This is a genomic window from Actinacidiphila sp. bgisy145 (assembly GCF_057708125.1).
In genome coordinates, this window is record NZ_JBYIRL010000050.1 from 1 (window position 1) to 56,645 (window position 56,645).

General features: G+C 74.5%; 20 protein-coding genes and 2 pseudogenes. 9 read left to right on the forward strand and 13 right to left on the reverse strand.

Features of this window, described 5'->3' with window-relative positions; all coding sequences use genetic code 11:
• Nucleotides 1–180: 180 nt before the first annotated feature.
• The 4 genes and pseudogenes from AC3ERT_RS32100 to AC3ERT_RS32115 form a co-directional block, all read right to left on the reverse strand.
• Nucleotides 181–333: pseudogene (locus AC3ERT_RS32100) on the reverse strand (glycosyltransferase family 2 protein); the annotation flags it as partial.
• Nucleotides 320–1,144, reverse strand: a complete 825-nt coding sequence (locus AC3ERT_RS32105) for a DeoR/GlpR family DNA-binding transcription regulator (RefSeq protein ID WP_435137632.1) — start codon at nt 1,142–1,144, stop codon at nt 320–322. The gene AC3ERT_RS32105 and the pseudogene AC3ERT_RS32100, both read right to left, overlap by 14 nt.
• Nucleotides 1,145–1,221: 77 nt before the next feature.
• A complete protein-coding gene (locus AC3ERT_RS32110; RefSeq protein WP_335984200.1) occupies nt 1,222–2,577 on the reverse strand; it encodes a GntT/GntP/DsdX family permease in 1,356 nt (451 codons plus the stop codon).
• Nucleotides 2,574–4,073, reverse strand: a complete 1,500-nt coding sequence (locus tag AC3ERT_RS32115; protein ID WP_335984199.1) for a homoserine dehydrogenase — start codon at nt 4,071–4,073, stop codon at nt 2,574–2,576. The genes AC3ERT_RS32110 and AC3ERT_RS32115 overlap by 4 nt, the downstream gene beginning before the upstream one ends.
• Nucleotides 4,074–4,291: 218 nt before the next feature.
• Between AC3ERT_RS32115 and otnK the strand changes: the two genes are divergently transcribed.
• A complete protein-coding gene (gene otnK / locus AC3ERT_RS32120; RefSeq protein ID WP_435137628.1) occupies nt 4,292–5,668 on the forward strand; it encodes a 3-oxo-tetronate kinase in 1,377 nt (458 codons plus the stop codon).
• Entirely contained in the window at nt 5,665–6,309 is a 645-nt protein-coding gene (locus AC3ERT_RS32125) for a class II aldolase/adducin family protein (protein WP_435137625.1), read from the forward strand. Before otnK ends, AC3ERT_RS32125 begins: the two co-directional genes overlap by 4 nt.
• 75 nt (nt 6,310–6,384) lie before the next feature.
• Here the strand turns inward: AC3ERT_RS32125 and AC3ERT_RS32130 are convergent, their stop codons facing one another.
• Nucleotides 6,385–7,146: a sugar O-acetyltransferase gene (locus AC3ERT_RS32130; RefSeq protein ID WP_435137622.1), complete on the reverse strand. Its 762-nt coding sequence runs from the start codon at nt 7,144–7,146 to the stop codon at nt 6,385–6,387.
• Between the two features lie 303 nt (nt 7,147–7,449).
• Here AC3ERT_RS32130 and AC3ERT_RS32135 point away from each other — a divergent pair, with 303 nt between their 5' ends.
• The gene (locus AC3ERT_RS32135; protein WP_435178354.1) at nt 7,450–8,223 is read left to right on the forward strand and encodes a serine/threonine-protein kinase; all 774 of its coding nucleotides are present in this window, start codon (nt 7,450–7,452) and stop codon (nt 8,221–8,223) included.
• 13 nt (nt 8,224–8,236) lie between these two features.
• Here the strand turns inward: AC3ERT_RS32135 and AC3ERT_RS32140 are convergent, their stop codons facing one another.
• Together AC3ERT_RS32140 and AC3ERT_RS32145 are read right to left on the reverse strand one after the other, a co-directional pair.
• Entirely contained in the window at nt 8,237–8,593 is a 357-nt protein-coding gene (locus AC3ERT_RS32140; RefSeq protein WP_435137616.1) for a hypothetical protein, read from the reverse strand.
• Between the two features lie 19 nt (nt 8,594–8,612).
• Nucleotides 8,613–9,878 (reverse strand): helix-turn-helix domain-containing protein, encoded by a 1,266-nt coding sequence (locus AC3ERT_RS32145; RefSeq protein ID WP_488180749.1) that lies wholly within the window; start codon nt 9,876–9,878, stop codon nt 8,613–8,615.
• Between the two features lie 344 nt (nt 9,879–10,222).
• Here AC3ERT_RS32145 and AC3ERT_RS32150 point away from each other — a divergent pair, with 344 nt between their 5' ends.
• Nucleotides 10,223–11,026 (forward strand): helix-turn-helix domain-containing protein, encoded by an 804-nt coding sequence (locus AC3ERT_RS32150; RefSeq protein ID WP_435178358.1) that lies wholly within the window; start codon nt 10,223–10,225, stop codon nt 11,024–11,026.
• Nucleotides 11,023–11,547 carry a DUF6907 domain-containing protein gene (locus AC3ERT_RS32155; RefSeq protein ID WP_435178360.1) on the forward strand — a complete coding sequence of 175 codons (525 nt, stop codon included), beginning with the start codon at nt 11,023–11,025 and terminating at the stop codon, nt 11,545–11,547. Before AC3ERT_RS32150 ends, AC3ERT_RS32155 begins: the two co-directional genes overlap by 4 nt.
• A gap of 162 nt (nt 11,548–11,709) precedes the next feature.
• Here the strand turns inward: AC3ERT_RS32155 and AC3ERT_RS32160 are convergent, their stop codons facing one another.
• Nucleotides 11,710–12,426 carry a hypothetical protein gene (locus tag AC3ERT_RS32160; protein ID WP_435178362.1) on the reverse strand — a complete coding sequence of 239 codons (717 nt, stop codon included), beginning with the start codon at nt 12,424–12,426 and terminating at the stop codon, nt 11,710–11,712.
• 221 nt (nt 12,427–12,647) lie between these two features.
• Here AC3ERT_RS32160 and AC3ERT_RS32165 point away from each other — a divergent pair, with 221 nt between their 5' ends.
• The 4 genes from AC3ERT_RS32165 (at nt 12,648) to AC3ERT_RS32180 (ending at nt 19,307) form a co-directional block, all read left to right on the forward strand.
• Complete coding sequence (locus AC3ERT_RS32165; protein WP_435178364.1) at nt 12,648–15,638, forward strand: ATP-binding protein; 2,991 nt, start codon at nt 12,648–12,650, stop codon at nt 15,636–15,638.
• Between the two features lie 103 nt (nt 15,639–15,741).
• Nucleotides 15,742–15,909, forward strand: a complete 168-nt coding sequence (locus tag AC3ERT_RS32170; RefSeq protein ID WP_435137595.1) for a hypothetical protein — start codon at nt 15,742–15,744, stop codon at nt 15,907–15,909.
• A 66-nt stretch (nt 15,910–15,975) separates the two neighbouring features.
• Nucleotides 15,976–17,943, forward strand: a complete 1,968-nt coding sequence (locus AC3ERT_RS32175; RefSeq protein ID WP_435178366.1) for a hypothetical protein — start codon at nt 15,976–15,978, stop codon at nt 17,941–17,943.
• 2 nt (nt 17,944–17,945) lie between these two features.
• Nucleotides 17,946–19,307 carry a S53 family peptidase gene (locus tag AC3ERT_RS32180; protein WP_435137589.1) on the forward strand — a complete coding sequence of 454 codons (1,362 nt, stop codon included), beginning with the start codon at nt 17,946–17,948 and terminating at the stop codon, nt 19,305–19,307.
• 81 nt (nt 19,308–19,388) lie between these two features.
• Here the strand turns inward: AC3ERT_RS32180 and AC3ERT_RS32185 are convergent, their stop codons facing one another.
• From AC3ERT_RS32185 to AC3ERT_RS32205, 5 genes and pseudogenes are all read right to left on the reverse strand, one after another.
• Nucleotides 19,389–20,912: a long-chain-fatty-acid--CoA ligase gene (locus AC3ERT_RS32185; protein ID WP_435178368.1), complete on the reverse strand. Its 1,524-nt coding sequence runs from the start codon at nt 20,910–20,912 to the stop codon at nt 19,389–19,391.
• A gap of 99 nt (nt 20,913–21,011) precedes the next feature.
• Nucleotides 21,012–21,293: a hypothetical protein gene (locus AC3ERT_RS32190; RefSeq protein WP_335984181.1), complete on the reverse strand. Its 282-nt coding sequence runs from the start codon at nt 21,291–21,293 to the stop codon at nt 21,012–21,014.
• A gap of 584 nt (nt 21,294–21,877) precedes the next feature.
• A pseudogene (locus AC3ERT_RS32195) lies at nt 21,878–45,616 on the reverse strand (SDR family NAD(P)-dependent oxidoreductase); the annotation flags it as partial.
• A 172-nt stretch (nt 45,617–45,788) separates the two neighbouring features.
• The gene (locus AC3ERT_RS32200; protein ID WP_435178370.1) at nt 45,789–55,223 is read right to left on the reverse strand and encodes a type I polyketide synthase; all 9,435 of its coding nucleotides are present in this window, start codon (nt 55,221–55,223) and stop codon (nt 45,789–45,791) included.
• Nucleotides 55,224–55,387: 164 nt separating this feature from the next.
• Nucleotides 55,388–56,605 (reverse strand): cytochrome P450, encoded by a 1,218-nt coding sequence (locus AC3ERT_RS32205; protein WP_435137890.1) that lies wholly within the window; start codon nt 56,603–56,605, stop codon nt 55,388–55,390.
• Nucleotides 56,606–56,645 lie beyond the last annotated feature (40 nt).

Consider the following 56,645-nt stretch of genomic DNA (forward strand, 5'->3'; position numbering starts at 1 on the left):
ATGGCGGCGAGGTCGGCGGCACTGAGGCCGTCGTCGAAGGCCGAGGGCACCGGCGAGGCGCCGACGGCGACCGCGCCATTGTGCGTTGCATCACTCACAGTTGACACTTTCGTCCTCAATGTGCGCGCCCGGGTGCAGGGGGTTCCCGGACTGCGCCTGATGCTCTCAGATCCGAGCTTCTCATGTGATCGCGGGTCGGCCCAGCCGGATCAACCGCCACACCGTACGCCAGCGCATCGGGCGCCGCCGACAGCACGAAGTGACCCGACCCTCCCGGCAGCCGCCGGACCACGCGAGCAACGCGGTGCGCCGCCCCGGGTCAGGCGGCCGGCGGCCCGGCCGGCGCGGGTCCGGCGGGGACCAGCCGCAGGTCGGTGCCGGCGGCGCGGATGCCCTCGGCCGCCGGCGCGGCGAGCCCGTCGTCGGTGATCACCAGGTCGAAGGCGCTCAGCGGCGCCACCTTGTACATGCCGAACGTGCCGTACTTCGACGCCCCGGTGACCAGCACCGACTGGGCCGCGCCCGCCATCGCGGCACGCTTGACCTCGATCTTGCTCTCCGACGGCGTGGTCACCCCCCGCAGCAGGTCCCAGGAGCTGGCGCTGACGAACGCGATGTCGAAGGCGAGCTGGCGCACCGTGGCGGCGGCGAGCGGCCCGACGCTGGAGCGGTTGTCGGGCTCGACCCGGCCGCCGACGTGCACGGTGTCGATGTGCCGGGCCTGGCACAGCTGCTCGACGGCGTGGAAGTCGTTGGTCACCACGGTCAGCGCGCGGTGCTCGACCAGCGCGGGGATCATCGCGTGCATGGTGGTCCCCGCGTCGAGGTAGACGGTCATGCCCTCGGCGACCAGCGCGGCGGCCTCCTGGGCCATCGCGTGCTTCTGCGGCTGCTCGACCAGCGCCTTGGCGGTGAAGCCGGGTTCGGAGCGCACCCCGCTGGCGATCCGCACCCCGCCGGGCACGGAGTAGACCAGCCCCTGCTGCTCCAGCTCCGTGATGTCCCGGCGGACGGTCATGTGCGAGACCCCGAACAGCTGGGTGATCTGCTGGACGCTGAGCACGCCTTCCCGGCGCAGGTGCTTCAGCAGCGCCTCCCGGCGCTGGTCGGGGATGAGCGGCACGCCGTCCGTCGAGGGCTTCAACCCGGTTCCTCCGTCCCGTTGTCCGTTTCCCGCTTGCCGCTTCCGTGCTCCGTCTCCGTTGCCGGGGGGCTCGCGGTTCAGCTGACCACCGTACTGAGCAGCAGGATGCCACCCAGACTCAGCAGCGACTGCAACGACAGCATCAGCGTCCAGGTGCGGAAGGTCTGCCCCACGCTGAGCTGGTAGTACTCCTTGAACAGCCAGAACCCGGAGTCGTTGACGTGCGAGAGCATCACCGAGCCGGACGCGGTGGCCAGCACCAGCAGCTCCGGCGAGAGCCCTGGGTAGGCGCCCATCAGCGGGCCGACGATGCCGGCCGCGGTGACGGTGGCCACGGTGGCCGAGCCGAGGCAGATCCGCAGCAGCGCCGCGACGCCCCAGGCCAGGATGAGCGGGGAGATCGACCAGTGCACCGCGTGGGTGGAGATCACCTTGCCGACGCCGGTGGCGGTGAGCATCTCGCTCAGGGCGCCGCCCGCGCCCAGGATCAGGATGATCATGCCGGCCGGGCCCAGGCCCTTGGCGGCCATCTTCTGGATCTGCCCCAGGTCGAAGCCGGTGCGGGTGCCGAGCGCGAGGTAGGCGAAGACCACGGCCACGGCGAGCGAGAGCACCGGGTTGTCGCAGAACTCGAAGAAGGTGTGCTCCCAGGAGCCGTCCGCGGCCTGGCTCTTGCCCAGGGTGCCGATGAGCATCAGCACCGCGGGCAGCAGGACCGTGGCCATCGCCGCGGTGAGCGACACGGTGCGGCCCTGCCGGGCCGGCTCGATGCGCTCCTCCGGCGCCGGCCCCTTGTCGAGGTCGGGCGCGGGCCCGAACCAGCGGCTGGCCACCCGGGTGAGCAGCGGGCCGTTGATCACCGCGATCGGGATGCCGATGATCAGGCCGTAGAGCAGGGTGAGCCCGGTGTTGGCGTGGTAGGCGCCGATCGCCGCGGTCGGGGAGGGGTGCGGGGGCAGCAGGCCGTGCGAGATGTACAGGCCGGCGGCCATCGGCAGGCCGACGTAGAGCAGGTGGCTGCCGGTGCGCCGGGCGGTGGCGTACACCAGCGGCACCAGCATCACGAAGCTGACGTCGAAGATGTGCGGCATGCCGATGAGCAGCGCGGCGCCGGTCATCGCGAACGGCACCCACTTGATCGGGCGGGCGCCGATGAAGGCGGTGGCGATCCGGTCGGCGCCGCCGGAGCCGAGCAGGATGCCGCCGAGGACGGTGCCCAGGCCGATGATCGGGCCGACGTCGCTGAGCGCGTCGCCGAAGCCGCTCTCGAAGTGGTCCACGGTCGCGTTCGGGCCGATGCCGTTGGCGAAGCCCAGCCCGAGGGCGGCGGCGCTCAGCGCGAGGAACGGGTGCAGCTTGGCCTTGGTGATCAGCACCACCAGGACCACGACGGCGACCGCGGCGAGGACTATGTGCTGGACGTCGGAGCTCATGACCGCCCCCGCCCGCCGCTGCGGTGCGCTCCGGCGGTGGCCGGCAGGCTGTTCGCGGGGGCGGTCTCGGCGGCGGGGCCGGGGTCTGTGTCGGGGTCGGGGTCTGTGTCGGGGTCGGGGTCTGCGTCGGGGTCGGCGCCCGCCTGCCAGGCGCGGGCCAGCGCGTCGTCGTACCCGGTGAGGTCGGCCAGGCGCAGCAGTTCGCCCGCCGCGACCGGCCGGGCCAGCCGGGCGCCCGCGGCCAGGTAGAGGGGTGCGACGTCGGACGGGGTGTCCTCGTCGCGCAGCAGGACGGCGTGCACGCCTTCCACGTCGTGGTGGTGGCCGCCCATCCGCAGCCCGGTGCCGGCGGGCAGGTCGTGCCGGGCGCGGCCGGCCAGGACCGCGCTGCGCCCGGGGCGCGCGCTGCCGTGGGTACGGCCGGCCGCGGCGGCCCGCAGGGTGTTCGGTGCCTCGACGCCCATGAGGTGGTAGGGCAGGTAGATCGCCGCGTAGCGGCCGTCGCGGCTGACCACGTGGCCCTTGCCCGCCAGGAGCTGCCAGGTCACGGGGTCGTGGGTGCGCACCACGACGAACACGCCGCCGGCGAAGGACGCCTCGCCCGGCAGCCGCAGCGCGCTGAAGACGTCGACGGCGCCGGGCCGGCGCAGCACGCCGCCGTGCTCGCGCAGGGCGTAGACGTCGGCGAGTTCGGCGGGGCGGGCGACCGGGTAGTGCAGGCGCTCGGTGTCGGGGCGGAAGCCGGTGTGGGCGGCGACCACGGCCATCTCGCAGTAGTCGGCGGTGGCGCCGACGGGCAGCGCGGCGACCGCCGCGGCGCGCGCTTCGAGGGTGGCGCGCACGTCGTCGCCGAGGGTGAGCAGGCCGGTCAGCGCGGGGGCGGGCACGGTGGTGTCGAGTTGGGTGACGGTGCCGGTCGCCGGGTCGAGGACGAGGTCGTACTCGCTGGACTTGCCGATGGCGACGACGTCGAGCCCGAGGTCGCGCGCCCAGGCGGTCAGGCCGACGAGGTTCGCGGGCTGGTCGCCCTCGACGGGGGTGTAGACCAGCCCGCGGCGGGCCGCCTCGCGGGCGAGGTGCGGTCCGGCGACGGAGTCCACCTCCTTGCTGACCATCGCCACGTGGCGGCCGGCGGCCAGGGCCGCCTCCGCCATCGCCAGACCGTGCACCGGGCTGCCGGTCGCCTCGGCCAGGACGTCCCAGCCGGCGGCCTGGAGGGCGGTGGCGTCCGCGGTGACCGCGATCCGGCCGTCGGCCGCGGCCCGCGCGACGGACTCGGCGTCCGGGCAGGTCACGAGGTCGTCGGCGGCGTAGCCGAGCGCCACGCACACGGCGTGGACCTGCTCGACGTCCAGGTCGCACAGCACGACCGGCTGGAGCCACGGGATCAGCAGGCTCTGGGCGAGGAGGGTACGGGCGAAGCCGCCTCCCGCACCCGACAGCGCGTAGCGGACCGGGCCGCTGCCGTTGTCCGCGGACTCGTCGCGCATGTTCATGGCGGTCCTATCGGGATGAATGCCGGTCCGCAGGGACCGGGTGGGGCTGGTGTCGGGTTGCTCGTGAGGCGCGGGACGGCCCGGCGGTGTCGGCGCGGGAGCTGTCGGGCGCTCATGAATTAACACAAACTAAACACGGCTTCACGCCACGGTCAAGCATGTTAACATTTTTTCACAACAGACGGCCGGTGCCGTCACACGGCAGCACAGGAGGACCGATGCCATCTCTCGGGGCAATCGCCGACGACTTCACAGGGGCGACGGATCTCGCCACGATGCTGGTCACCCGCGGGTTCCGGACCGTGGTGGCGGTCGGCGTCCCCGGCATCCCCGGCATCCCCGATGTGCGTGACGGCGCGGCGGCCGGCGACGCGTCCTGGGCGGACGCCGACGCCGTCGTGGTCGCCCTGAAGTCCCGTACGGCGCCGGTGGCCGAGGCCGTCGGCGACTCGGTCGCGGCGCTGCGGGCGCTGCGCGCGGCGGGCTGCACCCGCTTCTACTTCAAGTACTGCTCCACCTTCGACTCCACGCCCCGCGGCAACATCGGCCCGGTCGCCGACGCCCTGCTCGACGAGCTCGGCCAGGACGCCACCGTCGTCGTGCCCTCCTTCCCGGCCACCGGCCGCACCGTCTACCGCTCCCGGCTCTTCGTCCACGACGACCTGCTCGACGAGAGCCCCATGCGCGACCACCCGCTGACCCCGATGCGCGACGCGCACCTGGGCCGGCTGCTGGCCCCGCAGACCCGCCGGACCGTCGGCCGCGTGCGCCACGAGGCCGTACGCGGCGGGGCCGACGCCGTACGGGCGGCGCTGCGGGACCCGGCCGCCGGCGACCTGGCGGTGGTGGACGCGACCACCGACGACGACCTGCGCGCCATCGCCGCCGCGACCGCGCACCTGCCGCTGGTCACCGGCGCGGCCGGGCTGGCGCTCGGCATGACCGGGCCGCGCGACGGCCTGGCCGCCGCCCGCGCGTCGAGCACGGGCCGCGGCCCCGCCGCGGTGCTGTCCGGCAGCGCCTCGGCGACGACCCGCGCCCAGGTCCGGCACGCCCGCGCGGTGCTGCCCTCCCGCGCCCTGGACATCACGGCTCTGCGGACGGACCTCGACGGCGCCGTGTCCGACCTGGTCGGCTTCGTCCGGGGTGCGTGGCGGGCGAACCCCGAACTGCCGCCGATGATCTACGCCACCGACGACCAGACCACCGTACCCGAGTCCGGCATGTCGGATTCGGGGCCTGTGGATACCGGCGGTAGGAGCCCCGGCGGTACGGTTCCCGGCGCTCCCGGGGTGAGCGGGCCCGGCTCCGGCGACGCGGTGCTGGTGGAGACCGCGCTGGCCCGGTGCGCCGCCGCCCTCGTCGCTGCCGGCGCCCGGCACCTGCTGGTGGCCGGCGGGGAGACCTCGGGCGCCGTGGTCACCGCGATCGGCGCGCGCACCCTGCGGGTCGGCGCGCCCATCGCGCCCGGCGTCGCCTGGACGCACACCGAGGCGCGGCTCGACGGCGGCCGGCACCCGGTCGACCTGGCACTGAAGTCCGGGAACTTCGGGGCCACCGACATGTTCACCACGGCGTGGGGAGAGCTGGCGTGAGGACGCCCGAGACCGATCTCGTCCAGGCGGGCGCGAAGCTCCAGTCGCTCGGGTTCAGCCCGGGCGCCAGCGGCAACATCAGCGTCCGCGACGGCGACCGGGTGCTGATCACGCCCACCGGGTACGGCCTGGGCGGCCTCGACCCGGACCGGCTGAGCGTGGTGGACCTGGCCGGCCGCCACGTCTCGGGGCCGCGGCCGTCCAAGGAGTTCCCGCTGCACACCGCGTTCTACCGGCGCGACCCCACCGCCGGGGCCGTGGTCCACCTGCACTCCCGGCACGCCGCCGCCGTCAGCTGCCGGCCCGGCTGGAGCGAGCACAGCGCGATACCCCCGCTCACGCCGTACTTCGTCATGCGCGTCGGCCAGACCCCGCTGATCCCCTACGCCGCCCCCGGCGACCCCGGGCAGGCCGCCGGCCTCGAAGCCCTCCCGTTCCCCTTCCGCGCGGCCCTCCTCGCCAACCACGGCCCCGTCGTCGCCGGCGCCGACCTGGCCGCCGCCGTCGACGCGGCCACCGAACTGGAAGAGGTCTGCGCCCTGCTGCTCCTCCTCGGCGAGAGCGGGCAGCGCCTGCTGACCGCCCCCGACATCGAGGAACTCACCACTCGCTACGGCTCGTTCTGGGACCTCGACACCTGACGACACGTCAGGAAACTGCTTTTCACCCGTGCGGGTTCTCGTGCGGTCGACGGCCCGTGCGCTCCTCCCGGGGTATTACTGACGCTGCGTCAGATCCGCGTCCGTGATGGGCCGGACGATGCGGCAGGGCGCGCCGAAGGCGACCACCATCGGCGGGATGTCATGGGTGACGACGCTGCCCGCGCCGATCACCGAGCCGTATCCGATCGTCACGCCCGGCAGCACCACCACATTGCTGCCGATCCACACCTTGTCCCCGATCGCCACCGGCTCGGAGAAGCGGTTGTAGTCCACGCGCAGCTCCGGGTGGACGGGGTGGCCGGTGGTGGTGATCGTGGTGTTCGGGGCGATCATCACGCCGTTGCCGATGCGGATCTCCACGTCGTCGATCAGGGAGAGGTTGAAGTTGCCGTAGAAGTCGTCCCCGATGTGCACGTTGCTGCCGTACGCGGCCTGGAAGACGGGCGCGATGAAGCTGCGCTTGCCGATCGAGCCGAGGATGCGGCCGAGCAGGTCGGCGCGGAGCTCCGCCTCGGCGGGGGCGGTCTGGTTGTACTCGTGCAGCAGGCCCGCGCGGCGGCCGCCCTGGAGGAAGCCGGCGTCGGACTCGTTGTAGAGCAGGCCGTGGGTGATCCGGTCTCTGGCCTCCGCGTGCGCGTCCGTGTCCGCGTCTGTCTGCGTGTCCGCGGTCGGGCCCGCGGGCGCGGCCCCCGGCACGTCGGGCTGTCCGACCGTACGGTCGCGCGCACGGTCGTCCTCGAGCTGTGCCATCCGTTCCTCCATCAGCGTCTCCTGGTCCTGGCCGCCGCGGCCGGGCGCCCGTACCAGGGTCGGCACCGGCCGGGTCCCGCACAACCACCTTCGGCCTGCGGACTTCCTTCGAGTGGCGGATGGGCCTGCCGGTGGCGCAACGGCGCGGTGATCGGCCTTGCCGCCGCCGCGCATCCTTCAGCGGCTGGTGGCCGTCAAGTTCGTCACCGGGGTCGCCGAGTACCCGAACGCGGCCCGGCGGTTCGCCCGCGCGGCCCGGACGCTCGCGGCGCTGAACCACGGCAGCATCCGGCAACGCCTTCGGCACCCTGGCCAACATGGCGCCCGAGCAGCGCGACGGCCGCGTCGAACGTCTACGCGCTCGGGCTGGTGCTGGTGCTGGTCGAGAAGCTCAGCGGTCGACGGGCACCGGCGGCCCAACTCACCGGCCCCGCACGGCAGTCGCTGCCCGCCCACCTGGTGCCGCTGCTCACCCGGATGACGTCGCTGCTCCCCCAGGACCGGACGTCGTCCGCCGAGTGCGCACGGGAGTTGCGGGCGCCCGCGCCGAAGCCGACGCTCGTGGTGGCGGAAGGACCCGGGGTGGACCAGTCGCACGCCCCTACGATCCCGGCGCTTGGGCCGAGGCCGGGGCCGGGCACCGGCAGCGCGCCGCAGCCGCGTCGTACGGGGCTCGGCGCCGCGGGGGCGCTGCTGGCGCTGTACGCCGTCTCCTGCTTCCTGCGGGCGTACTCCGCTGGGGGCGACGGCCAGTCCGTGTGGAGCGTGCGGTGGGGCACCCTCGTCTGCTTCGCGCAGCCGCTGGTCAAGGCCACCGGCCACGACTTCGCCACCTGGGACGCGCTCGCCCGCGGCTCCGTAGCCTCTCTGCTCGCCCTCTTCGGCCTGCTGGCCACACTGCTGTCCCTGGCGGGCCTCCTACCCGGCGCGGGGCCTTTGCCGCGCCGGACCGGCTACGCGGGCGCGGCCGTCGCCGTCATCGCGCCGGCCTGGCAGGCGACGCTCGACCCGCCCTGGTACACCCCCCGCTTCGCCATGCCCACGTCCACCGGCATGTGGTTCTTCTACGCCGTCACGGCCCTGCCCATCGCGGAGTTCGTCCGCCGCGACCTCCTGGCCCGGTGGGCGGCCGCCCGCCCGTAGCGCAGCGGCGCCCTTACGGGCGCTGCTCGATCGCCTCGAAGATGTCAGCGTTGGTTTCCCGCTGCCAGGCGGGTTGGTCGTCCCAGTCGGCCACGTAGGAGGGCTTCGGGTCGGGGAAGTGCTTGTGGATCTGGGCGATCCAGCACAGGGAGACGAAGCGCCCCTTCTGCTCCCGGCTGAGCTTGGCGGCGCTGCCGGCGCTGACAGTGAGGAAGTCCTCCACCTGGCCGTAGACCGCGGAGGCCGCGTCGCGCTCCCACTCGGGGGTCTCCTCCCAGGGCGCGACGTATCCGGGCTTCGGCTCACCTGGATAGTGCGTGTTCACACCCTTGATCCAGGCTTCTCGGAAGGCCCGGCCCTGATCGGTCATCGTGATTCCTCCAGTGCGCTCATACGGCGGTCAGTGACGAGATGCGTTCGCTGAAGTCCGAGACCCGCTTGTCGGCCCGAAAAGGCGCGAGGTATCCGCGCAGCCCTTCGAGTTTCTTGCCGATGTAACCGGACGAGGTGCGTTCGGCCAACTCGACGGCCGCTGTTCCGTAGGACAGCAGGCGGTCGACGTCATGGCGCCGGGCACCGATCATCGCGAGATCGGTAAGTACGCTTCCCTGGCGCCGCAGCGTGAGCTTGCTGGCGAGGGCATCGGTGAGTGCCGTCTCGGCAAGGTCCAGGCGGCCCAGCCGCACATAGCAACTGCCCCGCTCCTCGTCGAGGCGCGAGCCGTCGAACCGTAGCCAACCGCCAGGGCAGGGATGGTCGAGGCGGTGCACTTCCTGCGCGGTGTCCAGCGCGCGATTGCAGGCGTTCAGGTCGCCCAGGCCGGCGTGGACCTGGGCCTGGACCGCGGCCACCCAGTGGCGGGTGGACAGTTGGCTGTCGCCGTTCCTGGCGAGCACCTCGGCTGCCTGGAGCAGGGGGGCGGTCTGCTGGAAGCGCTTCTCGTAGACGCCGATGAAGGCGTGCCGGGTGAGCGCGGCTGCCCACAGGTCGGCGTTTCCCGCTTCCTTGCTCGCGCTTGCGGCCAGCGCGTAGCACTCCGCGGCCTGGGTGTAACGATTCCCGTCGAAGGAGATTTCGCCGGCGAGCTGGTAAAGGTCGGCGGCTTCGGCGCACAACTCCTGGTGGCGGGCCGAAGAGTGCGGGCGGCCGAGCGTGTACGCCAGGTCCGACAACTGGTCACGCACCAACGGGTACACGCTGCGTTTCGCCTTGGCGAGGCCGTAGACCTGCCACAGATGCGTAGTTGCGGCCTGAGCCGTCTCCGTGCCGACGGCAGTCTCCGCGGCACGGTTCGCACCGCCGGTGGGAAGCGAGATGAGCGCTCCGGTCTGGCTCATGAGCCTGAGGAACTCGCGTCTGATCATCTCGTCGATGTCCCCCTCCGCCGAGCGCGTTCCACGGGCTTCCAGCAGGCCGTCATGCGTCGCGGTGCTTCCTGCCCCCGACATGGCCTCCGTTGTCAGCAGCGAGTCCAGTTCGGTGGCACTGATCCGGAGCGCCTTGGCCAGGCGAGGACGCAGGTAGGGATGAGGATCGGTTTCACCGCGCTCCCATCGCCCGACCGTCGCCCGATCCGCGCGGAGGGCCTCCGCAAGACTTTCCTGACTGTAGCCGAGAGCCTTGCGGCGCGCCGCCAACCGCCTTCGCGCTCCCATGCCTTCCCCCGTTCATTGCCCCGCGACATCCCAGTTCAGCAGGGCCGATGCGCCAGGTGTGCGCCAGAGCTGCGCCACATCTGCCCTGTTCGCACAGCGCCGGAGCGGGTTGTCTTTTCGGTATCGCAGCGGCCGAGCAAGACCTTCCCGTTCAGCCGATGAACCACCGTACCGCCGCTGTGCGCCGACGTGGGTGGATCGCATCGCACGACCCTGACCACGAACAGCACCGGATAGGGAGAAGAGGTATCCGTATGGGCAACGACGATGGCGCGAGCAGCGGCGACAGCAGCCACGGCGGGTGGAGGGGCGGAATTCCTCCGGAGTGGTTCTCGGCACGCAGGATGTTTGCGCACCAACTTGCGATTCTGCGCCAGAAGTCGGGGATGAGCTTGATGGCACTCGGGGAGGTGTGCAACTACGAGCAGTCGTACCTGCACCGGTTGGAGAAAGGGGAGCGCCTGGGGCACGTGCTGGTGGCGCGCACTCTGGACACCGTGTACGGGACCGGGGACCTCCTGGAACGGCTGTGGTACCTGGCGAAACACGAGTTCCACGACCGGCAGCTGACCGGGGACATGGGGCCGTTCGAGGCCAAGGCGGCCAACATCCTGGAGTACGCCCCCGGCGCCCTCCCGGATCTGCTCCAGACCGGCGCCTACACGAGGGAACTGCTGCACCTGGCGCAGCTCAGCGACGAGCAGGTGGACCAGCAGATCGCGGCCCTGGCCGACCGGCAGTTGCGTCTGATCGGCGCGCAGGTGCGCTACCGGGTGTTGATCGACGAGGCGGTGCTGCGCCGTAAGGCGCGGGATGAGAAGACGTGGACCGCGCAGGCGGAGCACCTGATCGAGGCGGCGCAGTGGCCGGGCGTGGTGGTGCATGTGGTGCCGTCGGACGCCGGCCCGCATCACGTGCGCTGCCCGGTGGAGTTGGCCTACCTCCACGACGGGGGCGCGGTGGCTTTCATGCAGGGCGGCTGGCGCGGCTACCTGACCTCCGACCCGGAGGACGTCGAGTCGCTGCGGGGCACATTGGACGCACTGCGGGACATCGCGTTGTCCCCGGCGGCGTCGCTGGTGTTCCTGCGCACTCTGCTGGAGGAGCACACCGAGGGCGGCGGGTCGGCGAAGGACGTGGAAGCGTGAGCGCTGACGAAGAAGCCACCGCCGTCGCCGCGTTACGCACGACCGGTGAGCCTCGTACGTGGAGGTTGACCGCGACGAACGGTGTGACGGTATCGGGGTATCTGCCGCCGTGGGCGTACGAGGACCCGAGCGCGTCCGACGTGCACCCGGTCGCTCTGCCGGTCGACCTGGTCCGTCTGGAGTTGTTCCGCTACTTCGACGGCGTGCCGGGCTCCCTGGTCGGCCCGGGCGACGGCGTGGACGAGGACGGGTACATGACGCCCTTCGGCGCGGTCACCTGCCACCCCTGCGCCGACCGTGAGGCCCCCGACCGGCCCGTCCACCCGGTCCTGACCGTCCAGGTCAGCGACACCGAGGAGACCATCTGCCACGACCCGGACGAACTCGCCGCACTCATCGCCCGGCTGCGGACCCGTGTCGACTACCTCGACCAGCACGTGCGACCCGCGTTCACCGCCATCCACCAGGACTGGCAGACCCACCACCACACGGCAGCGGACCCGGTCCGGCCAGACCGGTGAAGATGGCCCGGCGTTGAACTGCCCTGTGGCGGCTCTGGGGCGGCTCCTGCCAAGGGGGGTGCGGCCCCGGCCCTGCCCATCGCGGAGTTCGTCCGCCGCGACCTCCTGCCCCGGTGGGCGGCCGCCCGCCCGTAGCGCAGCGGCGCCCTCAGCGGGGCGGGATCAGTTGTCGGAGGGGGGATCGCCGGAGAGGACGTCCTGGGTGCGGGCGGCCTGGAGGTTCGCGAAGGTGAGGAGGCTCTCGGCAGCCGTGCTGCCCTGTTCGAGGGAGACCTCGGCGACGACCGTGCCGACCCGGAAGATGACGACCTCGTCGGTGCCGCCGTCCGCGGTGCGGGTCAGGTACTGGGAGGCGTTCCCGACCGGGGACCCGCCGTGCTTGGCCTCGCCCGCACCGCCCGCGGCGGCCTCGGCGTACGCGGCGAGGGCGTGCTGCTTGCTGTCGTACGTCTGGACCTCGGAGTAGGCGTGCGCGCCGCCGGCGTCCTCGTACGCGCCGGACGCGCGGAACTTCGCGCCGTCGCAGGGCTCGAAGCTGCAGTCGTCGTCGCCGGCGACCGCCGTGGACACGAAGTCGCCGCGGTCCGCGGACCAGCCGTCGGGGAGCCTCGCGGTGAGCGGGACGATCGACTTGGCCTGGGCGAGGGTGCGCACCACGGTGTCCGGGTCGGCCTTCCGGATCGGGGCGGACGTGGTCAGGCTCGGCACCGGCACGGCCGAGGAGGAGGGCGACGACGCGGAGGGCGTCGTCCCCGAACTCGTCTGCTGCGCGGTCGACTTCGACTGGTCCTTCGAGTGCGGGTGGCCTCCGCACCCGGTCAGCGCGGCCATTGCGAGCAGCGCGGCCAGCGCGGCTCCTGCGACGCGTACGTCCTTCACCGTGGCATCCCCGTTCCATAGGCGGCAGCACTCGTTCTGACGTCCCTGGCCGGTACGGCGGTTGCGCGGGCCCGGCGCCGCGTTCGGGTGCGGTGCCGGGGCCGTGTTCCGGTGCGGGGCTTCGACGGCGGAAGGTTTGCCTGGTCAGCGGGCGCCCGGCGGGACACAATGGGCCGCTGACGCAGGCGGGTGCACGGGGGTCGGTGAGGGGAGGCGGGGCCGTGGCAGCGCAACCGGCGGTCCAGGACGGTACGCCCGCGGTGCGCGGGCCCCGGCTGGTCGGGCGGGCGGCGGAGCTGGAGCGGGCCGTGCGCGGCCTCACCGCCGGGCCCGCGGCCGTCTTCGTCGAGGGCGAGGCGGGCATCGGCAAGACCCGGCTGCTCCAGGAGGTGCTGGAGGCCCTGGAGGCGGCCGGCCCCGGCGCCGCGCCCCGCCCCGGCCGCCCCGGCCGGGTGCTGGTCGCGGGCTGCCCGCCCTTCCGGGAGACCCTCACCCTCGCCCCGGTCGTGGACGCGGTCCGCCAGACCGGCGTCGACGTGGCCGCGCTGGGCCTGTCCCCGCTGGCCGGGGCGCTGCGCCCGCTCTTCCCCGAGTGGGCCGGCGACCTGCCGCCCGCGCCCGAGCGGCTCGACGACGCCGGGGCCGCCCGGCACCGCCTCTTCCGCGCGCTGCGCGAACTCCTCGCCGGGTGCGGCACCGCGGTACTGGCCGTGGAGGACGCGCACTGGGCGGACGCGGCCACCCTCGACTTCCTGCTCTTCCTCGCCACCCGCCCGGCGGCGGAACGCGTCAGCCTGGTGCTGACCTACCGCCCCGAGGACGTGCCGATCGGCTCCCACCTCCTGCGCCTGGCCGCCAGACCCGCGCCCGGCAGCGTGCACACCCGGATCGTGCTCGCCCCGCTGAGCGTGGCCGAGACCGCGCAGTTCATCTCCTCGATGCTCCACGACGAGCATGTCTCCGACGCGTTCGCCGCCTTCCTGCACCAGCACACCTCGGGTCTGCCGCTCGCCCTGGAGGAGTCCGTACGGCTGCTGGGCGACCGGGCGGACCTGGTGCGCCACGGCGGCGAGTGGCGGCGCCGGACCCTGACCCGGATCGAGGTGCCGCCGACGATCCGCGACGCGGTGCTGGAGCGCGCCGCCCGTCTCGCGCCCGACGACCGCGAGGTGCTGCGCGCCGCCGCCGTCCTCGCGGAGCCGGTGGGGCCCGCGGTGCTGGTGGCCGTGTCGGGGCTGCCGGCCGAGCGGGCCGAAGCCGCGCTGGCCGCGGCCGTACGGGCCAGGGCGCTGGTCGAGGACCCCACCGGGCGGGTGCACTTCCGCCACCTGCTGGCCGGCCGCGCCGTCTACGACGACATCCCCGGCGGGGAGCGGCGCGTGCTGCACCTGCGGGCCGGGCGGGCGCTGGAGAAGCTGTCGCCGGTCCCGATCGCCCAGTTGCCGCGGCACTTCGCGGCGGGCGGCGACACCGGCGCGTGGCGGCGCTACACCGAGCGGGCCGCGGACCTGTCGCTCGCCTCGGGGGACCAGCCGGCGGCGGTGTCGGCGATGCACGCGCTGCTGTCGGCGCCGGGCCTGCCGGCCGGGGACGCCGCCCGGCTGTGCCGGAAGTTCCCCGTCTACGCCTTCTCCGGGTACCTCGCCAGCACCGAACTCCTCGGGGTGCTGCGGTCCCTGCTCGACGGCGACGCCCTGTCGCGGCCCGAACGCGGCGAGATCCGCGCCCAGTTGGGCCGGATGCTGCTCCAGACCGGCCAGTACGCCGCCGGCGCCGCGGAGTTGGAGCGCGCGATCGGCGACCTGGACGACCGGCCGCAGGAGGCCGCCGCGGCGATGAGCGCGCTCAGCCGGCCCGGCGGCGCGGACTGGCCGGTCTCCGCGCACCGGCGGTGGCTGGACAAGTCGGTGGAGCTGGTGGAGGTCAGGGTCCCCGCGCAGGGGCGGTTGACGTTCCGGGTGGACCGGGTGACCGCGCTGCTGGAGATGGGCGACCCCGCCGGGTGGGACGTCGCCGCGGGCGTCCCGGCGGCCGCCGAGCGCCCGGAGGACCTGCTCAGCACCATCCGTGCCGACCTCAACATCGGTGATGCCGACCTGCGTTGGGGGTTCTACGCGCGGGCGCGGCCGCGGCTGGAGCGGGCCGCGGAGGTCAGCGCGGCGCACGGGTACCTGCGGATGCGGGACATGGCGCTGGTGACGCTGGTCCACCTCGACTGGTACGAGGGCCGCTGGGCGGGGCTGGCCGAGCGGGCGGCGGCGTTCACCCGCATCGAGCAGGAGCCGCTGATGATCCTCGACGGGCTGCTGGTGCTCGCGCTGCTGGGTGCGGCCGGTGCCACCGGGGAGGCGGAACTCGCCGCGGCAGGCGGGCGGTTCGAGCACGTCTCGGCCGAAGCGGCGCGGCGCGGCATGGTGGAGGTGCCGCTGAAGCCGACGGCCGCGCTGGCGGCGATGCGGCTGGCCGAGGGGCGGGTCGAGGAGTGCCTCGCGCTCACCGAGGAGGGGATGCGGGTCGTCACCCGCAAGGGGATCTGGCTGTGGGCCACGGAGATCGCGCCCGTCCGGGTGCGGGCGTTCGTCGCCGCCGGGCGGATCGACGCGGCCGAGGACCTCCTCGCCCGCTACGCGCGGGGCCTGCGCGGGGTGCCCTCCCCCGCGGCCGCCGCCGCGCTGGCCACGTGCGAGGCGTGGGTGGCGGAGGCGCGCGAGCCGGGCGCGCAGGTGGCGGAGCGGTGGGAGGCGGCGGCCGTCGCCTGGGAGCGGCTGCCGCGGCCCTACGAGGCGCTGCTCGCCCGCGAGCGGCGGGCCCTGGCCCTCGGGGCGGCCGACCTGCTCACCGCGGTCGAGGGCGGGTTCCGGGAGCTGGGGGCCCACGAGGACGCGCGGCGGGTGGCCGCGGTGGAGCGGGCCGCTCCGCGCGGGCCGCGGCGCGGCTACGGCGACCGGCTCTCCCCGCGCGAACTGGAGGTCGTACGGCTGATGCTGACCGGGCTGTCCACCCCCGACATCGCCCGCGCCCTGTCCCGTTCCCCCCGCACGGTGGCCGCCCAGCTCAACTCCGCGATGCGCAAGCACCACGTCAGGTCCCGCACCGCCCTGGCCGTGGCGGCCCTCAACGCGGGCATCGCCCGGCGGAATCCTGACGTAGCGGGCCGGGCGGCCTCCCCGGTTTCCCGGCCCACCCGCCCCGAGGGGCCCGGGGAACTTTAGGTCAGTTGACGGATCGCGAGGGGGGCGCGGGGGTGGTGATACTCGCGTTCGCCCGCTGTGCGGGCGGTATCCGGTTCCGCGACACGTGATGGAGAGCAAAAGGGTGAGCCGTTTCGGTGAGGGCGTCCCGAGGGAGGAGGGGCACCCGGCCGGACCATGCTCCGCGGACGGCGAAGGGCCGGCCGAGGAGGCGCCGCACGTTCCCGAGGAACCGCCCGGGTCGTCCGAGGAGATGGACGACGACCCGTTCACGGGCTACGAGCCCCTCTGACCGGGCGGGTTTCCTGACCCCCAACACCGAAAGGTGAACGTCGAGTTGAAACGACCCATACCCCTGATGGGGCACCGTGGCGGCCGGTTGGCGGCACTCGGGCTGGCCGCCGCGTGCGGGCTGTTCGTGGTGCCCGCGTCGCACGCGGAGGGCACACCGCCGTCCGCTTTCGTCAGGACGGCCGCGGCGCAACAGGCCGCGGCGGGCTGCCGGGTGACCCTGCCGGGCGGGATCGGCGCGACCGTCACCGCGGACGGTGCCCGCCTCACCGACCCGGCCGCGGGCGAGAACCGCACGCTGCTCTCCTTCCGCAGCGGGGGCCACCAGTACCTGGTGCCCGCGAACGCCGCCACCGCGAAGACGGGCCTGGCCCCGTACGACACCACGGCACTGGCCGAACGCACCTGCGGCACCGGCGCGTTCACCCCGAAGGCCGCGACGCCCGCGACGGCGTCCCGGAAGAGCGACGCGTACCGCGTCGGCCGCCTCACGGTGCACCTGGTCGACACGTCCGGGCAGCCCACCACCACGGGCGAGCTGTACCTGATCGACGTGGACCACACCGCGTACGACAACACGGTGTTCAACGTGCCCCGGGGCAGCATGAAGCTCAGCGTGCCCACCGGGCACTACGAGTTGATGTACATCGAGGGCACGCACATCACCATCGCGCCGGACGTCGCGGTGGGCGACGGGACGAGCGTCACCCTGGACGCGCGCACCTCCACGCACACGATCCCGGTGCCGGCCACCCCGCGCCCGGCGACGGTCGCCGGCACCGAGTTCACCCTCTACCGCAGCGACGGCTCGCCCGGCAGCGACACCGGCAGCGTGGCCCTCCAGGTCCTGCACCAGGGCAGCGACCTGTCCGACCTGACGTTCAACACGACCTCGCCGGTCACGCACGGCCGCTTCCAGGCGGTGGTCTCCACGACCCTGACCTCGCCCGCGGACGCCGCGCGGCCGTACACGTACCACCTCGCCGACTCCTATGACCACCTGCCGAGTTCGTATCCGGCGTCGGTCGACGCGAAGTCGCTGGCCACGGTCGAGCACACCTTCTCGGCGCCGACCGGTCCGAGCGGCTGGGACCTGCTCGTCCAGAACGTGACGCCGGTGTGGGCCGCGCGCGCCGGGGTCCAGACAGCCGTCGGGTTCAACTTCCCCACCCCGGGCAGCACGTTGACCGACTACGTGAGTGCGACGCCGGGTCTGACCTGGCGGACGCAACTGGAGGACGAGCAGACCGAGGTCCTGCTCAGCGGCGCGGACACCGCCTACCGCGCCGGCGAGCACCGCTCGGTGCTGTGGGAGGGCGACGCGCCGCAGCCCGGCGTGCAGGTGGACACCGGCCTCGGCGCGGTCAACTGCGGCGCGTGCGCGACGGCGGACACGCTGGTGTTCGGCATCGGCGAGGACGGCGACAGCACACCCGGCACCGTCGGCGTCGGGTACGACGACTCCGGCACGACGACGCTGACCCGCGACGGCACGCTCCAGGCCAGTGGCGACGGCAACCTGTTCGGGGCGAGCGTCGCGGTGCCCGCGGGCAAGGCCACCTACCGGCTGCGCCAGCAGATCACGCGCAGCCACGGCACCCCGACCGCCGGCACCGACACGACCTGGACGTTCACCGCCGACCCGGGCAAGGGCCAAAAGCCGCCGTCCGACGTGGCGACCTGCGACGGCCTGACCACCTCCTGCGCCGCGCTGCCGCTGCTGTTCGCGTCCACCAGCACGGACGCCGACCTCCAGCACCGCCTGACCACGGGCCGGCACACCCTGGACCTGGACGTGGCACGCGAGCAGTACACGACCGGGGGGCAGATCTCCGGCGCGACCGCCCAGGTGTCCTACGACGGCGGCAAGAGCTGGCAGGACCTGCGGGTGACCGGCGGCAAGGGCGCCTACCGGGCCGCGTACACCGTGCCCGCCTCCGCGTCCGGCGGCACCGTGTCGTTCCGGGTCGCGGCGTGGGACCAGCAGGGCGGCCGGATCGACCAGACCCTGTCGAGCGCCTACCAGGTGCGGTGACCGTGACCACCCCGACCTCCCAGGAGTCCTCAGTGATGTCCTCCCGCTTCTTCCGGCCGGTGGCCGGTTCGGTGGCGGTCGCGGCGACCGTCCTCGGCCTGCTCGCGGTCGTCTCCCCGTCCTCCTTCGGCGACGACGCCTCCGGTACGGCGGCCGCCACCGCCCCGGTGTCGGTCTGTTCCGCCCCGCCGCCCGGCCAACTGGCCTGTCAGGCCGAGGTGATGCCGGACACGTCGGTGCCCGGCGCCCGCTCCTTCTCGCCCAAGGCCGACGCCACGCTGCCCGACGGCTACGGCCCGTCCGACCTCCAGTCCGCCTACCACATCGCCTCCGACGTGGCCGCGCACGCGGGCAAGGGCCGCACCGTCGCGATCGTCGACGCCTACGACGCGCCGACCGTCGAGGCCGACCTCGCCGTCTACCGCGCGACGTACGGCCTGCCGGCCTGCACCACCGCCAACGGCTGCTTCCGCAAGGTCAACCAGAACGGCGACGCTGCGCCGCTGCCCCCGGTCGACGTGAGCTGGGCGGTGGAGATCAGCCTCGACGTGGAGGCCGTCTCGGCGGCCTGCCCCGACTGCAACATCCTGCTGGTCGAGGGCGACGCGGCCGGTGCGATCCAGCTGGCGACCGCCGAGGACACCGCGGTACGGCTCGGCGCGAGCGCCGTCTCCAACAGCTACAGCGCGCCGGAGAGCACCCAGTGGGACGGCGCCGTCATCGGGGCGGACGGGCGGCCCACGACCGTCGGCTCCTACGCGCACCCGGGCGTGCCCATCCTGGCCGCGTCGGGTGACAACGGCTACCAGCTCGACGCGCCCTACCCGGCCGACCTCACCTCGGTCATCGCGGTCGGCGGCACCTCGCTGACCCGCAGCGACACCTCCCGGGGCTGGACGGAGACCGCGTGGGGGCCGACCCAGCGGCCCTCGGGCGCCGGCGCGTCCTGCTCCGCCCACGTCGACAAGCCGTCCTGGCAGCACGACACCGCCTGCCCCGGCCGGACCGTCTCGGACGTCTCCGCGGTCGCCGACCCGTACACCGGGCTGGCGATCTACGACAGCACGCCCGACCTGGCTGACGGCCTGCCCGGCGGCTGGCTGCACGCCGGCGGCACCAGCGCGGCCACCCCGCTGGTGGCGGCGATGTACGTGATGGCCGGCCCCGCCGCGGGCATCAAGGACGCCTCGGGCCTGTACGCGCACCGCGACCTGCTCAACGACGCGGCGGGCGGGGCGAGCGCCAGCATCCCCGGCAACGGCCAGGAGTGCCCCACCACCAGCTACCTGTGCACCTCGCTGCCGGGCTACGACGGCCCGACGGGGCTCGGTACGCCGAACGGCCTGGCGGCGCTGAAGTTCTGACCCAGGCGCTGAGCACCGCACATACGACTGCCCCGGCCGCGATGCACGTGGCCGGGGCAGTTCGCAAGAACTGACGATTCGTCAGCTGCGGGCGGCGGCCGCCCGCAGCTCGCGCTTGAGGATCTTGCCGGCCCCCGACATCGGGAACTGCGCCACGACCTCCAGGCTGCGCGGGCACTTGTACCCGGCGATCTCCTGCCGGCAGAACGCCTGCAACTCCTCCACGGTGAGGGTGGCGCCCGGCGCGAGGGTGACCACCGCGTGCACCCGCTCGCCCCACCGGTCGTCGGGCAGGCCGATCACCGCGACCTGCGCGACCGCGGGGTGCTTGGCGACGACGTTCTCCACCTCGGTCGAGTACACGTTCTCGCCGCCGCTGACGATCATGTCCTTGAGCCGGTCCACGACGTAGACGTAGCCGCGTTCGTCCATGGTGCCGACGTCGCCGGTGTGCATCCAGCCGTCCCGGACCGCCGCCGCGGTCTCCTCCGGCTTGTTCCAGTAGCCGAGCATCACGTGGTCGCCCTTGGCGACGATCTCGCCGACGGTGCCGGGCGGCACCTCGTTGCCCTTCTCGTCCACGATCCGCACCAGCGCGTAGGGCGCGGCCTGGCCGACCGAGCGGCGCAGCACGGGGTCGTCGTGGTCGGCGTCGAGCAGCAGCGTCGTGGACGGCGACAGCTCCGTCATGCCGTACACCTGGAGGAACTTCGCGGACGGGAAGGCGGCACGGGCGCGGGTGAGCAGCGTCTCGGAGATCGGGGACGCCCCGTAGGCGAGGAGTTCCAGGCTGCTGAGGTCGTAGTTGCCCGCTTCGGGGTGGCTGACGACGGCCTGGATCATCGCCGGTACCAGCAGGGTCTGCTTGGCGCGGTGCTCCTGGACGGTGCGCAGTATCCCCACCGGGTCGAAGAGGGCGACCGGCACCGTGGTCATGTCGGCCAGCATGCCGACGATCCAGAACGCGAACCCGGCCAGGTGGAAGGCGGGCGCGGCCAGCACGGAGGTGCCGCCGCGCGGGAGCTTGGTGTGCAGCAGCGTGCCCAGGGCGGTGATGTGCAGCTGGCGGTGGCTGAGCATGACGCCCTTGGGTACGCCGGTGGTGCCGCCGGTGTAGAAGATGCCCGCCATCTCGTCGCCCTGCCGGTGTACGTCGTCCACCGGTTCGGCGGCCAGCAGGTCGGCGAGCGGCACCAGCCCGTCGGGGGTGGGGGCCTCGCCGCAGTGCACGACCGTCCGCAGGCCCGGCACCTTCGCGCGCAGCTCGGGCACCATCGGCAGGAACGGGTCGTCGACGAACAGGACGGCGGTACCGGCGTCCGTGAGGGCGTAGGCGTGCTCGGCGGCGCTCCAGCGGGTGTTGAGCGGCACGATGGCCGCGTCCGCCCAGGCGGTCGCGAGGGTGACCTGGCAGAACCGGTCGGTGTTCAGCGACAGCAGGCCCACCCGGTCGTCCTTGCGCACGCCGAGCCCGAGCAGGCCGCCCGCCAGGCGCGCCACCGCGTCGTACGTCTGGCGGGAGGTGAGGGTGCGCGCGCCGAACACGGTGAACGGCACGTCGGGCGACTGCCGTACGGCGCGGTGCAGCGATTGGGTGAGGTACATGGGCCGCCCTTCGTGGCGTCGTTCTCGGTATCTCGTGCGGACCGTCCGCCGGTCCGGCGGGCACCCGCGCCGCGCGTCAGGTGCCCGCCATGGGGGCTGCTACTTGCGCTTGCCGGAGAAGTTGAACGTCATGAAGGCCGCTTTCACCTTGCCGCTCATCGTGTCCCCGTCGACGGTGCCGGTCGTCTTGACCTTGATCTTGGCCGGGGAGGTCAGCTTGGCGGTGTAGCTGAAATCCGCGCCGTCGACCTTGCCGTCGTCGATCGGCGTGCCGTCGAAGGTCCCGGTGAGGGTGGTGCCGTCGGTGCTGAGGACCAGGTCGGCCTGCTTGTCACCGGTCGGACCCTGGTACGTGATCGCCCACGTGCCGTCGAGTGCCATGTTCGTTCCTCCTGTTGTCGTCACTTTTCTTCGGAACCGGTCTTCTTCGCCGAACCCGTCCGCTTCGCAGCAGCGGTCTTCTTCGCAGAAGCGGTCTTCTTCGCCGCGGCGGCCTTCTTGGCGGCAGCACCCTTCTTCGCGGCAGCGGCCTTCTTCGGGGTGTCGGTCTTCTTCGGGGTGTCGGCCTTCGCGGGGGTGCCGCTCTTCGCGGGGGCACCGGCCTTCGCGGGGGCGCCGGCCTTCTTCTTCGCGCCGGTCCCTTCGGGTGTCCGCCCCGCCGTGAGCCACCGCTCGGTCGCCTCGGCCGTCAGCGCGGACTCCGTCTCGATGAGCGAGAAGTGGTCGGCGGCGATCTCCACCTGGCCGTCGCAGACGTTCCACGCCGGCCAGTCGGAGCCGTCATCGGCCAGGTTCCCGCTCCCGTCGCCGAAGCCGGCGGCGGCCGCGGCCAGCGGTCGGCCGGCGCGGATCAGCAGGCTGGGCGCGGTGATCTGGTCGGGGCGGCGTTCGGCGAGCAGGCGCACATAGGTGCCCATCGCCAGCCAGCTGCCGTCGTCGATCACGGTGGCGCCGTGGCCGCGGTCGAGGATCTCCGCCATCACCTGGGAGAAGACCCCCAGGATCTGCTTCTCGTCGGTCGGCGTGGGCGTGTCGAGCATCACCACCCCGGCCGGTCCCGACCCGTCGCCGGCCGCTTCGAGCCGGGCGGCGACGGAGTGCGCCAGGACACCGCCGATCGAGTAGCCGACCAGGACGAAGGGCGCGTCGCCCACCGCCCGCCGGATCGCCTGGACCATCACGTCGATCGCGGCGCTCCAGGACCCCGGTCCGGCGTCCGTGCCGTGGAACCCGGGCAGCGTGCAGGCGAAGACGTCCCGCTTGCCCTCGAAGGCGTCGGCGAACCGCATGAACTGGTGCGGGCCGGAGCCGGGCATGAAGGACGGCACGCAGACCAGCGCGGGCTGTCCGTCGCCCGAGGCGAGCTTGACCACGTATCCGGCGCTGTCCGGCAGTTCGGACGGGCCGAACGCGGGCTTGAACCGCGACGCCTCGGTGAGCATCGGCAGCGCCTCGACCAGCGACTGCGTCGCGTGGGCGTGGTGGATCAGCGCGCTGAAGGTGCCGTTGCCGTCATGGTGACCGGTGCCGGTGGCGCCGGCGGCCGCCGGGTGTGCCCCGCCGGTGGCGGACCCGGCCGCCTCCGCCTGCGCCGCGGTCAGGCTGAGCAGCAGCTCGGCGACGGCCGTGGGGTCCGGGTGGTCGAAGACCAGCGTCGTGGGCAACCGCAGCCCGGTCGCCTGGGTGAGCCGGTTGCGCAGCTCGACGGCGGCCAGCGAGTCGAAGCCGAGCTCGCGGAACCCGCGGCCGGGGTCGACCGCTTCGGGCGACGGGTGGCCGAGCACCGCCGCGACGTGCGAGCGGACCAACTCCAGTGCGGCGCCCGCGCGTTCGCCCTCGGCAACCGCGGCCAGCCGCCGCACCGGGGTCCCGGCGGCCGCCGGGGTGCGGCGGGCCGGGGCGCCGGCCAGCCCCGCCAGCAGCGGCGGCAGCAGCCCGCCGCCGGCCTGGACCCGCAGCGCGGCCAGGTCGAACCGGGCCGGCACCATCAGCGGCCGGCCGTGCCGCCTGCCCTGCTCGAACAGGTCCAGGGCCAGCGGCGCGGGCATCGGCCGCACCCCCTGCCGGGCGAGCCGGGCCAGCGCCGCCTCGTCCAGGCCCCCGGCCATCCCGGTCTCCTCGGCCCACAGGCCCCACGCCAGCGACACCGCCGGGCGCCCTTCGGCCCGCCGCCGCGCGGCAAGGGCGTCCAGGACGGCGTTGGCCGCCGCGTAGTTGCCCTGGCCCGAACTGCCGATCAGGCCCGCGGCGGAGGAGAACAGGACGAACGAGCCCACGTCCGTGCCCGCCGTCAACTCGTCCAGCAGCAGGGCCGCGTCGACCTTCGGCCGCAGCACCCGGTCCAGCTGCTCCGGGGTCAGCGAGGTCACCACCCCGTCGTCGAGCACACCGGCCGCGTGCACGACCCCGGCCAGCGGGGCGTCCAACGAGCCGAGCAGCGCCGTCAGTTGCTCCCGGTCCGCCACGTCGCAGGCCGCGACCCGCACCCGGGCGCCGGCGGCTTCCAGCTCCGCCGCCAACTCGGCCGCGCCCGGCGCCTCCAGGCCCCGGCGCGAGGCCAGCACCAGGTGGCGGACACCGCCCTCGGTCGCCAAGTGGCGTGCCACCAGGGCCCCCAGGCCACCGGTACCGCCGGTCACCAGCACCGCGCCGTCCGCGTCGAACGGCCCCGGCACGGTGAGCACCACCTTGCCGGTGTTGCGGCCCTCGCGCAGGAACCGGAACGCCTCCTGGCCGTCGCGTACGTCCCAGGTGCGGACCGGCGCGTGCGACAGGACGCCGCGCGCGAACAAGTCCAGCACCTCGACCAGCATCTCCTGGATGTGCTCGGGACCGGCCTCGAAGGCGTCGAACGCCCGGTACACCACGCCCGGCCGGGCATCGGCCACCGCCTGCGGGTCGCGGACGTCGGCCTTGCCCATCTCCAGGAACCGGCCGCCGCGCGGCATCAGGCCGAGCGACGCGTCGATGTACTCCCCGGCCAGCGCGTTGAGGACCACGTCCACGCCCTCACCGCCGGTCGCCCGGGCGAAGGTCTCGGCGAAGGCCAGGTCCCGGGAGGACGCGATCCGTTCGGCCGGCACCCCCAGCGCTTGTACGGCCGCCCACTTGGCGGGGCTCGCGGTCGCGTAGACCTCCGCGCCCAGCCGCCTGGCCAGCTGCACCGCGGCCATGCCGACGCCGCCGGCCGCCGCGTGGATCAGCACCCGCTCACCGGCAGTGAGCCGGCCGAGCTCCACCAGGCCGTAGTAGGCGGTCAGATACACCACCGGTACAGCGGCGGCCTGTTCGAACGTCCAGCCCGCGGGCATCGGCGCGACCATCCGCCGGTCGGTGACCGCCGTCGTGCCGAACGACTCGGGGATCAGGCCGAGCACCCGGTCGCCGGGGGCCAGGTCGGTGACATCCGAACCGGTCTCCAGGACGACGCCCGCCGCCTCGCTGCCCAGCGGGGCGTCGCCCGGGTAGAGGCCGAGCGCGATGAGCACGTCGCGGAAGTTCAGGCCCGCGGCGCGTACCGCGACCCGCACCTCGCGGGCGCCCAGCGGCCGGTCGGCGCCGGACGGCACCAGGGACAGGCCCTCCAGCGAGCCCTTGGCGACCGAGGCCAGCGTCCACGGGCCCTGTTGGGGCGCCGCCGGTGCGGCCGCGCGGGCCAGCCTGGGGGCGAGCACCTGCCCGCCGCGCAGGGCGACCTGCGGCTCGCTGCCGCCGGCGAGCGCGGCCCAGTCCGGTGCGGAGGCGCCGTCGTCCGCGGCCGTGTCCGGGTCGAGGTCGACCAGGGCGAACCGTCCGGGGTGCTCCGACTGCGCGCTGCGCAGCAGGCCCCACACCGGCGCCTGACGGAGGTCGGGCGCCTCGTCGCCGACGGCGACGCCGCCACGGGTGGCGACCACGAGCCTGGCCGCGGCCAGTTGCCCGCTCAGCTCCCCGCCGAGCCAGCGCTGCACCAGGGCCAGGGTGTCCGCCGTGGCGGCCCGTACCGCGTCGGCGTCCACGCCGGCCGTGCTTCCGGCCAGGCTTCCGGCGGTGCTTCCCGCGGTGCTTTCGGACGGCGCCACGACCGCGGTCACGACCGCCTCGGGCACCGGCGCTCCGGCGGCCAGGGCCGCTTCGAGGGCGGCGAGGTCGGCGTAGCGCTCCCCGCTGCCCGGCAGGTCGCCGAGGACCGCCACCCGGGCCGCCGGGGCCGCAGCGGCGACCGCGGTCCAGTCGACGGTGAACAGCGAGCCGTCACCCGGCCGCCGGGCCCCCGCGAGCTGCGCCGGGTCCACCGGGCGGGCGGTGAACTCCCGCACCGTGGCGACGGGCCGGCCGTCCTCGTCGGCGATGTCGATCCGGGTCGCGGCCGGCCCCTCCGCCCCGGCCGGGGTGATCCTGACCCGTATCCGCGCCGCGCCGCGCTGCTCCAGCCGGACGCCGGACCAGGAGAACGGCAGCTCGACGGCCGCGTCCTCGGCACGGTCGAGCAGTCCGCCGTGCAGGGCCGCGTCGAGCAGCGCCGGGTGTATCCCGAACTGCTGGGCGGCACCGGCCTCTTCGTCGGGCAGGACCACATCGGCGTAGACCTGGCCGCCCGCGCGCCATGCCGCCCGCAGCCCCTGGAAGACCGGCCCGTAGGCGTAACCGGCCGCCTCCAGCCGCTCGTAGAGGCCATCGACCGGCACCGCGACGGCGCCCGGCGGCGGCCACTCGGCCGGGAACGGCGCCGCGGCCGTGTCCTCGGCCGCCGCCGCCAGCTTGCCGCGGGCGTGGCAGGTCGCCTCGGGGCGCTCGGTGCCCTCCGCGGCCTGCGGGCGGGTGTAGATCGCCAGCGCCCGTTGGCCGTTCTCGTCCGGCTCGGCCACGGTGACCTGCAACTGGACGGCCTCCCCGGCCGGCAGGGCCAGCGGCGCCTGGAGGATCAGCTCCTCCACCACCGGCGCGTCGACCTGCTGCCCGGCGGCCAGGGCCAGTTCGGTCAGGGCCGCACCGGGCACCAGCACCGTGCCGAGCACCGTGTGGTCGGCCAGCCACGGCTGCGCCGCGAGGGACAGCCGGCCGGTGAGCAGCCACTCGTCCCGGTCGCCGACCTGGACCGCCGCGACCACCAGCGGGTGGTCGAGCCCGGCCTGCCCGGCCGCGGCCGCGTCACCGGCCACCGCACGCGGCAGCAGCCAGTAGCGCTCGTGCTGGAAGGCGTACGTCGGCAGGGACACGGTCTTCGCGCCGGTCCCGGCGAAGAACGCCGCCCAGTCCACGGTGATCCCGGCGGTGTGGGCCTGGCCGAGGAACGCGGCGAACGCGTCCGGCTCGCCCTGCTTGGCGCGCAGCGCCGGCACCACCAGTGCCTCGGTCTCCGCCTCGTCCAGCACCTGACGGGCCAGCGCCGTCAGCGAACCGTCCGGACCCAACTCCAGGAAACGGGTGACGCCGAGGTCGGCGAGCGCGGTGATGCCGTCCGCGAACCGGACCGCCTCCCGCGCGTGCCGCACCCAGTAGCCGGGGTCGGCGAGCTCAGTGGAAGCCGTCACCGCGCCGGTGACGTTGGAGACCACCGGGATGGACGGCTCCGCGAAACTCAACCCGCCAGCGATGTCTGCGAACTCATCGAGCATCGGCTCCATCAACGCCGAGTGGAACGCGTGCGACACCCGCAGCCTCGTCGTCTTACGGTCGTGCCACTGCGGGAGTTGGAGCCACTCGTCCAGGGCGTCCAGTTCACCCGAGACGACCACCGCCCGAGGGCCGTTCACGGCCGCAATGGACAGCCGGTCGGTGAACCCGTCCAGCGCGTCCAGGACCTCCTGCTCGCTGGCCTGAACCGCCGCCATCCCGCCACCCGCAGGCAGCGCACTCATCAACCGACCCCGAGCCGCCACCAGAGCAGCCGCGTCCTTGAGTGAAAGCACCCCGGACACGTGAGCCGCGGCGATCTCACCCACCGAGTGCCCGACCAGGAAGTCCGGCCGCACACCCAACGATTCGACCAGCCGGAACAACGCGACCTCGACCGCGAACAACCCCGCCTGCGTGAACTGCGTGTCATCCAGCAGCGCCGCCTCCGCCGAACCCGCCTCCGCGGCAAGGACGTCCGTCAACGGCCGCTCCAGCAACGGATCAAGCTCCGCCCGCACCTCCGCCAACGCCCGCGCGAACACCGGGAACACCTCGGCGAGTTCCGCCCCCATCCGGGACCGCTGCGCACCCTGACCCGAGAACACGAACGCCGTCTTCCCCGAGTCCGCCCGCCCCTGCACCACACCCGCACCCGGCTGCCCCGACGCCAGCGCCACCAACCCCGCCAGCAGACCGTCCCGATCAGCCGCCGACACCGCCGCCCGGTGCTCCAGGTGCGCCCGGGTCGTCGCCGCGGACAACCCGAGGTCCAGCAGCCCGACTTCCGGCCGCGCGAGCAGGAACTCCCGCAGCCGGGCCGCCTGGGCCCGCAGCGCCGCCTCGTCCTTCGCCGACACCACCACCGGCACCGCCGGCCGGGACTCCTGGACCGCCGGAGCGGCCTCCTTCGGAGCGGGTGCCTCCTCGATGATCATGTGGGCGTTGGTGCCAGAGACGCCGAAGGAGGACACGGCCGCGCGGCGCGGGCGCCCCGGGTCGGTCCACGGCCGGGCCTCCGTGAGCAGCTTGACCGCGCCCGACGTCCAGTCCACGTGCGGGCTGGGCCGGTCGGCGTGCAGGGTGGCCGGGAGCTGCTGGTGCCGCAGCGCCTGCACCATCTTGATCACCCCGGCCACGCCCGAAGCCGCGGACGAGTGGCCGATGTTGGACTTGATCGACCCGAGCCACAGCGGCCGATCCTCCGCGCGCCCCTGGCCGTAGGTCGCCAGCAGCGCCTGCGCCTCGATCGGGTCGCCGAGCTTGGTGCCGGTGCCGTGGCCCTCGACCGCGTCGACCTGGTCCGGCCGCAGCCCCGCCGAGGCCAGCGCCGCCCGGATCACCCGCTCCTGGGCCGGGCCGCTGGGTGCGGTCAGGCCGTTGGAGGCGCCGTCCTGGTTGACGGCGCTGCCGCGGATCACCGCCAGCACCTTGTGCCCGAGCCGCTTCGCGTCCGACAGCCGCTCCATCACCACCAGGCCGGCGCCGTCGGAGAAGCCGGTGCCGTCGGCGCCGTCGGCGTAGGACTTGCAGCGGCCGTCGGGCGACAGGCCGCGCTGCCGGGAGAACTCCACCAGCAGGAACGGCCCGGACATCACCGTCACGCCGCCGGCCAGGGCGAGCGAGCACTCGCCGTTGCGCAGCGCCTGCGCCGCCAGGTGCATCGCCACCAGGGACGAGGAGCACGCGGTGTCCACGGAGACCGCGGGGCCCTGGAAGCCGAAGGTGTAGCTCAGCCGGCCGGCGATGACACTCGTGGTGGTGCCGGTCAGCCGGAACCCTTCGAGGTCGGGGGTCGCCCCGCCGGCGTACTCGGACGCGACCGCGCCGGTGAACACGCCGGTGTCGCTGCCGCGCAGGGAGCCGGGGTCGATCCCGGCGTCCTCCAGCGCCTCCCACGCGCCTTCGAGCAGCAGCCGCTGCTGCGGGTCCATCGCCAGCGCCTCACGCGGGCTGATCCCGAAGAACCCCGCGTCGAAGTCACCCGCGCCGTCCAGGTAGCCGCCCCCGCGCGTGTACACGGTGCCGGTCCGGTCGGGGTCCGGGTCGTACAGCCGCTCCAGGTCCCAGCCGCGGTCCCCGGGCAGCTCCGATATCGCGTCGCGGCCCGAAGCGACCAGGTCCCACAGCTGCTCGGGCGACGACGCGCCGCCCGGGTAGCGGCAGGCCATGCCGACGATCGCCAGCGGCTCGTCGAGGTCGGCCCTGCGCCGGGCGGGCACCCGGGGGGCAGGGGCGGTGGCGGCCGCGGGTTCGACGTCCGCGACCTGGGTCACCAGGAAGCGCGCCGCCGCGAGGGAGGTCGGGTGGTCGAAGACGAGGGTCGCGGGCAGCTTGAGGCCCGTGGCCTGGGCGAGCCGGTTGCGCAGCTCGACGGCGGCCAGGGAGTCGAAGCCGAGGTCCTTGAACGCCCGGCCCGGGTCCACCGCGGCGGCCGACGCGTGCCCGAGCACCGCCGCCACCTGCGCGGTCACCAGGTCCAGTGCGATCTGCTCCCACTGCTCGCGGTCCACCCCGGCCAGCCGTGCGGCGAGCGAACCGCCCCCGCCGGCCTTGGCCGTACGCCCAGGGGTGCGGACGAGTCCGGCCAGCAGCGGCACCGCGGTGCCCGCCCGCGCCTGCTCGCGCAGCGCCGCCAGGTCCAGCAGCACCGGAGCGACCAGCGCCGCGTCCACCTTCTGGGCCGCGTCCAGCAGTTCGAGCCCCAACTCCGACGGCAGCGGCTGCACACCCATCCGGTTCAGCCGCGTCAGCTGCCCGGCGTCCAGTTCCCCGGTCATCCCGGTCTCGGCCGCCCACAGGCCCCACGCCAGCGACACCGCCGGCCGCCCCGCGGCCCGCCGCCGCGCCGCCAGCGCGTCCAACCCGGCATTCGCCGCAGCGTAGTTGCCCTGACCGGCGCTCCCGATCAACGCCGCCACCGAGGAGAACAACACGAACGACTGCACATCCATGCCGGTGGTCAACTCATCAAGCAGCAGCGCCGATTCGAGCTTCGGCCGGACCACCCGCTCAAGCTGCTCCGACGTCATCGACGCCAGCAGACCGTCGTCCAGCACGCCCGCCGCGTGGATCACCCCGCTGAGCGGGGCGTCCAACGAGCCGAGCAGCGCCGTCAGTTGCTCCCGGTCCGCCACGTCGCAGGCCGCCACCCGCACCCGGGCGCCGGCGGCTTCCAGCTCCGCGGCCAACTCGGCCGCGCCCGGCGCCTCCAGGCCCCGGCGCGAGGCCAGCACCAGGTGCCGGACACCGCCCTCCGTCGCCAAGTGCCGTGCCACCAAAGCACCCAGACCGCCGGTGCCGCCGGTGACCAGCACCGCGTGCTCGGGGTTCGGGGGCTGCGGGACGGTGAGCACGATCTTGCCGGTGTTGCGGCCCTCGCGCAGGAAGCGGAACGCCTCCGCGTACCGCCGGATGTCCCACGTGCGGACCGGCGCGTGCGACAGGACGCCGCGCGCGAACAGGTCCACGATCTCGCCGAGCATCTCCCCCAGCCGCTCGGGGCTGACCTCGAACAGGTCGAACGGCCGGTACGCGACCCCCGGGTGGGCCGCCGCCACCTCCTGCGGGTCGCGGATGTCCGCCTTGCCCATCTCCAGGAACCGCCCGCCGCGCGGCAGCAGCCCCAGCGAGGCGTCCACGAACTCGCCGGCCAGGGCGTCCAGGACGACGTCCACGCCTTCGCCGCCGGTCGCCCGGGCGAAGGTCTCGGCGAACACCAGGTCGCGGGAGGACGCGATCTGCTCGGGCGGCACCCCGAGGGCCCGCACGGCGGGCCACTTCGCGGGGCTGGCGGTCGCGTAGACCTCCGCGCCCAGGTGCGTGGCGACTTGGACCGCGGCCATGCCGACCCCGCCCGCCGCGGAGTGGATCAGCACCTTCTCCCCGGCCCTCAGCCCGGCCAGGTGCACCAGGCCGTAGTACGCGGTCAGGTACACCACCGGTACGGCGGCGGCCTGTTCGTACGTCCACGCGTCGGGGATCGGCGCGACCAGCCGCCGGTCCACGATCACGACGGGGCCGAAGGTGTCGGCGGTCAGGCCCATCACCCGGTCGCCGGGCGCCAGGTCGGTGACGCCCGGGCCGGTCTCCAGCACGGTGCCGGCGGCCTCGCTGCCGAGCGTGGCGTCACCGGGGTAGAGGCCGAGCGTGATCAGCACGTCGCGGAAGTTCAGGCCCGCGGCGCGCACCGCCATCCGGATCTCGCCCGCCGCCAGCGGGCGGTCGGTGTCGGCCGGCACCAGCGCCAGGCCCTCCAGCGAGCCCTTCGTGACCGCCTGGAGCAGCCACGGCCCCTCGGCGGGTGCCGCCGAGGCGGTCGCCCGGGCCAGCTTGGGCGCCAGCGCCCGCCCGCCGCGCACCGCGACCTGCGCCTCGCCCAGGCCGGCGAGCGCCGCCCAGTCCGGCGCGGAGCTGCCGTCGTCCGCGGCCGTGTCCGGGTCGAGGTCCACCAGCGCGAACCGGTCCAGGTGCTCGGACTGCGCACTGCGGACCAGGCCCCACGCGGCAGCCGCCGCCACGTCCGGCGCCTCACCGGCCGTCGAGACCGCGCCGCGGGTCACCAGCACCAACCGCGCCTCGGTCAGCGCGTCGGCGGCCAGCCACTCCTGCACCAGCTCCAGCGTCCGCGCCGTCGCCGTACGGACCGACGCGACGGTGTCCGCCGTGTCGCCGTCGGGGCCGCCCGTGGACGGCACCGCCGTCACCACCGCGTCCGGCACCGGCGCGCCCGCGGCCACCGCCGCGACCAGCGCGGCCAGGTCCGCGTACGGCCCGTCCGCGCCGAGCACCGCGACGTTCGCCGCGGCCGTGCCGCCCGCCGCCGCGACCTCGGTCCAGTCGACCGTGAACAGCGACCCGTCGGCGGGCTGCCCGGCGCCAGCCAACTGCGCCTGGTCCACCGGCCGGGACGCGAGTTCCCGGACGGACGCGATCGGCTCGCCGCTCTCGTCGGTGATGTCGATCCGGGTCGTGGACGGCCCGGCCGGGGTGATGCGGACCCGGGCCCGCGCCGTGCCGGTCCGGTCCAGCCGCACCCCGGACCAGGAGAACGGCAGCTCGACCGCCGACGTCACGTCCCGGTCCAGCAGCCCGCCGTGCAGGGCCGCGTCCAGCAGCGCCGGGTGTATCCCGAACTGCTGGGCGGCACCGGCCTCTTCGGGCAGCACCAGCTCGGCGTAGACGTCCTCGCCGTCCCGCCAGGCCGCCTGGAGCGCCTGGAAGGACGGGCCGTACTCGTAGCCCGCGTCGGCCAGCCGGTCGTACAGGCCCTCGACCTCGACCGGCTCCGCGCCCGCCGGCGGCCACTCGGCCGGGAACGCCGGCGCGAGCAGCCCGGCCTCCTCGGCGAGCACACCGCGCGCGTGGCAGGTCATCACGTCCGCCGCGTTCGGGTCGTCCTGCGCCGCACGGGTGCGGGTGTAGACCGCGACGTCCCGGCGGCCGTCGTGGCCCGGTTCGCCGACCATGACCTGCAACGGCACCGCCTCGTGGGCCGGCACCGGCAGCGGGACCTGGAGCACCAGCTCGTCCACCACCGGGCAGCCCACCTGCCGGCCGGCCGCCAGGGCCAGTTCCACCAGGGCCGCCCCGGGCGCGATCACCGCGCCGACGACGACATGGTCCCCGCTCCAGGGCTGCACGTCCTGCGACAGCCGCCCGGTGAACAGCCACTGGCCCTGGTCGCCGACCGGGACCGCAGCGGTGAGCAGCGGGTGGTCCAGCCGGCCCAGCCCGGCAGCCGCGGGGTCGCCCGCGCCCACCAGCGAGGTCAGCCAGTAGCGCTCGTGCTGGAAGGCGTATGTGGGCAGGGGCACCGTGCGTGCGCCGGTCCCGGCGTAGAACGCCGCCCAATCGACAGCGATCCCGGCCGTGTGGGCCTGGCCGAGGAACGCGGCGAACGCGTCCGGCTCACCCTGCTTCGCCCGCAGCGCCGGCACCACCAGCGCCTCGGTCTCCGCCTCGTCCAGCACCTGACGGGCCAGCGCCGTCAGCGAACCGTCCGGACCCAACTCCAGGAAACGGGTGACGCCGAGGTCGGCCAGCGCGGTGATGCCGTCCGCGAACCGGACCGCCTCCCGCGCGTGCCGCACCCAGTAGCCGGGGTCGGCGAGCTCACCGGAAGCCGTCACCGCACCCGTCAGGTTCGAGACCACCGGGATGGACGGCTCCGCGAAACTCAACCCCCCCGCGACCGACGCGAACTCATCGAGCATCGGCTCCATCAACGCCGAGTGGAACGCGTGCGACACCCGCAGCCGGGTCGTCTTACGGTCCTGCCACCGCGGCAACTGCAACCACTCGTCCAGGGCGTCCAGTTCACCCGAGACCACCACCGCCCGAGGGCCGTTCACCGCCGCAATGGACAGCCGGTCGGTGAACCCCTCCAGCGCGTCCAGGACTTCCTGCTCGCTGGCCTGAACCGCCGCCATCCCGCCACCCGCAGGCAGCGCACTCATCAACCGACCCCGAGCCGCCACCAAAGCAGCCGCATCCTTCAACGACAGCACCCCGGACACGTGAGCCGCCGCGATCTCACCCACCGAGTGCCCGACCAGGAAGTCCGGCCGCACACCCAACGACTCCACCAACCGGAACAACGCCACCTCGACCGCGAACAACCCCGCCTGCGTGAACTGCGTATCGTCCAGCAGCGCCGCCTCCGCCGAACCCCCCTCAGCCGCCAGCACCTCCGTCAACGGCCGCGCCAGCAACGGATCGAGCTCCGCCCGCACCTCCGCCAACGCCCGCGCGAACACCGGGAACACCTCGGCGAGTTCCGCACCCATCCGGGCCCGCTGCGCACCCTGCCCCGAGAACACGAACGCCGTCTTCCCGGAGTCCGCCCGGCCCTGCACCACACCCGCACCCGGCTGACCCGACGCCAGCGCCACCAACCCCGCCAGCAGACCGTCCCGGTCGGCGGCGGAGAAGACGGCGCGGTGTTCGAGGTGCGCCCGGGTCGTCGCGGCCGAGTAGCCGGTGTCCAGCAGCCCGATCTCCGGCCGCGCGACGAGGAATTCGCGCAGCCGGCCCGCCTGGGCCCGCAGCGCCGCCTCGTCCTTCGCGGACACCACCACCGGCACCGTGGGCAGGACCTTCTCGACCTGCGGGGCGGGCTCCTCGGCGACGGCCGGGGCCTCTTCGATGATGACGTGGGCGTTGGTGCCGCTGACGCCGAAGGACGAGACGCCCGCGCGGCGGACCCGTTCGCCCGCCGGCCAGGGCTGCGCGTCGGTCAGCAGCTTGACCGAGCCGGCGTCCCAGTCGATGTTCGAGGACGGGGCGTCGACGTGCAGGGTGGCCGGGAGCTGCTGGTGCCGCAGCGCCTGGACCATCTTGATGACGCCCGCGACACCGGCCGCCGTCGAGGAGTGGCCGATGTTGGACTTGATCGACCCGAGCCACAGCGGCTGGTCGTCGGCGCGGCGCTGCCCGTAGGTCGCGAGCAGGGCGTGCGCCTCGATCGGGTCGCCGAGCTTGGTGCCGGTGCCGTGGCCCTCGACCGCGTCGACCTGGTCCGGCCGCAGTCCGGCCGAGGCCAGCGCCGCCCGGATCACCCGCTCCTGAGCCGGGCCGCTGGGCGCGGTCAGGCCGTTGGACGCGCCGTCCTGGTTGATCGCGGAGCCGCGCAGCACCGCGAGCACGTTGTGCCCCAGGCGGCGGGCGTCGGAGAGCCGTTCCAGGACGATGAGGCCGAGGCCGTCCGAGAAGCCGGTGCCGTCGGCGCCTTCCGCGTAGGACTTGCAGCGGCCGTCGGCGGCCAGCCCGCGCTGCCGGGAGAACTCCACCAGCAGGAAGGGGCCCGCCATGACGGTGACGCCGCCGGCCAGGGCGAGCGAGCACTCGCCGGAGCGCAGCGCCTGGGCCGCGAGGTGCATCGCCACCAGGGACGAGGAGCACGCGGTGTCCACGGAGACCGCGGGGCCCTCCAGGCCGAGGCTGTAGGCGACACGGCCGGAGACGACGCTCGTGGTGCCGCCGGTCATCCGGAAGCCCTCCAGCTCCGGGCCGCCGCCTCCGGCCATGAGCCCGGAGACGTAGTCGGAGGGGCCGACGCCGCAGAACACGCCGGTGTCGCTGCCACGCAGCGAGCCGGGGTCGATCCCGGCGTCCTCCAGCGCCTCCCACGCGCCTTCGAGCAGCAGCCGCTGCTGCGGGTCCATCGCGACGGCTTCGCGGGGGCTGATCCCGAAGAACCCGGCGTCGAAGTCACCCGCGCCGTCGAGGAACCCGCCGCCGCGCGTGTACACGGTGCCGGCCTGCTCCGGGTCGGGGTCGTAGAGCCGCTCCAGGTCCCAGCCGCGGTCGCCCGGCAGCTCGGAGATCACGTCCCGGCCGGCGGCGACCAGGTCCCACAGGCCCTCGGGGGAGTTCGCGCCGCCCGGGTAGCGGCAGCTCATGCCGACGATCGCCAGCGGCTCGTCCGCCTCCACCCGCCGCCTGACCGGTGTCCGGGTGGCCGGCGCCTTTCCGGTGCCCGCGCCCTGGACCTGCGTCACCAGGAACCTGGCGACCGCGATCGGCCTCGGGTGGTCGAAGATCAGGGTGGCCGGCAACTTGAGGCCGGTCGCCTGGGCGAGCCGGTTGCGCAGCTCGACGGCGGACAGCGAGTCGAAGCCGAGTTCCTTGAACGCCCGGCCCGGGTCCACCGCGGCGGCCGACGCGTGCCCGAGCACGGTGGCGACCTGCGCGGTCACCAGGTCCAGGGCGACGCGCTCCCACTGCTCGCGGTCCACGCCGGCGAGCCGTGTCGCGAGTGAACCGCCCGCCCCCGTCCGGTCCTTGCGGCCCGGGGCGCGGACCAGTCCGGCCAGCAGCGGCACCGCGGTGCCCGCCCGCGCCTGCTCCCGCAGCGCCACCAGGTCCAGCAGCACCGGCGCGACCAGCGCCGCGTCCACCTTCTGGGCCGCGTCGAGGAGTTCGAGCCCCAACTCCGACGGCAGCGGCTGCACACCCATCCGGTTCAGCCGCGTCAACTGAGCGGCGTCCAGTTCCCCGGTCATACCGGTGCCGGTCGCCCACAGGCCCCACGCCAACGACACCGCCGGCCGCCCTTCGGCCCGCCGCCGCGCCGCCAGCGCGTCCAACCCGGCGTTCGCCGCCGCGTAGTTGCCCTGACCGGCACTCCCGATCAACGCCGCCACCGAGGAGAACAACACGAACGACCGCAGATCGGCGTCCGCCGTCAACTCGTCGAGCAGCAGGGCCGATTCGAGCTTCGGCCGGACCACTCGCTCAAGCTGCTCCGGCGTCATCGACGCCAGCAGACCGTCGTCCAAAACGCCAGCCGCGTGTACGACGCCGACGAGCGGGGCGTCCAACGAGCCGATCAGCTCGGCCAGTTGCTCCCGGTCGGCCACGTCGCAGGCCATCACCTCCACCCGGCAGCCGACGTCCGCCAGCTCCGCCGCCAGGTCGGCCGCACCCGGCGCCCCCAGACCGCTGCGGGAGACCAGCACCAGGTGGCGGGCGCCGCCCTCGGTCGCCAAGTGGCGTGCCACCAGGGCGCCCAGGCCACCGGTGCCGCCGGTGACCAGTACCGCGCCGTCCGCGGCCGTCGGCGCCGGGGCGCCCAGCGCGGTGGACGCGGTGGCCTTCGCCAGGCGCGGCGCCAGCACCTGCCCGCCGCGCACCGCCACCTGCGGCTCGTCGGCATGCAGGGTCAGCGCGGCCCAGTCCGGTGCCGCGCCGGCGATCTCGCCCGCCGGGTCGAGGTCCAGCAGGCCGAAGCGCCCGGGGTGCTCCGACTGCGCGCTGCGGACGAGGCCCCAGGCGGCGGCCGCCGCCACGTCCGGCGCCTCACCGGCCGTCGAGACCGCGCCCCGGCTGACCAGCACCAGGCGGGACTCGGCCAGCGCGTCGGCGGCCAGCCACTCCTGCACCAGCTCCAGTGTCCGCGCGGCCACCGTCTGCACGGACCCTGCCGCGTCGTCCGGGACCGCGGCGACCACCGTGCCCGGCACGGCGGTTCCCGCGGCCACCGCCGCGGTCAGTGCGGCCAGGTCGGTGAACTGCTCGCCTGCTCCGGTCAGTTCGCCGAGTGCGGCCACCTGCGGCCGGACGGCGTCCGCGGCCGGTGCGACGGGGCTCCAGTCGACGGTGTAGAGCGCTCCGGTGTCCGGCCGCCGCGCGCCTTCCAACTGGTTGCGGTCCACCGGCCGGAACGCCAACTGGTCGGCGCTGATGACGAGTTCGCCCTGCTCGTCGGTGATGTCGACGCGCAGCGTGGAGTCGGCGGTGGAGGTGATGCGGACCCGCACCCGGGAGCTGCCGGGTATGCCCAGCCGAACGCCCGACCAGGAGAAGGGCAGTTGGGCGGCGTGGTCCCCGCCCTTGTCGAGCCAGGAGAGCCCGCTGTGGAGCGAGGAGTCCAGCAGCCCCGGGTGGATGCCGTACTGGCGGGCGGAGGAGACGTGCTCGTCGGGGAGGGCGGCTTCGGCGTAGACGTACTCGTCCTGCTCCCAGGCGGTGTGCAGGGCCTTGAAGGAGGGGCCGTAGTCGTAGCCGAGGCCGGCGAGGCGCTCGTAGAGGGCGTCCACCGCGACGGGTTCCGCGTCCTGCGGCGGCCAGGCGCGTGCCCAGTCCGTGTCGGCGGGCAGGCCGGCGTCGGGGGTCAGGGTGCCGCGCGCGTGGCAGATGGGCTGGGCCTGCTCCCGGCCCTCCTTCTCGCTCGGCGCGGTGTAGATCGCGAGGTCGCGGCGCCCGTCGTCGTCGGGAGCGCCGACGGTGACCTGGAGGTCGCGTGCCTCGTCCTCGGCGAGCAGCAGCGGGACCTGGAGGACGAGTTCCTCGACCACCGGGCAGTCCACCTTGCGGCCGGCGGCCAGCGCCAGTTCGGCCAGGGCCACGCCGGGGACGATGACCATGCCGAACACGGCGTGGTCCTGTGTCCAGGGCTGGGCCTCCGGCGAGACGCGGCCGGTGAGGACCCACTCGTCGCGGTCGCCGACCCGTACGGCCGCCGACAGCATCGGGTGCCCGAAGGCCGCGAGCCCGGCCCCGGTCAGGTCGCCGCCGCCCCCGGCGGCCACCGGCAGCCAGTACCGCGACCGCTGGAAGGCGTAGCCGGGCAGGTCCACCCGCTGGGCACCGGTCCCGGCGTAGAAGCCCGCCCAGTCCACGGTCGCGCCGGCCACGTGGGCCTCGGCCAGCGACATCGCGAACCGGCCGAGCCCGCCCTCGCCGCGGCGCAACGAGCCGACGACACGCACCAGTTCGCTGCCTTCGACCTCCTGCACCGTCTCGGTCACGGCCGAGACCAGCACGGGGTGCGGGGACATCTCCAGGAAGCGGCCGGCGCCCTGTCCGGCCAGGGCGCGGACGGCGGCCTCGAATCCGACCTGCCCGCGCAGGTTCGCGTACCAGTAGGCCCCGTCCAGGCCCTCGGTCCCGATGAAGTCACCGGTCGCCGTGGAGTAGAAGGGAACGCGGCCCGGGTGGGGCGCCAACGGCGCCAGGACGTCGAGGAGTTCGTCCTCCATGATGCCGACCTGCGCCGAGTGCGACGCGTAGTCCACCGGCACCCGGCGGGCCCGTACCCCGGCGTGCTGCCACTGCTCGACCAGTTCCCCGAGCAGCTCGGCCTCACCGGAGACGACCACCGAGCGCGGGCTGTTGACCGCCGCGATGGACACCCGGCCCTCGTGCGGCGCGATCAGCGCGGCGACCTCCTCGGCGGGCAGGCCCACCGACACCATCCCGCCCAACCCGGCCAGCCGCTCCAGCACCAGCTTCGACCGCAGCGCCACCACCCGCGCCGCGTCCTCCAACGACAACCCACCCGCCACGTACGCGGCCGCGATCTCGCCCTGCGAGTGGCCGACCACCACATCCGGCTCCACCCCGAACGACCGCCACAGCGCCGCCAGCGCCACCATCACGGTGAACAGCACCGGCTGCACCACATCCACCCGCTCGAACGGCGGCGCCCCCGCCGCCTCCCGCAGCACGTCCTCCACCCGCCAGTCCACGAACCGGGCGAGTGCCGCGTCGCATGCGGCCACCTCCGCGGCGAACACCTCGGAGGCATCCAGCAGTTCCACCGCCATGCCGACCCACTGCGCACCTTGCCCCGGGAAGACGAACACCGTCTTCCCCGACCCGGCGCGGCCCTCCACCACACCGCCGCCGAGCTCACCGACCGCCAGCCCGGACAGCCCCGCCAGCAGGGAGTCGCGGTCGGTGGCGGTGACGGCGGCCCGGTGCTCCAGTTGTGCCCGGGTAGTCGCCGAGGACAGCCCGAGGTCCAGCAGCCCCGTCTCCGGCCGCGCGAGCAGGAACTCCCGCAGCCTGGCCGCCTGGGCCCGCAGCCCGGTCTCGTCCTTCGCCGACACCAGCACCGGGACGGTGGGGAGGGTCCTCGCGGCCTGCGGTGCGGGCTCCTCCTCCGCCGCCGGGGCCTCCTCGATGATCATGTGCGCGTTGGTGCCGGAGACCCCGAAGGACGACACGGCCGCGCGGCGCGGGCGCCCGGGGTCGGTCCACGGCTGCGCTTCCGTCAGCAGCTTGACCGCGCCCGACGTCCAGTCCACGTGCGGGCTGGGCTGGTCGACGTGCAGGGTGGCCGGCAGCTGCCGGTGCCGCAGTGCCTGGACCATCTTGATGACGCCCGCGACACCCGCGGCGGCCGAGGAGTGGCCGATGTTGGACTTGATCGACCCGAGCCACAGCGGCCGGTCCTCCGCGCGCCCCTGGCCGTAGGTCGCCAGCAGCGCCTGGGCTTCGATCGGGTCGCCGAGCTTGGTGCCGGTGCCGTGGCCCTCAACCGCGTCCACCTGGTCCGGCCGCAGCCCCGCCGAAGCCAGCGCCGCCCGGATCACCCGCTCCTGAGCCGGGCCGCTCGGCGCGGTCAGGCCGTTGGACGCGCCGTCCTGGTTGACGGCGCTGCCGCGGATCACCGCCAGTACCTTGTGCCCGAGCCGCTTCGCGTCCGACAGCCGTTCCATCACGACGATGCCGGCACCGTCGGAGAAGCCGGTGCCGTCGGCGCCTTCCGCGTACGAGCGGCAGCGGCCGTCGGGCGACAGGCCGCGCTGCCGGGAGAACTCCACCAGCAGGAACGGCCCGGACATCACCGTCGCCCCGCCGGCCAGCGCGAGCGAGCACTCGCCGTTGCGCAGCGCCTGCGCCGCCAGGTGCATCGCCACCAGGGACGAGGAGCACGCGGTGTCCACGGACACCGCCGGGCCCTCCAGGCCGAAGGTGTAGCTCAGCCGGCCCGACACGACGCTGGTGGTGCGGCCGGTGAGCTTGAAGCCCTCCAGCTCCGGCGTCGCCCCGCCGCCGTACTCCGAGGTGACCGCGCCGGTGAACACGCCGGTGTCGCTGCCGCGCAGGGAGCCGGGGTCGATCCCGGCGTCCTCCAGCGCCTCCCACGCGCCTTCGAGCAGCAGCCGCTGCTGCGGGTCCATCGCCAACGCCTCACGCGGGCTGATCCCGAAGAACCCCGCGTCGAAGTCACCCGCGCCGTCCAGGTAGCCGCCCCCGCGGGCGTAGACGGTGCCGACGCGCTCCGGGTCCGGGTCGTACAGCCGCTCCAGGTCCCAGCCGCGGTCCCCGGGCAGCCCCGATATCGCGTCCCGGCCGGAAGCGACCAGGTCCCACAGGCCCTCGGGCGAGTTCGCGCCGCCCGGGTAGCGGCAGGCCATGCCGACGATCGCCAGCGGCTCGTCCGCGTCGGCCCGCCGCCGGGCAGGGGTGCGGGTGGCCGGTGTCTTCGCGGCACCCTCGTCCGTGCCCGACACCTGCGTCACCAGGAAGCGCGCCACCGCCAGGGAGGTCGGGTGGTCGAAGACCAGGGTCGCGGGCAGCTTGAGGCCCGTGGCCTGGGCGAGCCGGTTGCGCAACTCGACCGAGGAGAGCGAGTCGAAGCCCTGCTCCTTGAACGCCCGCCCCGCGTCGACCGCCGAGGCCGACGCGTGCCCGAGCACCGCCGCCACCTGCGCGGTCACCAGGTCCAGCGTCACGCGCTCCCACTGCTCGCGGTCCACGCCGGACAGCCGCGTGGCGAGCGAACCGCCCGCCCCCGTACGGCTCTTGCGGCCCGGTGCACGGACCAGTCCGGCCAGCAGCGGCACCGCGGTGCCTGCCCGCGCCTGCTCCCGCAGCGCCGCCAGGTCCAGCCGCACCGGCGCGACCAGCGCGGCATCCACCTTCTGGGCCGCGTCCAGCAGTTCGAGCCCCAGCTCCGAGGAGAGCGGCAGGACGCCCATGCGCTCCAGCCGGGCGAGCTGCCCGGCGTCCAGCTCGCCGGTCATGCCGGTCTCGGCCGCCCACAGGCCCCACGCCAGCGACACCGCCGGCCGGCCCGCGGCCCGCCGCCGCGCCGCCAGCGCGTCCAACCCGGCATTCGCCGCCGCGTAGTTGCCCTGACCGGCACTCCCGATCAACGCCGCCACCGAGGAGAAGAGCACGAACGACCGCAGCTCCGCGTCCGCCGTCAACTCGTCCAGCAGCACCGCCGCGTCCAGCTTCGGCCGCATCACACGGTCCACCTGCTCGGCCGTCATCGACGCCACCAGGCCGTCGTCGATCACACCCGCCGCGTGCACGACGCCGACGAGTGGGACCTCCAACGAGCCGAGCAGCGCCGCTAGTTGCTCTCGGTCTGCCACGTCGCAGGCCGCCACCCGCACCCGGGCGCCGGCGGCTTCCAGCTCCGCCGCCAACTCGGCCGCGCCCGGCGCCTCCAGGCCCCGGCGCGAGGCCAGCACCAGGTGGCGGACGCCGCCCTCGGTCGCCAAGTGGCGTGCCACCAGGGCCCCCAGGCCGCCGGTACCGCCGGTCACCAGCACCGCGCCATCCGCACCGGCGCCGTCCGCGCCCGACAGCGCCGACAGGCCGCCCGGCTCCGCGGACACCACCGCCCGCGCCAGCCGCGGCGCCAGCACCAGCCCGCTGCGCACCGCCACCTGCGGCTCATCGAACGCGGCGAGCGCGGCCGGCCCGAAGCCCGCCCCGTCGCCGTCGCCGCCGGCCGCCGGGTCCGCCGCCGGGTCGAGGTCCACCAGGGCGAAACGCCCGGGGTGCTCCGACTGCGCGCTGCGGACCAGGCCCCACGCGGCGGACGCCGCCACGTCCGGCGCCTCACCGCCCGTGGCGACCGCGCCCCGCGTGACCAGCACCAGCCGCGAGTCCGCCAGCGCCTCGGCGGCCAGCCACTCCTGCACCAGGCCCAGCGTGCGCGCCACCGCCGTGTGCGCGGCGCCCGCCACGTCCACCGCGGCGCCGTCGGGCCCGCCCGCGGACGGCACCGCCGTCACCACCGAGTCCGGCACCGGCGCGCCCGCGGCCACCGCCGCGACCAGCGCGGCCAGGTCCGCGTACGCCCCGTCCGCGCCGAGCACCGCGACCTCGGCCGGGCCGGTGCCGCTCGCGGCCGCCGCCTCGGCCCACTCCACCGTGAACAGCGACCTGTCGGCCGCCCCGGACCGCCCGGAACTCGCCAACTGCGCCTGGTCCACCGGCCGCAGGACGAGGGAGCGGACCGACACCACCAGGGCGCCGGTGTCGTCGACCGCGTCGAACCGCACCGTGGAGTCGCCGAGCGCCCCGGCCCGCACCCGCAGCTGCGAGGTGCCGCGGCGGCCGATCCGGACCCCGGTCCAGCTGAAGGGCATCTTGTGCTCGCTGCCACCCGCGAAGAAGGGCACGCCGCCCTGCACCACCGCGTCGAACAGCGCCGGGTGGACGCCGAACCCGCCCGCGGCGTCCACGTACTCGTCCGGCAGGGCGACCTCGACGTAGATCTCGTCGCCGTCGCGCCAGGCGGCCCGCATGCCCTGGAACACCGGACCGTAGTCGTAACCCAGCTCGGTCAGCTGGTCGTAGAGCCGCTCGGCCGGGACCGGTTCGGCGTCCGCCGGCGGCCACTGCTCCGCCCAGTCCGCGACCGGCTCGACGTCGAGACCGGGCTCCTCCTCGGTCCCGGGGACCAGGACACCGCGCGCGTGGCAGATCGACTCGCCGCGCCGCGTGCCCTCGGGGACGGTGTAGATCGCGACGGCCCGGTGGCCGTTGTCGTCCGGCTCGGCCACGGTGACCTGCACCTGGACGGCGGTGCCCGCGGGCAGCAGGAACGGCGTCCCGAGGACCAACTCCTCCACCACCGGGCAGCCCACCTGCCGGCCGGCCGTCAGCGCCAGTTCCACCAGCGTGACACCGGGCACGACGACCGTCCCGAACAGCAGGTGCTCGGTGACCCAGGCGTCCGTGTCCGTGCTCACCCGCCCGGTGAACAGCCACTGGTCCTGGTCGCCGATCCGCACCCCCGCGGTCAGCAGCGGGTGCTCGACGCGCTCGGACCCGGCGGCGACCGCCCCGGGCACCGCCTCGCCCGGCGCCAGCCAGTAGCGCTCGTGCTGGAAGGCGTACGTCGGCAGGGACACGGTCTTCGCGCCGGTCCCGGCGTAGAACGCCGCCCAGTCCACGGTGATCCCGGCGGTGTGCGCCTGCCCGAGGAACGCGGCGAACGCGTCCGGCTCACCCTGCTTCGCCCGCAGCGCGGGCACCACCAGCGCCTCGGTCTCCGTCTCGTCCAGCACCTGACGGGCCAGGGCGGTCAGTGAACCGTCCGGGCCCAGCTCCAGGAAGCGGGTGACGCCGAGGTCGGCGAGCGCGGTGATGCCGTCCGCGAACCGGACCGCCTCCCGCGCGTGCCGCACCCAGTAGCCGGGGTCGGCGAGCTCACCGGAAGTCGTCACCGCACCCGTCAGGTTCGAGACCACCGGGAGGGACGGCTCCGCGAAACTCAACCCCGCCGCGACCGAGGCGAACTCGTCGAGCATCGGCTCCATGAGCGCCGAGTGGAACGCGTGCGACACCCGCAGCCTCGTCGTCTTACGGTCCTGCCACTGCGGGAGTTGGAGCCACTCGTCCAGGGCGTCCAGTTCACCCGAGACGACCACCGCCCGAGGGCCGTTCACGGCCGCGATCGACAGCCGGTCGGTGAACCCCTCCAGCGCGTCCAGGACTTCCTGCTCGCTGGCCTGCACCGCCGCCATCCCGCCACCCGCAGGCAGCGCACTCATCAACCGACCCCGAGCCGCCACCAAAGCGGAAGCGTCCTTGAGCGACAGCACCCCGGACACGTGAGCCGCCGCGATCTCACCCACCGAGTGGCCGACCAGGAAGTCCGGCCGCACACCCAGCGACTCCACCAGCCGGAACAACGCGACCTCGATCGCGAACAACCCCGCCTGCGTGAACTGCGTATCGTCCAGCAGCGCCGCCTCCGCCGAACCCGCCTCCGCGGCAAGGACGTCCGTCAACGGCCGTTCCAGCAACGGATCGAGTTCCGCCCGCACCTCCGCCAACGCCCGCGCGAACACCGGGAACGCCTCGGCGAGTTCCGCACCCATCCGGGCCCGCTGCGCACCCTGCCCCGAGAACACGAACGCCGTCTTCCCGGCGTCCGCCCGGCCCTGCACCACACCCGCACCCGGCTCCGCGCCGGCCAGCGCCGCCAGCCCCGTCAGCAGACCGTCCCGATCAGCCGCCGACACCGCCGCCCGGTGCTCCAGGTGCGCCCGGGTCGTCGCCGCGGACAACCCGAGGTCCAGCAGCCCGACTTCCGGCCGCGCGAGCAGGAACTCCCGCAGCCGGCCCGCCTGGGCCCGCAGCGCCGCCTCGTCCTTCGCCGACACCACCACCGGCACCGCGGGAAGGCCGCGGGCCGGCTGCGGCGCGGGCTCGTCGGCGGACGCCGGGGCCTCGGCCGGTGCCTCCTCCAGAATCAGGTGGGCGTTCGTCCCGGAGATGCCGAAGGACGAGACGCCCGCGCGGCGGACGCGCTCCCCGGCCGGCCAGGGCTGCGCGCCGGTCAGCAGCCTGACCGCGCCGGACTCCCAGTCCACGTGCGAGGACGGCGTGTCCACGTGCAGCGTCGCGGGCAGCACCTCGTGCCGCAGCGCCTGCACCATCTTGATGACGCCCGCGACACCGGCCGCCATCGAGGAGTGGCCGATGTTCGACTTGATCGACCCGAGCCACAGCGGGTCCGCGTCCTGCCGCTGCTGCCCGTAGGTGGCCAGCAGCGCCTGCGCCTCGATCGGGTCGCCCAGCTTGGTGCCGGTGCCGTGGCCCTCGACCGCGTCGACCTCGTCGGGCCGCAGTCCGGCGGCCGACAGCGCGGCCCGGATCACCCGCTCCTGAGCCGGGCCGCTGGGCGCGGTCAGGCCGTTGGAGGCACCGTCCTGGTTGACGGCGCTGCCGCGGATCACCGCCAGCACCCGGTGGCCGCGGCGCCGCGCGTCGGACAGGCGCTCCATCACGACCAGGCCGACACCGTCGGAGAAGCCGGTGCCGTCGGCGCCCTCGGCGTAGGACTTGCAGCGGCCATCGGCGGCCAGCCCGCGCTGCCGGGAGAACTCCACCAGCAGGAACGGCCCGGACAGCACCGTGACGCCGCCGGCCAGGGCGAGCGAGCACTCGCCGGAGCGCAGCGCCTGGGCCGCCAGGTGCATCGCCACCAGGGACGAGGAGCACGCGGTGTCCACGGACACCGCCGGGCCCTCCAGGCCGAGGCTGTAGGCGACACGGCCGGAGACGACGCTCGAGGTGCCGCCGGTCAGCCGGAAGCCCTCCAGGTCGGAGCGGCCGCCGAGGCCGGTCCCGGAGCCCGGGTAGTCGGTGAGGCCGACGCCGCAGAACACGCCGGTGTCGCTGCCGCGCAGCGAGCCGGGGTCGATCCCGGCGTCCTCCAGTGCCTCCCACGAGCCCTCCAGCAGCAGCCGCTGCTGCGGGTCCATCGCCAGCGCCTCACGCGGGCTGATCCCGAAGAACCCCGCGTCGAAGTCGCCGACGCCCTCGGCGAAGCCGCCGCGCTGCGCGTAGAAGGTGCCGGACTTCTCGGGGTCCGGGTCGTAGAGCTTCTCCAGGTCCCAGCCGCGGTCCTCGGGCAGTCCCGACATCGCGTCCCGGCCGGAGGCGACCAGATCCCACAGGCCCTCGGGCGAGTTCGCGCCGCCCGGGTAGCGGCAGCTCATCCCCACGATCGCCAGCGGTTCGGTGGACTGCGCCATGAGCCGCCGGTTCTGCTGCCGGAGCCGTTCGGCCTCCTTGACCGACCGCCTCAGGGCCTCGACGAGCTCGTTCTGGTCGCCAGCCATGCTTGTTCCTCCAGGTTCGGGCGCCTAGCGGTGATCAGCGAATCCGGTGATCGGGAGCATCAGGGGGATACGGGGAGTGCGGGAGGTGCTGACAGTGCGGGGGATGTGGAGGGAATGGAGGGAGGGATGCGGGGGCTCTGGGGCGTCCGGGATCGGGTGGCGGCACAGGCGGTCAGACCGCCGTCTCTTCGGTCATCTCGGTCATCCGGATCAGGGCCGCGGCGTCCATGTCGTCGATCGACTCGGTGGTGTCCGCGGCCGGAGAGCCGTTCTCCGCGGGGTCGTTCACCAGGTCGCGGAGGGCGTCGAGCAGGCCGGAGGCCCGCAGCCGGCCGATCGGGATCGAGGTCAGCAGGTCCCTGATCTCGTCCTCCTCCGAGGAGCGGCCGCCGGTGGCCGGCGCGGTGCCGGGCATGGCGACGGGGATCAGGTAGCGGGTGACGGCGAGCGCGGTGGGGTGGTCGAAGACGAGGGTGGTCGGCAGTTTGAGGCCGGTGGCCTGGGTGAGCCGGTTGCGCAGTTCGACGGCGGACAGCGAGTCGAAGCCGAGTTCCTTGAACGCCCGGCCCGGGTCGACCGCCGACCCGGAGGCGTGTCCGAGCACCGCCGCGACCTGCGCGGTCACCAGATCCAGCGTGACCTGCTCCCAGTCCTCCGGGCCCGTGCCGGCCAGCCGGGAGGCGAGCGACCCGCCCCCGCCGCCGGCCGCGGCCCGGGGCTGCCGCACCTGGACCCGGACGAGTCCGGCCAGCAGGGGCGGTGCCATGCCCTGCCGGGCCTGGGTGCGGATCGACGCGAGGTCGAGTCGCACCGGGGCGACCAGCGCGGCGTCCACCTGCTGGGCGGCGTCGAGCAGTTCGAGGCCGAGGTCGGTGGGCAGCGGTTGCAGGCCGAGCCGGTTGAGGCGGGTCAGGTCGGCGTCGCCGAGCTCGCCGGTCATGCCGGTGCGGGTCTCCCACAGGCCCCAGGCGAGCGAGACCGCCGGGCGCCCTTCGGCCCGGCGCCGTGCGGCGAGCGCGTCCAGGACGGCATTGGCGGCCGCGTAGTTGCCCTGCCCGGGGTTCCCGATGAGGGCAGCGACGGAGGAGAACAGGACGAAGAACCGGAGGTCCGCGTCGGACGTCAACTCGTCCAGCAGCAGGGCCGCGTCGACCTTGGGCCGCATCACCCGGTCCATCTGCTCCGGGGTCAGCGACGCCACCACACCGTCGTCCAGCACACCGGCGGCGTGGATGACACCGGCCAGCGGGGTGTCCAACGCGCCGAGCAGCGAGGCGAGTTGGTCCCGGCTCGTCACGTCGCAGGCGGCGACCCGTACGCGGCAGCCGGCCGCTTCCAGTTCGGCGGTCAACTCGGCCGCGCCGGGCGCCTCCAGGCCGCGCCGGGAGACCAGCACCAGGTGGCGGGCGCCGCGGACGGTCACCAGGTGGCGTGCCACCAGGGCACCCAGACCGCCGGTGCCGCCGGTGACGAGGATCGCGTGCTCGGGGTCGGCCGGCTGCGGGACGGTGAAGACGACCTTGCCGGTGTTGCGGCCCTCGCGCAGGAAGCGGAACGCCTCGGCGTAGCGGCGTACGTCCCAGGTGCGGACGGGTGCGTGGGTGAGCACGCCCCGCGCGAAGAGGTCCAGGACCTCGGCGAGGATCTCGCCCAGCCGTTCGGGGCTGACGTCGAACAGGTCGAACGCCTGGTAGTCGACGCCCGGGTGGGCCGCCGCAACTTCCTGCGGGTCGCGGATGTCCGCCTTGCCCATCTCCAGGAACCGGCCGCCGCGCGGCAGCAGTTCCAGCGAGGCGTCGACGAAGTCGCCGGCCAGGGCGTCCAGGACGACGTCCACGCCCTTGCCGCCGGTGGCCCGGGCGAAGGTCTCGGCGAAGGCCAGGTCCCGGGAGGACGCGATGCGTTCGGCCGGGATGCCCATCGCCTGGACGGCCGCCCACTTGGCGGGGCTGGCGGTCGCGTAGACCTCCGCGCCCAGGTGCGTGGCGAGTTGGACCGCGGCCATGCCGACACCGCCCGCCGCGGCGTGGATCAGCACCCGTTCGCCGGCGCCGAGCCGGCCGAGGTCGACCAGGCCGTAGTAGGCGGTGAGGTACACCACCGGTACGGCGGCGGCCTGTTCGAACGTCCAGCCCGCGGGCATCGGCGCGACCATCCGCCGGTCCGCGACGGCGGTGGTGCCGAACGACTCCAGGACCAGGCCCGTCACGCGGTCGCCGGGCGCCAGGTCGGTGACGCCCGGGCCGGTCTCCAGCACGACGCCCGCCGCCTCGCTGCCGAGCGGTGCCTCGCCCGGGTAGACGCCGAGCGCGATCAGCACGTCGCGGAAGTTCAGGCCCGCGGCCCGCACCGAGATCCGCACCTCACCCGCGCCCAGCGGGCGGTCGGCGTCGGAGGGGACCAGCCGCAGGCCCTCCAGCGAGCCCTTCGCCACGGGCGACAGCCGCCACGGTCCCTGCTCGGGCACCGCGGGCCCGGCCGCCCGCGCCAGCCGCGGCGCCAGGGGGCGCCCGTCGCGCACCGCGAGCTGCGACTCACCCAGCGCGGCGAGCGCCGGCCAGTCCGGCGCGGGGGCATCGGCGTCCGGGTCCAGGTCCACCAGCACGAAACGGTCCAGGTGCTCGGTCTGCGCGCTGCGGACCAGGCCCCAGGCGGCAGCGGCCGCCACGTCGGGCGCCTCACCACCGGTCGAGAGCGCGCCCCGCGTGGCCAGCACCAGCCGGGCCTGCGCCAACTGCTCGGCGCCCAGCCAGGCTTGGACCAGTTCCAGGGTCCGCGCCGCGACGCCGTGCGCCGAGCCGTCGGGGTCGGCCGGCACCGCCGCGACCACTACGTCCGGCACCGCGGTGCCCGCGGCCACCGCCGCGGTCAACGCGGCCAGGTCGGTGAACGGCTCGCCCGCACCGGCGAGTCCGCCGAGCAGCGCCACCGCCGGCGGCGCGCCGTCCGCCGGCCGGACCGGCACCCACTCCACCGTGAACAGGCTGTCCGGCCCGTTGCCCTGGCTGCGCTCCAACTGCGCCTGGTCGACGGGGCGGAAGGCGACGGCGTCGACCGCCGCGATGACGGCGCCCTGGTCGTCGGTGATGTCGATGCGGAACGCGGAGTCGCCCGCCGGGGTGATCATCACCCGGGCCCGCGGGCCCGACGCCGTCCCGGTCCTGATCCCCGACCAGGAGAAGGGCAGGCCGACCTGCGAACCGGCCTTCGCCTCCAGCAGGCTGCCGTGCAGCGCAGCGTCCAGCAGCGCCGGGTGCACCCCGAAGCCCTGGGAGGAGCCGGCGTCGTCGTCGGGCAGGACCACGTCGGCGTAGACCTGCTCGCCGTCGCGCCAGGCGGCCCGCAGCCCCTGGAAGAGCGGCCCGTACTCGTAGCCGGCCTCGGCCAGTTGCTCGTACAGCCCCTCGACCGGCACCGCGGCGGCGCCCGACGGCGGCCACACCGCGGGGAAGGGCACCGTGGGCGCCTCGACCTCGGAGCCGAGCTTGCCGCGCGCGTGGCAGGTGGGCGCGGCGCTCTCCGCGCCGTCCTTGCCGCCCGGCGCGGAGTAGATCGCGAGGTCGCGGCGCCCGTCGTCGTCGGGTGCGCCGACGGTGACCTGGAGGTCGCGCGCCTCGCCCTCCGGCAGCAGCAGCGGGACCTGGAGGACCAGTTCCTCCACGACCGGGCAGTCCACCTGGCCGCCCACCGCGAGCGAAAGCTCCACCAGGGCGGCCCCCGGCACGATCACCATGCCGAACACCGCGTGGTCCACCGTCCACGGCTGGGCCTCCTGCGAGACCCGCCCGGTGAAGACCCACTCGTCGCGGTCGCCGACCCGCACCGCGGCCGACAGCACCGGGTGCGCGAACCGCGCCAGCCCGGCCCCGGTCAGGTCGCCGCCGCCCCCGGCACCGGCCGGCAGCCAGTACCGCGACCGCTGGAAGGCGTACGTCGGCAGGGGCACGGCCCGCGCGCCGGTCCCGGCGTAGAAGGCGGCCCAGTCCACGGTCGCTCCGGCCACGTGGGCCTCGGCCAGCGACGTCGCGAACCGGCCGAGCCCGCCCTCGCCGCGGCGCAGCGACCCGACCACCCGGACCCGGTCACCGCCCTCGGCCTCGCCCGCGGTCTCGGTCACCGCGGAGACCAGCACCGGGTGCGGCGACATCTCCACGAAGCAGCTCGCGCCCTCGGTCACCAACTGCCGTACGGCGGACTCGAATCCGACCTGGCCGCGCAGGTTCGCGTACCAGTAGGCCCCGTCCAGGCCCTCGGTCCCGACGAAGTCACCGGTCGCCGTGGAGTAGAAGGGAACGCGGCCCGGGCGGGGCGCCAACGGCGTCAGGACGTCGAGGAGTTCGTCCTCCATGATGCCGACCTGCGCCGAGTGCGACGCGTAGTCCACCGGCACCCGGCGGGCCCGTACCCCGTCCTGGTGCCACTGCTCGACGAGCTTGTCCAGCCGCGCGGCCTCGCCCGACACCACCACGGACCGCGGGCTGTTGACCGCCGCGATGGACACCCGGCCCTCGTGCGGCGCGATCTGCACGGCGACCTCCTCGGCGGGCAGACCCACCGACACCATCCCGCCCAACCCCGCCAGCCGCTCCAGCACCAGCTTCGACCGCAGCGCCACCACCCGCGCCGCGTCCTCCAACGACAACCCACCCGCCACATACGCCGCCGCGATCTCACCCTGCGAGTGGCCGACCACCACATCCGGCTCCACCCCGAACGACCGCCACAGCGCCGCCAGCGCCACCATCACCGTGAACAGCACCGGCTGCACCACATCCACCCGCTCGAACGGCGGCGCCCCCGCCGCCTCCCTCAGCACGTCCTCCACCCGCCAGTCCACGAACCGGGCGAGTGCCGCGTCACACGCCGCCACCTCCGCGGCGAACACCTCGGAGGAATCCAGCAGTTCCACCGCCATCCCCACCCACTGCGCACCCTGCCCCGGGAAGACGAACACCGTCTTCCCCGACCCCGCCCGGCCCTCCACCACACCACCGCCGAGCTCACCGACCGCCAACCCCGACAACCCCGCCAGCAGGGAGTCCCGGTCGGTGGCCGACACCGCAGCGCGGTACTCCAACTGCGCCCGCGTCGTGGCCGCCGAGAAGCCGGTGTCCAGCAGCCCCGTCTCCGGCCGCGCGAGCACGAACTCCCGCAGCCTGGCCGCCTGCGCCCGCAGCCCCGCCTCGTCCTTCGCCGACACCAGCACCGGAACCGTCGGAAGGACCTTCGCGGCCTGCGGCGCGGGCTCCTCCTCCGCCGCCGGAGCCTCCTCCAGGATCACGTGCGCGTTCGTCCCGGAGATTCCGAAGGACGACACGGCGCCGCGCCGCACCCGCTCCCCCGCCGGCCACGGCCGCGGCTCGGTCAGCAGCCGGACCGCACCGGACTTCCAGTTGACGTGCCCGGACGGTGCGTCCACGTGCAGCGTGGCGGGCAGCACCTCGTGCCGCAGCGCCTGCACCATCTTGATGACGCCCGCGACACCCGCGGCCGCCTGCGTGTGGCCGATGTTCGACTTCATGGAGCCCAGCCACAGCGGCCGGTCCTCCGCGCGCCCCTGCCCGTAGGTCGCCAGCAGCGCCTCGGCCTCGATCGGGTCGCCCAGCTTCGTGCCCGTGCCGTGGCCCTCGACCGCGTCGACCTCGTCGGGCCGCAGCCCGGCCGAGGCGAGCGCCTGGCCGATCACGCGCTGCTGCGCGGAACCGTTGGGCGCGGTCAGTCCGTTGGACGCGCCGTCCTGGTTGATCGCGCTGCCGCGCAGCACCGCGAGCACGCGGTGGCCGTTGCGCCGCGCGTCGCTCAGCCGCTCGATCGCGACGACCCCGGCGCCCTCGGCCCAGCCGGTGCCGTCGGCCGCCGCGGAGTACGCCTTGCAGCGGCCGTCGGGCGACAGGCCGCCCTGCCGGGAGAACTCGGCGAAGATGCCGGGGCTGGACATCACGGTGGCGCCGCCGGCCAGCGCGAGCGCACACTCGCCCTGCCGCAGGGCCTGGGCGGCCAGGTGCAGGGCGACCAGCGACGACGAGCAGGCGGTGTCCACGGTGACGGCGGGCCCCTGAAGGCCGAGCGCGTAGGCGACGCGGCCGGACGCGACGCTGGGGCTGTTGCCGGTCAGCAGGTACCCGTCGTACCCGTCGGCCTGTTCGTGCAGCCGCGGGCCGTAGTCCTGGGCCATCACCCCGGTGAACACGCCGACCTGGCCGCCGCGCAGGGCGCCCGGGTCGATCCCGGCGTCCTCCAGCGCCTGCCAGGACGTCTCCAGCAGCAGCCGCTGCTGGGGGTCCATGGCGGTCGCCTCGCGCGGGCTGATGCCGAAGAAGTCCGGGTCGAACTCGTCGGCGTCGTGCAGGAACCCGCCGTTCTTGGTGTACGAGGTGCCCGACCGGCCGCGGCTGGGGTCGTAGAGCGCGGCCAGGTCCCAGCCGCGGTTGCCGGGGAACTCGCCGATCGCGTCGGTGCCGCGCGCGACCAGGTCCCACAGCAGCTCGGGCGAGTTCGCGTCGCCGGGGTAGCGGCAGGCCATGCCGACGATCGCCAGGGGTTCGCTGCTGGCGACCGCGGGCGCGGCTGCCGCGCCCGCGGCGGTGTCCCCGGCGAGTTCCGCGCGCAGGTGGCGGGCGAGGGCTTCCGGTGTGGGGTGGGCGAAGACCAGCGTATCGGGCAGTTCGAGGCCGGTGGCGGTGGTGAGCCGGCCGCGCAGTTCGAGGGCGGCGCCGGAGTCGAGCCCGAGGTCCTTGAACGTCCGGGTGACGTCGACGGCGTCCGCGCTCGCGTGGCCGAGGGTGACGGCGGTGGCCTTCTGGACCAGGCCGACCAGGTCCTCGGCGCGGGCGGCGGGGTCCCCGGCGGCGTCGACGGCGGACTGCGGTGCGGGCCGGGCCGGTTCGGGGCGGTGCGGCGCGGGCGCGCTCGCGGGGCCCGCGGTGCTCGCGCCGTCGGGGGCGGCGAACCAGTAGCTCTCCCGCTGGAAGGCGTACGTCGGCAGGTCCACGCGGTGCGCGGGGCGCGGCGCCGGTGCCCAGTCGAGGGTGCCGCCCTGGACGTGGTACTGGCCGACGGCGGTGAGGAACTGCCGCAGGCTGCCGTGGCCGCGGCGCAGGGTGCCGGTCACGAGGGCGTCGGTGACGGCGGCGTCGCGCAGGGTCTCGCCGATGCTGCCGACCAGTCCGGGGTGCGGGCTGGTCTCGACGAAGGCGCGGTGCCCGTCGGCGAGGGCGGCGCGGACGGCCGGTTCGAACTCGACGGTCTGGCGGAGGTTGCGGAACCAGTAGGCGGCGGTCAGTTCGGCGGTGTCCAGCAGGCCGCCGGTGACGGTGGAGTAGAAGGCCAGGTCGGCGCGGCGGGGCCGGATCGAGGCGAGCAGCCGCAGCAGGTCGGCCTCGATGGCGTCGACCTGCGGGGAGTGCGAGGCGTAGTCGATGGGGACCTCGCGGACGCGGACGCCGTCGGCGCGGCAGGCGGCCATCAGCTCGGCGAGGGCGGCGGGGTCGCCGGAGACGACGGTGCTGCCGGGGCCGTTGACGGCGCCGATGCCGAGCCGGCCGGGGTAGGCCGCGATCCGGTCGCGGACCGCGGCGAGCGGCTCGGCCACCGACACCATGCCGCCCAGCCCGGCGACGGCGTTGAGGGCCTGGCCGCGCAGCGAGACGACGGCGGCGGCGTCGGCGAGGGTGAGCGCCCCGGCGATGTGCGCGGCGGCGATCTCGCCCTGGGAGTGGCCGATGACGGCGTCGGGGGTGACGCCCTGGGCCTGCCAGAGCCGGGCGAGGGCGATCATCACGGCGAACAGCACCGGCTGCACCACGTCGCCGCGCTCCAGGGACGGCGCGCCGGGCACGTCGCGTACGACGTCGAGCACGGACCAGTCCTGGTGGGCGGCGAGGGCCTGTGCGCACGCGGTCAGGTGCTCGGCGAACACCGGTGAGGTCTCCAGCAGTTCGCGGGCCATGCCCTGCCACTGCGAGCCCTGTCCGGGGAAGACGAAGACGGTGCCGCCGACGGCGCGGGCGGTGCCTGCCACGACGTTGGCCGCCGGGTCGCCGGCGGCCAGGGCGGTCAGGCCGGCGTGGAACTCCGCGGCGCTGTCGCCGAGGACGACGGCGCGCTGCTCGAACGCCTGCCGGGTGGTTGCCAGGGCCCGGCCGGTGTCGGCAGTGGGTATGCCGGGGCGCGCGGAGACGTGGGCGTGCAGGCGCTCGGCCTGGGCGCGCAGCGCGGGCGCGGTACGGCCGGACAGCGGCCAGGCGTGGGCGGCGATGTGGTCGGCGGGTACGGTCGCGGCCTGCGCGTCGGCTTCGGGTGCGGCGGCGTCGGGCGCGGCGGCCTCGGCTGCGGTGTCCTCGGCCACGACGACGTGGCAGTTGGTGCCGCCCATGCCGAACGAGCTGACGCCCGCGACGAGGCGCTGCCGCTCGTCGGGCCACGGCCCCGGCTCCGCCTGCACGCTCAGGCCGAGGTCGGCGAGCGGGATGGCGGGGTGGGGGCGTTCGTAGTTGAGGCTGGCCGGCACCTGGCGGCGCTCGATGCTCAGCAGCACCTTCAGCAGCCCGGCGATGCCCGAGGCGCCTTCCAGGTGGCCGATGTTGGTCTTCACCGAGCCGACGTGCAGCGGCCGGTCGGCGGGCCGGTCCGTGCCGAGCGCGGCGCCCAGCGCGGCGGCCTCGATGGGGTCGCCGACCTTGGTGCCGGTGCCGTGCAGTTCGACGTACTGGACGTCGGCGGGGCGGACGCCGGCGGCCTGGACGGCCTGCCGGACGACCTCGCGCTGGGCCTGCTCGCCGGGCACGGTCAGGCCGGAGGTGCGGCCGTCGTTGTTGACGGCGCTGCCCAGGATCAGGCCGTAGATCCGGTCGCCGTCGGCGCGGGCCCGTTCGGCGGCCTTGAGGACGACGACGGCGCCGCCCTCGCCGCGGACGAAGCCGTTGGCGCGGGCGTCGAAGGTGTAGCAGCGGCCGTCGGGGGACAGCGCGTTGAACTGCTCGGTCATCGCGGTGCTGCCCGGGTCGAGCATCAGGTTGACGCCGCCGGCCAGGGCGAGGTCGGCCTCGCCGCGCCGGATGCTCTCGGCGGCCAGGTGCACCGAGACGAGTGAGGAGGACTGTGCGGAGTCCACGGTCAGGCTCGGGCCGCGCAGGCCCAGGCTGTAGGAGACCCGGTTGGCGATGATCCCGCGGTTCAGGCCGGTCAGCGTGTAGCGGGACAGCTCGCCCTGCTGCCGGGCGAGGAGGGTGGTGTAGTCGCTGGTGATGCTGGCGGCGAAGACGCCGGCGCGGCCGCCGTCGAGGTCGGCGGGCACGATGCCCGCGTCCTCCAGGGCCTCCCAGCACAGCTCCAGCATGATGCGCTGCTGGGGGTCCATCGCGGCGGCCTCGTTGGGCGAGACGCCGAAGAACGCGGCGTCGAACGCGTCGATGCCGTCGATGAAGCCGCCCGGCCAGTCGGCCCCGTCGGGCCCGGCGGTGCGCTGCTTGTCGGACGCCTTGCCGATGGCGTGGCGGCCCTGGCTCAGCAGGTCCCACAGCTCCTGCGGGGTGGAGGCTCCCGGCAGCCGGCAGGAGATGCCGACAATCGCGATTTCCGCTCCGCTACCAATGGGGGAATCAGTCATCACTATCTCCACAGAGGTCCGACGAGTGCAGGGAGCAGGAGGCAGGGAGCAGGAGGCAGGCCGGGGCCGGGAACGGTGCTCGGAAGCCCGCCGCGGGCCGCCGGGCCCGGTGTTGGCACCGGGCCCGGCGGCCGCGGCAGGCGGGTGCTGCCGCCGTCGCGGGGTCAGCCGAGGGTGACGGGCAGGTTCTCGTACCCGCGGATCGTCAGCCGGTCCCGGCGGGTCGGCTCACCGGCCGGCGCCACGTTCGGGAACCGGTCGAGGAGCTCGGTGAACGCCACCGTGCCCTCCAGCCGGGCGAGCGGCGCGCCGAGGCAGTGGTGGATGCCCGCGCCCATGGACACCGGCTGGATGGCGGTGCGGGTGGGGTCGAAGCGGTCGGGGTCGGTGTAGCGCTTCGGGTCACGGTTGCCGGCGCCGAGCGCGAGCAGCGCCCACTCGCCCATCGGGATGCGGGTGCCGGCGATCTCCGCGTCCTCACGGGCGACGCGGGCGATCAGCTGGACCGGCGAGTCGAAGCGCAGCACCTCCTCGACGAAGTTGTCCGCGGCGATCTGCTTGTTGTGCAGCCCGGCGGCGACGTCGGGGTGCTTGAAGAGCAGGTTGAGGCCGTTGCCGAAGATGTGGGTGGTGGTCTCGATGCCCGCGGCCAGCACCACGCCGAGGTTGCAGACCAGCTCCTCCGCGGTCAGCGGCGCGTTCTCCTGGTCGGTGATCTGCACCACCGCGCTGACCAGGTCGTCGCCCGGGTGCGTGCGGCGCCGGGCGACCAGCTCCTGGAAGTACTTCTCGAACTCCGCGTAGGCGGTGTCCGCGATGAGGGTGTCCTCCTCGGTGGGGGTCACCTCGAAGACCAGGGTCCAGTCGTTGGCCAGCTGCTTGAACCGCGGCCAGTCCTCCTTCGGCATGCCGAAGAGCTCGCCGACCACGCCGACGGACAGGTTGAAGGCGAAGCGGTCCATGAAGTCGACCGACGAGCCGTCCGACGTGGCGTCGGCCATCTCGTCGAGCAGGTCCCGGGCGATCTGCCGGATCATCGGCTCGAGCGCGGCGACCCGGCGGGCGCTGAACGCCCGGGCCATCACGTCCCGCATCCGGGTGTGGTCCGGGGGGTTGGTGTCCAGGATGCTGTTGGTCAGGGCGACGACCGAGGGGTGGAGCTTCCACTCGGCGGCGGTGAACAGCCGGTTGTACCGGTCATCCCACGGGCCGAACTCGCTGGCCCGCAGCGTCTCGTTGATCGCGTCGTAGCCGGGCACCATCCACAGCTTGTCGCCGAGCGGCGCGACCGGGCCGAGGCCGTGCGCGGCGGCGTAGTGCGGGTACGGGTCGTCGCGGCCCTCGGGGGTGAGCAGCTCACCCAGGATCTCGTTTGCATCCATGCGCTGACTCCTCAAATCGGCTGAGGCCGGCCGGCCTCAG

What these genes read in the sequence shown, in the direction of transcription:
- AC3ERT_RS32115 (WP_335984199.1), bottom strand. Translation starts at nt 4,073, where the DNA reads ATGAACATGCGCGACGAGTCCGCGGACAACGGCAGCGGCCCGGTCCGC.
- AC3ERT_RS32185 (WP_435178368.1), bottom strand. Translation starts at nt 20,912, where the DNA reads ATGTACCTCACCCAATCGCTGCACCGCGCCGTACGGCAGTCGCCCGAC.
- AC3ERT_RS32110 (WP_335984200.1), bottom strand. Translation starts at nt 2,577, where the DNA reads ATGAGCTCCGACGTCCAGCACATAGTCCTCGCCGCGGTCGCCGTCGTG.
- otnK (WP_435137628.1), top strand. Translation starts at nt 4,292, where the DNA reads ATGCCATCTCTCGGGGCAATCGCCGACGACTTCACAGGGGCGACGGAT.
- AC3ERT_RS32140 (WP_435137616.1), bottom strand. Translation starts at nt 8,593, where the DNA reads ATGACCGATCAGGGCCGGGCCTTCCGAGAAGCCTGGATCAAGGGTGTG.
- AC3ERT_RS32200 (WP_435178370.1), bottom strand. Translation starts at nt 55,223, where the DNA reads ATGACTGATTCCCCCATTGGTAGCGGAGCGGAAATCGCGATTGTCGGC.
- AC3ERT_RS32145 (WP_488180749.1), bottom strand. Translation starts at nt 9,878, where the DNA reads ATGGGAGCGCGAAGGCGGTTGGCGGCGCGCCGCAAGGCTCTCGGCTAC.
- AC3ERT_RS32190 (WP_335984181.1), bottom strand. Translation starts at nt 21,293, where the DNA reads ATGGCACTCGACGGCACGTGGGCGATCACGTACCAGGGTCCGACCGGT.
- AC3ERT_RS32150 (WP_435178358.1), top strand. Translation starts at nt 10,223, where the DNA reads ATGTTTGCGCACCAACTTGCGATTCTGCGCCAGAAGTCGGGGATGAGC.
- AC3ERT_RS32175 (WP_435178366.1), top strand. Translation starts at nt 15,976, where the DNA reads ATGGGGCACCGTGGCGGCCGGTTGGCGGCACTCGGGCTGGCCGCCGCG.
- AC3ERT_RS32205 (WP_435137890.1), bottom strand. Translation starts at nt 56,605, where the DNA reads ATGGATGCAAACGAGATCCTGGGTGAGCTGCTCACCCCCGAGGGCCGC.